The 57671-nt window shown below is 45.8% G+C and carries 55 protein-coding genes and 2 pseudogenes (1 of these 57 running past the window's edge); 13 read left to right on the top strand and 44 right to left on the bottom strand.

Annotated features, from left to right (window positions below; translation table 11 throughout):
* A protein-coding gene (locus U5K77_04075) for an ATP-dependent Clp protease ATP-binding subunit (GenBank protein MDZ7744902.1) crosses the window boundary here: on the bottom strand, positions 1 to 1833 show its 5' portion. It extends 660 nt beyond the left edge of the window; 1833 of the gene's 2493 nt are visible here — the first part of the coding sequence; it begins with the start codon at positions 1831 to 1833; its stop codon lies off the left edge, out of view.
* A 254-nt stretch (positions 1834 to 2087) separates the two neighbouring features.
* A complete protein-coding gene (gene nusA, locus U5K77_04070) occupies positions 2088 to 3239 on the bottom strand; it encodes a transcription termination factor NusA (protein MDZ7744901.1) in 1152 nt (383 codons plus the stop codon).
* A gap of 144 nt (positions 3240 to 3383) precedes the next feature.
* Here nusA and U5K77_04065 point away from each other — a divergent pair, with 144 nt between their 5' ends.
* Positions 3384 to 5975 (top strand): M1 family metallopeptidase, encoded by a 2592-nt coding sequence (locus U5K77_04065; protein ID MDZ7744900.1) that lies wholly within the window; start codon positions 3384 to 3386, stop codon positions 5973 to 5975.
* Here the strand turns inward: U5K77_04065 and U5K77_04060 are convergent.
* Genes U5K77_04060 through rplS form a run of 3 tightly spaced genes read right to left on the bottom strand, consistent with a single transcriptional unit; the run spans position 5950 to position 7428 of the window.
* The gene (locus tag U5K77_04060) at positions 5950 to 6285 is read right to left on the bottom strand and encodes a YraN family protein (GenBank protein MDZ7744899.1); all 336 of its coding nucleotides are present in this window, start codon (positions 6283 to 6285) and stop codon (positions 5950 to 5952) included. The genes U5K77_04065 and U5K77_04060 overlap by 26 nt on opposite strands.
* Positions 6282 to 6842: a ribonuclease HII gene (locus U5K77_04055; GenBank protein ID MDZ7744898.1), complete on the bottom strand. Its 561-nt coding sequence runs from the start codon at positions 6840 to 6842 to the stop codon at positions 6282 to 6284. Before U5K77_04055 ends, U5K77_04060 begins: the two co-directional genes overlap by 4 nt.
* Positions 6843 to 6900: 58 nt before the next feature.
* Entirely contained in the window at positions 6901 to 7428 is a 528-nt protein-coding gene (gene rplS / locus U5K77_04050) for a 50S ribosomal protein L19 (protein MDZ7744897.1), read from the bottom strand.
* Positions 7429 to 7606: 178 nt separating this feature from the next.
* On the opposite strand from rplS, the gene U5K77_04045 reads away from it, so the two are divergent.
* The gene (locus tag U5K77_04045) at positions 7607 to 8740 is read left to right on the top strand and encodes an NADP-dependent malic enzyme (GenBank protein ID MDZ7744896.1); all 1134 of its coding nucleotides are present in this window, start codon (positions 7607 to 7609) and stop codon (positions 8738 to 8740) included.
* A gap of 6 nt (positions 8741 to 8746) precedes the next feature.
* Here the strand turns inward: U5K77_04045 and U5K77_04040 are convergent, their stop codons facing one another.
* Positions 8747 to 10351 carry an ATPase, T2SS/T4P/T4SS family gene (locus tag U5K77_04040; protein MDZ7744895.1) on the bottom strand — a complete coding sequence of 535 codons (1605 nt, stop codon included), beginning with the start codon at positions 10349 to 10351 and terminating at the stop codon, positions 8747 to 8749.
* A gap of 72 nt (positions 10352 to 10423) precedes the next feature.
* On the opposite strand from U5K77_04040, the gene U5K77_04035 reads away from it, so the two are divergent.
* The gene (locus U5K77_04035; protein MDZ7744894.1) at positions 10424 to 10918 is read left to right on the top strand and encodes a TrmH family RNA methyltransferase; all 495 of its coding nucleotides are present in this window, start codon (positions 10424 to 10426) and stop codon (positions 10916 to 10918) included.
* 58 nt (positions 10919 to 10976) lie between these two features.
* Positions 10977 to 11909: a CAP domain-containing protein gene (locus tag U5K77_04030; protein ID MDZ7744893.1), complete on the top strand. Its 933-nt coding sequence runs from the start codon at positions 10977 to 10979 to the stop codon at positions 11907 to 11909.
* 38 nt (positions 11910 to 11947) lie between these two features.
* Here U5K77_04030 and dnaE read toward each other — a convergent pair whose 3' ends face one another.
* The 19 genes from dnaE to U5K77_03935 form a co-directional block, all read right to left on the bottom strand.
* Positions 11948 to 15580 carry a DNA polymerase III subunit alpha gene (gene dnaE, locus U5K77_04025; protein ID MDZ7744892.1) on the bottom strand — a complete coding sequence of 1211 codons (3633 nt, stop codon included), beginning with the start codon at positions 15578 to 15580 and terminating at the stop codon, positions 11948 to 11950.
* Between the two features lie 75 nt (positions 15581 to 15655).
* Positions 15656 to 15916 (bottom strand): DUF5665 domain-containing protein, encoded by a 261-nt coding sequence (locus tag U5K77_04020; GenBank protein MDZ7744891.1) that lies wholly within the window; start codon positions 15914 to 15916, stop codon positions 15656 to 15658.
* Positions 15891 to 16319 carry a YtxH domain-containing protein gene (locus U5K77_04015; GenBank protein MDZ7744890.1) on the bottom strand — a complete coding sequence of 143 codons (429 nt, stop codon included), beginning with the start codon at positions 16317 to 16319 and terminating at the stop codon, positions 15891 to 15893. The genes U5K77_04020 and U5K77_04015 overlap by 26 nt, the downstream gene beginning before the upstream one ends.
* 2 nt (positions 16320 to 16321) lie before the next feature.
* Entirely contained in the window at positions 16322 to 16594 is a 273-nt protein-coding gene (locus U5K77_04010) for a hypothetical protein (GenBank protein MDZ7744889.1), read from the bottom strand.
* A 29-nt stretch (positions 16595 to 16623) separates the two neighbouring features.
* Complete coding sequence (locus tag U5K77_04005) at positions 16624 to 17526, bottom strand: UTP--glucose-1-phosphate uridylyltransferase (protein ID MDZ7744888.1); 903 nt, start codon at positions 17524 to 17526, stop codon at positions 16624 to 16626.
* Entirely contained in the window at positions 17523 to 19010 is a 1488-nt protein-coding gene (gene gatB, locus U5K77_04000) for an Asp-tRNA(Asn)/Glu-tRNA(Gln) amidotransferase subunit GatB (GenBank protein ID MDZ7744887.1), read from the bottom strand. Before gatB ends, U5K77_04005 begins: the two co-directional genes overlap by 4 nt.
* Positions 18991 to 19413, bottom strand: coding sequence for a hypothetical protein (locus tag U5K77_03995; protein ID MDZ7744886.1), 423 nt, complete (start codon positions 19411 to 19413; stop codon positions 18991 to 18993). The genes gatB and U5K77_03995 overlap by 20 nt, the downstream gene beginning before the upstream one ends.
* 2 nt (positions 19414 to 19415) lie before the next feature.
* Positions 19416 to 20855, bottom strand: coding sequence for an Asp-tRNA(Asn)/Glu-tRNA(Gln) amidotransferase subunit GatA (gatA, locus tag U5K77_03990; GenBank protein ID MDZ7744885.1), 1440 nt, complete (start codon positions 20853 to 20855; stop codon positions 19416 to 19418).
* The gene (gatC, locus tag U5K77_03985; protein ID MDZ7744884.1) at positions 20852 to 21142 is read right to left on the bottom strand and encodes an Asp-tRNA(Asn)/Glu-tRNA(Gln) amidotransferase subunit GatC; all 291 of its coding nucleotides are present in this window, start codon (positions 21140 to 21142) and stop codon (positions 20852 to 20854) included. Before gatC ends, gatA begins: the two co-directional genes overlap by 4 nt.
* 59 nt (positions 21143 to 21201) lie before the next feature.
* Positions 21202 to 23166 (bottom strand): excinuclease ABC subunit UvrB, encoded by a 1965-nt coding sequence (uvrB, locus tag U5K77_03980; GenBank protein ID MDZ7744883.1) that lies wholly within the window; start codon positions 23164 to 23166, stop codon positions 21202 to 21204.
* Between the two features lie 59 nt (positions 23167 to 23225).
* Positions 23226 to 24464 carry a hypothetical protein gene (locus tag U5K77_03975; GenBank protein MDZ7744882.1) on the bottom strand — a complete coding sequence of 413 codons (1239 nt, stop codon included), beginning with the start codon at positions 24462 to 24464 and terminating at the stop codon, positions 23226 to 23228.
* A gap of 71 nt (positions 24465 to 24535) precedes the next feature.
* Positions 24536 to 25534: a carbohydrate kinase family protein gene (locus U5K77_03970; GenBank protein MDZ7744881.1), complete on the bottom strand. Its 999-nt coding sequence runs from the start codon at positions 25532 to 25534 to the stop codon at positions 24536 to 24538.
* A gap of 32 nt (positions 25535 to 25566) precedes the next feature.
* Positions 25567 to 26481 (bottom strand): class II fructose-bisphosphate aldolase, encoded by a 915-nt coding sequence (locus U5K77_03965; protein MDZ7744880.1) that lies wholly within the window; start codon positions 26479 to 26481, stop codon positions 25567 to 25569.
* 17 nt (positions 26482 to 26498) lie between these two features.
* Positions 26499 to 27470 (bottom strand): transketolase family protein, encoded by a 972-nt coding sequence (locus tag U5K77_03960; GenBank protein ID MDZ7744879.1) that lies wholly within the window; start codon positions 27468 to 27470, stop codon positions 26499 to 26501.
* A gap of 215 nt (positions 27471 to 27685) precedes the next feature.
* Positions 27686 to 28543 (bottom strand): transketolase, encoded by an 858-nt coding sequence (locus U5K77_03955; protein ID MDZ7744878.1) that lies wholly within the window; start codon positions 28541 to 28543, stop codon positions 27686 to 27688.
* Between the two features lie 10 nt (positions 28544 to 28553).
* A complete protein-coding gene (locus U5K77_03950) occupies positions 28554 to 29186 on the bottom strand; it encodes a hypothetical protein (protein MDZ7744877.1) in 633 nt (210 codons plus the stop codon).
* A 2-nt stretch (positions 29187 to 29188) separates the two neighbouring features.
* Positions 29189 to 29635 carry an RpiB/LacA/LacB family sugar-phosphate isomerase gene (locus U5K77_03945; GenBank protein ID MDZ7744876.1) on the bottom strand — a complete coding sequence of 149 codons (447 nt, stop codon included), beginning with the start codon at positions 29633 to 29635 and terminating at the stop codon, positions 29189 to 29191.
* Between the two features lie 120 nt (positions 29636 to 29755).
* Positions 29756 to 30772: a type I glyceraldehyde-3-phosphate dehydrogenase gene (gene gap, locus U5K77_03940; GenBank protein ID MDZ7744875.1), complete on the bottom strand. Its 1017-nt coding sequence runs from the start codon at positions 30770 to 30772 to the stop codon at positions 29756 to 29758.
* Positions 30773 to 30849: 77 nt separating this feature from the next.
* A complete protein-coding gene (locus tag U5K77_03935; GenBank protein MDZ7744874.1) occupies positions 30850 to 31368 on the bottom strand; it encodes an inorganic diphosphatase in 519 nt (172 codons plus the stop codon).
* A 51-nt stretch (positions 31369 to 31419) separates the two neighbouring features.
* Here U5K77_03935 and U5K77_03930 point away from each other — a divergent pair, with 51 nt between their 5' ends.
* Together U5K77_03930 and U5K77_03925 are read left to right on the top strand one after the other, a co-directional pair.
* Positions 31420 to 32085 (top strand): glycerophosphodiester phosphodiesterase family protein, encoded by a 666-nt coding sequence (locus tag U5K77_03930; GenBank protein MDZ7744873.1) that lies wholly within the window; start codon positions 31420 to 31422, stop codon positions 32083 to 32085.
* Positions 32086 to 32175: 90 nt separating this feature from the next.
* Positions 32176 to 32874, top strand: a complete 699-nt coding sequence (locus tag U5K77_03925) for an FAD-dependent oxidoreductase (protein ID MDZ7744872.1) — start codon at positions 32176 to 32178, stop codon at positions 32872 to 32874.
* A 41-nt stretch (positions 32875 to 32915) separates the two neighbouring features.
* Here U5K77_03925 and U5K77_03920 read toward each other — a convergent pair whose 3' ends face one another.
* The 9 genes from U5K77_03920 to U5K77_03880 all read right to left on the bottom strand — a co-directional run bounded on the left by U5K77_03920 (position 32916) and on the right by U5K77_03880 (position 44966).
* On the bottom strand, positions 32916 to 33341 hold the full coding sequence (locus tag U5K77_03920) for a MarR family transcriptional regulator (protein MDZ7744871.1): 426 nt from the start codon (positions 33339 to 33341) through the stop codon (positions 32916 to 32918).
* A gap of 75 nt (positions 33342 to 33416) precedes the next feature.
* Positions 33417 to 34358 (bottom strand): thioredoxin-disulfide reductase, encoded by a 942-nt coding sequence (gene trxB / locus U5K77_03915; protein MDZ7744870.1) that lies wholly within the window; start codon positions 34356 to 34358, stop codon positions 33417 to 33419.
* Between the two features lie 105 nt (positions 34359 to 34463).
* Positions 34464 to 34712, bottom strand: a complete 249-nt coding sequence (locus tag U5K77_03910; protein MDZ7744869.1) for a glutaredoxin family protein — start codon at positions 34710 to 34712, stop codon at positions 34464 to 34466.
* Positions 34713 to 34823: 111 nt separating this feature from the next.
* Entirely contained in the window at positions 34824 to 35372 is a 549-nt protein-coding gene (locus tag U5K77_03905) for an FKBP-type peptidyl-prolyl cis-trans isomerase (GenBank protein MDZ7744868.1), read from the bottom strand.
* A 133-nt stretch (positions 35373 to 35505) separates the two neighbouring features.
* Complete coding sequence (locus U5K77_03900) at positions 35506 to 35949, bottom strand: NUDIX domain-containing protein (protein MDZ7744867.1); 444 nt, start codon at positions 35947 to 35949, stop codon at positions 35506 to 35508.
* A 1-nt stretch (position 35950) separates the two neighbouring features.
* The gene (locus U5K77_03895; protein MDZ7744866.1) at positions 35951 to 38791 is read right to left on the bottom strand and encodes an efflux RND transporter permease subunit; all 2841 of its coding nucleotides are present in this window, start codon (positions 38789 to 38791) and stop codon (positions 35951 to 35953) included.
* A 15-nt stretch (positions 38792 to 38806) separates the two neighbouring features.
* Positions 38807 to 40576: an ABC transporter ATP-binding protein gene (locus tag U5K77_03890; protein ID MDZ7744865.1), complete on the bottom strand. Its 1770-nt coding sequence runs from the start codon at positions 40574 to 40576 to the stop codon at positions 38807 to 38809.
* A 744-nt stretch (positions 40577 to 41320) separates the two neighbouring features.
* The gene (gene pheT / locus U5K77_03885) at positions 41321 to 43846 is read right to left on the bottom strand and encodes a phenylalanine--tRNA ligase subunit beta (protein ID MDZ7744864.1); all 2526 of its coding nucleotides are present in this window, start codon (positions 43844 to 43846) and stop codon (positions 41321 to 41323) included.
* A gap of 85 nt (positions 43847 to 43931) precedes the next feature.
* The gene (locus tag U5K77_03880; protein ID MDZ7744863.1) at positions 43932 to 44966 is read right to left on the bottom strand and encodes a phenylalanine--tRNA ligase subunit alpha; all 1035 of its coding nucleotides are present in this window, start codon (positions 44964 to 44966) and stop codon (positions 43932 to 43934) included.
* Positions 44967 to 45124: 158 nt separating this feature from the next.
* Here U5K77_03880 and U5K77_03875 point away from each other — a divergent pair, with 158 nt between their 5' ends.
* On the top strand, positions 45125 to 45622 hold the full coding sequence (locus U5K77_03875) for a YajQ family cyclic di-GMP-binding protein (GenBank protein MDZ7744862.1): 498 nt from the start codon (positions 45125 to 45127) through the stop codon (positions 45620 to 45622).
* On the opposite strand, the gene U5K77_03870 is transcribed toward U5K77_03875, so the two are convergent.
* Positions 45619 to 46110, bottom strand: a complete 492-nt coding sequence (locus U5K77_03870; GenBank protein MDZ7744861.1) for a hypothetical protein — start codon at positions 46108 to 46110, stop codon at positions 45619 to 45621. The genes U5K77_03875 and U5K77_03870 overlap by 4 nt on opposite strands.
* Before the next feature lie 87 nt (positions 46111 to 46197).
* Between U5K77_03870 and U5K77_03865 the strand changes: the two genes are divergently transcribed.
* The gene (locus tag U5K77_03865; protein ID MDZ7744860.1) at positions 46198 to 47517 is read left to right on the top strand and encodes a trehalase family glycosidase; all 1320 of its coding nucleotides are present in this window, start codon (positions 46198 to 46200) and stop codon (positions 47515 to 47517) included.
* Here the strand turns inward: U5K77_03865 and U5K77_03860 are convergent.
* Together U5K77_03860 and U5K77_03855 are read right to left on the bottom strand one after the other, a co-directional pair.
* Positions 47514 to 48578, bottom strand: a complete 1065-nt coding sequence (locus U5K77_03860; protein ID MDZ7744859.1) for a DNA recombination protein RmuC — start codon at positions 48576 to 48578, stop codon at positions 47514 to 47516. The genes U5K77_03865 and U5K77_03860 overlap by 4 nt on opposite strands.
* Before the next feature lie 33 nt (positions 48579 to 48611).
* A complete protein-coding gene (locus U5K77_03855; protein ID MDZ7744858.1) occupies positions 48612 to 49793 on the bottom strand; it encodes a ZIP family metal transporter in 1182 nt (393 codons plus the stop codon).
* Between the two features lie 117 nt (positions 49794 to 49910).
* On the opposite strand from U5K77_03855, the gene U5K77_03850 reads away from it, so the two are divergent.
* Positions 49911 to 50324, top strand: a complete 414-nt coding sequence (locus U5K77_03850) for a transcriptional repressor (GenBank protein ID MDZ7744857.1) — start codon at positions 49911 to 49913, stop codon at positions 50322 to 50324.
* Positions 50325 to 50423: 99 nt separating this feature from the next.
* Here the strand turns inward: U5K77_03850 and U5K77_03845 are convergent, their stop codons facing one another.
* From U5K77_03845 to U5K77_03830, 4 genes are all read right to left on the bottom strand, one after another.
* The gene (locus U5K77_03845; protein ID MDZ7744856.1) at positions 50424 to 50567 is read right to left on the bottom strand and encodes a hypothetical protein; all 144 of its coding nucleotides are present in this window, start codon (positions 50565 to 50567) and stop codon (positions 50424 to 50426) included.
* Between the two features lie 173 nt (positions 50568 to 50740).
* Positions 50741 to 50974 (bottom strand): phosphatase PAP2 family protein, encoded by a 234-nt coding sequence (locus U5K77_03840; protein MDZ7744855.1) that lies wholly within the window; start codon positions 50972 to 50974, stop codon positions 50741 to 50743.
* A gap of 570 nt (positions 50975 to 51544) precedes the next feature.
* Positions 51545 to 51679: a metallopeptidase family protein gene (locus U5K77_03835; GenBank protein MDZ7744854.1), complete on the bottom strand. Its 135-nt coding sequence runs from the start codon at positions 51677 to 51679 to the stop codon at positions 51545 to 51547.
* Positions 51680 to 51701: 22 nt separating this feature from the next.
* The gene (locus tag U5K77_03830) at positions 51702 to 51884 is read right to left on the bottom strand and encodes a metallopeptidase family protein (protein ID MDZ7744853.1); all 183 of its coding nucleotides are present in this window, start codon (positions 51882 to 51884) and stop codon (positions 51702 to 51704) included.
* Between the two features lie 348 nt (positions 51885 to 52232).
* Between U5K77_03830 and U5K77_03825 the strand changes: the two genes are divergently transcribed.
* The gene (locus U5K77_03825; protein ID MDZ7744852.1) at positions 52233 to 52382 is read left to right on the top strand and encodes a hypothetical protein; all 150 of its coding nucleotides are present in this window, start codon (positions 52233 to 52235) and stop codon (positions 52380 to 52382) included.
* 635 nt (positions 52383 to 53017) lie between these two features.
* Here the strand turns inward: U5K77_03825 and U5K77_03820 are convergent.
* The 3 genes and pseudogenes from U5K77_03820 to U5K77_03810 all read right to left on the bottom strand — a co-directional run bounded on the left by U5K77_03820 (position 53018) and on the right by U5K77_03810 (position 55101).
* The gene (locus tag U5K77_03820) at positions 53018 to 53176 is read right to left on the bottom strand and encodes a PQQ-dependent sugar dehydrogenase (protein ID MDZ7744851.1); all 159 of its coding nucleotides are present in this window, start codon (positions 53174 to 53176) and stop codon (positions 53018 to 53020) included.
* Between the two features lie 553 nt (positions 53177 to 53729).
* Positions 53730 to 54093, bottom strand: a pseudogene (locus U5K77_03815) (6-carboxytetrahydropterin synthase).
* A pseudogene (locus U5K77_03810) lies at positions 54060 to 55101 on the bottom strand (zinc-binding alcohol dehydrogenase). The pseudogenes U5K77_03815 and U5K77_03810 overlap by 34 nt, the downstream one beginning before the upstream one ends.
* Before the next feature lie 399 nt (positions 55102 to 55500).
* On the opposite strand from U5K77_03810, the gene U5K77_03805 reads away from it, so the two are divergent.
* From U5K77_03805 to U5K77_03795, 3 genes are all read left to right on the top strand, one after another.
* On the top strand, positions 55501 to 56262 hold the full coding sequence (locus U5K77_03805; protein MDZ7744850.1) for a CDP-alcohol phosphatidyltransferase family protein: 762 nt from the start codon (positions 55501 to 55503) through the stop codon (positions 56260 to 56262).
* Positions 56263 to 56549: 287 nt separating this feature from the next.
* Positions 56550 to 56903 carry a YceI family protein gene (locus U5K77_03800; GenBank protein ID MDZ7744849.1) on the top strand — a complete coding sequence of 118 codons (354 nt, stop codon included), beginning with the start codon at positions 56550 to 56552 and terminating at the stop codon, positions 56901 to 56903.
* Complete coding sequence (locus U5K77_03795; GenBank protein ID MDZ7744848.1) at positions 56878 to 57375, top strand: YceI family protein; 498 nt, start codon at positions 56878 to 56880, stop codon at positions 57373 to 57375. The genes U5K77_03800 and U5K77_03795 overlap by 26 nt, the downstream gene beginning before the upstream one ends.
* Positions 57376 to 57671: the final 296 nt, after the last annotated feature.

Below are 57671 nucleotides of genomic sequence, written 5' to 3'. Positions count from 1 at the left end.
GCCGCCATCGTCATAACCGACATACCCCGCTGGGGAGCCGACAAGCCGTGAACTGGTGTGTCGTTCATTAAACTCACTCATATCAATTTTAATCAGTGCATCGTCAGACCCGAAAAATTCCCTAGCCAGAACACGAGCCAGCTCTGTCTTTCCTACGCCCGTAGGACCAAGGAAAATAAATGAGCCGATTGGTCGCTTGTCTGAGCTAATACCAACACGATTGCGACGAACTGCTCGGGCAACGACTTCAACGGCCTCGTCTTGGCCTATAACGTACTTCCCAAGCTTCTTTTCCAAATTTAATAAATGTTTTGCCTCAGCTTTAATAACCTTCGTTACCGGTACACCTGTCATTCGCGCAACAACGTCTGCTACGTTGTCGCTTGTCATGTTTATAGTATTAACCGCTTTACCTTTTGCCTGTAATTTCTTTATCTCTCCATTTATTTGACTGGCTCGTTGTTTTGCTTTCGCGGCTCTTTCATAGTCTTCAGCGTCCACTGCATCTTCGATGCGATTATTAACAAGTTTTAGCTCCTTTTGTAGCCGCCTCATTTCTGGCGGAGTCTTCCCTTTATCGACCCGTAGATGTGCGGCAGTCTCATCTAATAAATCTATTGCTTTGTCCGGCATGAATCGATCATTAATATAGCGTTTTGCAAAATTAACGGTGTCTTCAAGAACTTCGTCACTGATTTTAACGCTATGGAATTTCTCGTAATGCTTACGCAAGCCTTTCAAGATTGCAAGCGTTTCCGGAATAGTCGCCTCCGGTACCTGAATCGGCTGGAACCGTCGTTCTAGTGCAGCGTCTTTCTCTACATGCTTAGTGTATTCATCAGTTGTCGTGGCGCCGATTACCTGAATTCGCCCACGTGCTAACGCAGGTTTTAGGATATTTCCTGCATCCATTGCGCCTTCGGCTGCACCAGCCCCAACGATCAAGTGCATTTCATCGATAAATACTATCGTTTTTTTGTCGCTCTCTAATTCTTGCATCACTTTTTTCAGACGTTCCTCAAACTCACCGCGATACTTAGTTCCGGCAATCATTCCTGCAAGATCTAACATAATAATCCGTCTATCAAGCAAACTGTCAGGTACATCTTCGACTATAATACGCTGGGCAAGACCTTCAACAATGGCGGTCTTACCAACCCCAGGCTCACCAATCAAAACCGGATTATTTTTAGTTCGTCGATTCAAAATAGTTATTAAGCGTCGTATTTGTGGTTCGCGTCCAACGACAGGATCAAGCTTTTTTTGACGGGCTTGGGCAGTGAGATCAGTTCCGTAAAAATCCAGCACTGTCTTGCGTTGCTTTTTGCCACGACGGCGATTTTCAGAAGTTTTATCGCCATCATTCTCATATTGCTGACGGTTTAAGAACTGTTCTAGCTCTGTTACCAACTTATCAACATCAACATTCATGTCTTTTAGTAGCAAGGTCGCTTTGGCATTCTTTTGGCTCAAAATACTGTAGAGAATGTGCTCCGTACCACAAAACTCTTGATTAAAATCCTGTGCAACATCGTATGCCATGCGCAGTGTTAGTTTAGCCGTCTCGCTGAGACCCTTGGCTCCCATGTTTATGACTAACGTTTTGGGCGATAAGTTCAGTGCTAAACGAGCTCTATCGAGTGTTACACCGGCATCATCCAGGATTTTAGCACCGATACTGGAGTCCTGAGCCAATACACCCAGTAATAAATGTTCCGTACCGACATAGGCGCTACCAAAACCACGTGCAATAGCATCTGCATGTTTTAGACTTTGCAGCGCATTATCCGTTAGGTTATTTAAAAATTCTTGAAAATCTGCTGATTCGTGCATAATTGTTTTACTATCCCTCCATCGCGGTCTCCATACTAGTTTTCATACTACTATTGTCTACCGCTCAGAATCTATTATAGCAATTGGCACTCACGGGTCAAGAGTGCTAACTCTGACTGTTAAATCCTATTTACAAAAACTCCAGATTTTTATCGATGAAACAACAATATTGTCTTGTGTCGAAATATAGCCCTACTCAAAACCGGATGCTCAAAAAACATTATTCACCACAAAGGGTGTAGTAACCGGCTATATTACTCGCCGTGTTCTTCTATCGCATTTAGCAGAGAACTTTCTAGCTCTGTTTTCCTTTTGAGTTTCTGACCTTGCTTTGGCTCTTCTTTGGTTTTAGTCTCTTTTTGTTGAGCGGCAGCCGTTTCTGCAATGATATCAAGCTCATAACCAGTTAGCTTACTGGCGAGCCGAACATTTTGCCCGCTTTTACCAATGGCAATGCTCAGCTGATCTTCCGGGACTACAACCTGGGCTTTCTTATTTTTTTCGTCGATCACAACCTTAGTGACTTTAGTAGGACTCAATGCATTCGTGATATAGGTGGCTGGATCTTCGTCCCAAACCGCAATGTCAATTTTCTCCTGTTCACCAATTTCTGACATAACTGCATTAACTCTAGTTCCATGCCCACCGACAAACGTACCGACCGGATCAACACCGGGCACACTACTATATACGGCGATTTTGCTTCGGACACCAGCTTCTCGGGCTATACCCTTAATCTCTACGGCTCCGTTTTCCATTTCCGGAACTTCGGCTCTAAACAGCCATTCCACAAACTCAGTATTTCCTCTAGAAAGTATGAGCTGCGGCCCGCGAAAACCACGCTCCACATCTTTGAGAAATACTTTTACGCGTTGTCCTGGGAAGTAACGCTCACCCTGTATCTGTTCGCTACGGGGCAACATACCTTGTGTTTTACCTAAATCTACCCGAACGATGTTACCTTCAACGCGTGCCACAATCCCGTTAATGACTGTTCCAATCTTATCCTGATACTCATTCATGATAATTTCTCGTTCTGCTTCACGAAGACGCTGTAATACGACTTGCTTGGCAGTCTGAGCGGCAACCCTACCGAAATTCTCAATCGGTTCTTCAATTTCAATTGTTTCACCAGCCTTGGCATTTTTCTTTTGTGCCTGTGCGTCCTTCAAACTAATTTCAAAACGCTCGTCAGAGACTTTACTAACAATCTCTTTTGTGACAAAGGCTTGAACCTTACCAGTGTTTATGTTCATACGAACGCGCACATCTTGCTCACGATCACCGTAATCTCGACGATACGCTGCAGCCAGCGCTTGCTCGACTACTTCCTGAACTGCATCTTCCGGTAAATTTTTTTCCTCGGCAATAGCTTTTATCGCTACTGCTAGTTGTTTAAAATCCATAATTTGTTTCCTTGTTATTTACTATCGTCTTTATGAAAAAATCCGACCTGCTCGGCCGGATACTCCATATAATCATACGTCTCTTAGTTTCTGTTGTCAATCACACAAAACTAATCTTCTCTTTATCATGATAAGATACTGTGAATGAGTAAAAAAGCTGTCCGTCGGTTGTATAACCAATTTCAACCGACTAAGTACAAACTGAAAATTTCACCAGACCGTGAATCTATGAGATTCTCTGGTCGCGTTACTCTGTATGGGAAAAAAGTTGGCCGGCCAAGTCAACGTATCACACTGCACCAGTCCGGCTTAACCATAACATCATGCACGATCGTTAAACATGATCGAAAGACAGACACCGATATTGAAATTGAACGGATCAATCAGCACCGACGTTACGATGAAGTCAGATTACACACCGACCAGATACTATACCCTGGATACTACACTATAGAGTTGACTTTCCACGGAACCATAACCAAAGCTATGAACGGCATGTACCCCTGCTCGTTTACCCATGATGGAGAAAATAAACAACTTATCGCCACGCAGTTTGAAAGTCACCACGCCCGCGAAGTTTTTCCGTGTGTTGATGAACCAGAAGCAAAAGCTACTTTTGACCTGACGTTAACCACACCACAAGGTGAGACCGTTTTGGCAAACACTCCTGTCAAAAAGCAAACCACCTCCAAGACGACCACGACCACAACGTTTGAAACCACTCCTGTTATGAGTACGTATCTTTTGGCTTTTGCTTACGGAGAGCTAGATTATATAGAAGCTAAGACAAAAGACGGAGTGAAGGTTCGTACGTACGCTACACCAGACAACGTTGGGTTTACTGAGTTCGCGCTTGACGTCGCTGTTAAATGTCTGGAGTTTTATAATGATTACTTTGGTATCGACTATCCGTTGGTAAAATGTGACATGATTGCCCTACCGGACTTTGCCTCAGGTGCAATGGAAAACTGGGGTCTCATTACATACCGCGAACAGACACTACTCGTTGACCCACAAAACACTTCACTATCAAACAAACAATACGTAGCAATGGTTGTGGCACACGAGCTTGCACACCAATGGTTTGGTAACTTGGTCACCATGCGGTGGTGGACGGATTTATGGCTAAATGAAGGATTTGCCAGCTGGATTGAATACATGGCAGTCGACCACTTGTTCCCCGAGTGGCAAATGTGGACCCAGTTTACTGTAGACGAACAGCAACCGGCATTCAGGCTTGACGCCCTGGAATACACACATCCTATAGAAGTTGAGGTTAAACAGCCTGACGAAATTAGGACTATTTTTGACACTATTAGCTATAACAAAGGTGCCAGCGTTATCCGAATGCTGCATCAGTTCCTTGGCTCAGACAACTTCCGCGATGGCTTGCGCCATTATCTAGAAATGCATGCCTATGGCAACACAGATACAGTTGACTTATGGGATGCACTTGGCTCAATCTCCGGCAAGCCAGTCAAAAAATTCATGCAATCCTGGACGTCGCAGCCTGGATTTCCGGTAGTACGTGCCAACGTCGACCAAGATAGAGAAGTCTCACTGAAGCAAGAACGTTTTTATCTTAACCCTCAACACACTCCTGAAGCCCCCACAACTTGGCCGATACCGCTCCTTACGAGTGACCCCCAAATACCAGATAAAATGGTCGATGCTACCTTGTCGTTTAAACTAAAGGATTCTCATCATCTAAAGTTGAATTCCGGTCAAAGTGGTTTTTATCGAACCGCTTACAACAGCTCACACTTAGAACGACTTGGCGCTGAGATCCAATCAGGACATCTAGAGCCAAATGACCGTCTGGGAATAATCAGCGATCTGTTTGAGACAGCCAAAGCAGGTCAAACCGACACAGCCGATGCACTAGAGTTTCTACGTCATGTGCACCACGAGGATAACTATGCAGTATGGGATATTATTTCTGGAGCACTCGGCAACATTCGTCTAGTAATGAATGACGAACAATTACGTGAAGCTATGAAACCATACACTAGAGAGCTTGTCAGCATTGAGCTGGAACGCCTTGGCTGGGAAAAACAAGACCAGGACACTCATTTTGATCGATTGTTACGACCTATCATCCTAGGCATGGCAGCCAGTGCTGATGAGCCGTGGGTCGTAGACCGTTGCCAAGAACTATTCTCTAAACTAACTCAACCAGGGTCTAGCGGCACATACAATGAGATCGATCCAGATATGCGAGGTGTGGTGTTTGGGACTGTTGCGCGTCTTGGTGACACCAAAGAATTCGAAAAAATTATGAAATTGCACGATGAATCTACCTTAAGTGAAGAACGTGTCACCCTAGCAGCTGCATTGACTGGGTTCGAAAAACCCAAGCTCATTTCTAATGCGCTTTCACACATCACTAGCGATAAAGTTCGACTCCAGGATGTAATATACTGGATAGCTTATAGTTTCATGAACCGGCACGCCAGGGAACAAACGTGGCAATGGCTACAAAAAAACTGGAGCTGGTTGGAAAAACACATCGGTACAGATTTAAGCTTCCATCGTATGCCCATATATGTCGCACGAGTCCATAGCGACAGCTCGTTTATACCTGAATACAAAAAGTTTTTTGAGGCTCGTATGACACCAGCACTGGAACGTTCTTATAAACAAGGCCTAGAGGTTTTGCAGTGGCAATCCGCCTGGAAAACACGTGATTTAAAAGAGATCCGAAACTTCTTTATTCAATTAAATCAATCAAAGTAAACCGCTCGTTGTCGATACCTAGTGCTGCTAAACAATAATCTCCGTCATATTTGTTCGTACTCACCCAAAACTCTGCCGCAAACGCCATTTGCTTTAGCTTTTTTGGTGTTATGTAATCCAAACTGGAACCGTTTGCACCGTTTTGACGAAATTTTACTTCAGTAAAGTAGATCACTTTGTCCTTTTTTGCGACAATATCGATTTCACACCAGCGGTTGCGCCAATTAAGCTCTAGAACTTTAAAACCTTGATCACTCAAGAATTGTGCCGCTCGTTTTTCGGCGTCGTGACCAGTCGAGTAGTTGGTCATGTGGCCAGAGACGCTTTTACTGGTTTGTAAGATAACCGATGAATTTTACTCACGCCGTGCACCCGCAACGCCGATCGATGCAACTCTGTGCCATAGCCGGCATGATGTTCGAAACCATACATCGGATAAAACTGAGCTAGTCTTGTCATATGAGCATCGCGCGTAACCTTAGCATATATACTGGCCGCACTAACAATCGGATGTAAACTATCCGCCTTAACTACGGTTTGAACATTAACATACTGACTCGGGCAATAGTTAATGTGACCATCCATAATAATATCTTCGTCGTGATCGACGCCAATCGTCAACAACGCCCTAGCGACACCGAGCTTCATCGCCTGCGTTAACCCAAGGTTATCGATTTCCTCAGGTTGTACCCAACCTTCTGAGAATGAACAGCTTCTGATAATTTCAGCGTAGATTTTGTTTCTCGTGTTTTTACTCAGGGTTTTGGAGTCAGCCAGACCTGTCGGTAGATCTGATCTTGCTTGAGCTGCCACAACCAATAGAGGTCCAGCCCAGCATCCACGACCAACTTCATCAATCCCAATCATGTATTAAGCATATCAAAATACCACTCAATAAAGACAGCTTAGTCGGAAGATTTGAAAATTACTTGTTGGTTTTTTCTTCGTGCTTTGCTTGTGACTGCGCGACCTTATCGTCGCCGCCAGACTCTTGTTCAGTCTTTTCGGCTGCTTTTGTTTCCGGTTCTTCTGCTTTAACTTCTTTAGTTTCTGTATCGGATTTTTCTGCTTCTAAATCTTGAATGTCGTTTACAGATTCTCGATCAAAATCTACACCGGTTAAACGAGCAGCTTTTCCTGTACGAGCACGCATGTATGTCAGATAGTTTCTCCGCACCTTACTTCGTTTGGTGACTTCAATTTTTGTAACAAGCGGACTATGCAGTAAAAAGCTTTTCTCTACGCCAACACCGCTACTCAAACGTCTAACCGTTATACGCGCTGTATGACTTTTCTTACGATCGACTCGAATAACAAGTCCTTGAAATATCTGAACTCGCTCTTTGCTTCCTTCACGAATTTTCTGGTGCACTTTTACCATGTCACCGGAACGTACATCAACAACTTGCGGTTTTTTGTACTTCGCCTCAATTTTTTCAATAACAGATTGCATGACCAAATAACCTTACCTTATATTCTTACTGAGGTCAACCTTTGCGCCGGCTTTTTATTTTTTTAGCATTAAGCCACGTCTACCGACAAACTGACCTACACTTATAACGTATACTATAACACATTACTAAAAGTAAATAAATAGTGTGTGAGGCATCTTTTCATTCTACAATACAGTCATGGACTATAAACAACATGCACTAAAAAAGCATAAATCTTTAAAGGGAAAATTGTCGATACGCCTAAAAGACGATTTAAATTCACCAGACAAGCTTAGTACCTACTACACACCGGGCGTGGCTGCCGTGTCGTCGTTTGTGGCCGAGCATCCCGATAAAGCACGTGAGTATACATGGCTAAATAATTGCGTAGCAGTAATATCAGACGGTTCAGCCGTACTAGGACTTGGTGATATTGGTCCTTACGGAGCACTCCCTGTGATGGAAGGTAAATCTATGCTGTTTAAGCACTTTGCCGATATTGATGCCGTACCGATTATTCTTGACGTCCATTCTGCGGATGAAATTGTCAGTGCTGTTAAGGCGATTGCTCCAAGCTTTGGCGGTATCAATCTTGAGGACATCTCTGCACCTATCTGTTTTGAAGTTGAAGAACGTCTCAAAAAAGAGTTGCCAATTCCCGTATTTCACGACGATCAACACGGTACCGCAGTCGTGGTCTTGGCCGGACTGATTAATGCTATGAAAATTACTCGCAAAAAATTGAGCGACTGCCGGATTGTTTGCGTTGGAGCTGGCGCAGCTGGGACAGCAATAATTAAGCTTTTACATCACTATGCTTCACCGGAAATCCTGGCAGTCGATAGTAAAGGTATTATTTCTAAAAAAAGGTCTGATTTGAATTCCCAAAAACAAGGACTCCTCAGTTTCACAAACAAACACAATATTGATGGAACTTTAAACGACGCCCTTAACGGAGCCGACATTTTTATTGGAGTATCAAAAGCCGGTTTACTCTCAAAAAACATGATTAAGTCTATGGCTAATGACCCGATTATTTTTGCTATGGCAAACCCTGTTCCCGAGATTATGCCTGATGAGGCTGCAGCAGCTGGTGTCGCTATTATGGCTACTGGTAGGAGTGATTTCCCAAATCAAGTCAACAACGCCTTAGCTTTCCCTGGTATCTTCAGAGGAGCGCTCGATAATCAGGTGCGAGACATTACTGATCAACACAAAATTGCCGCCGCAGAAACCATTGCAAACCTCGTTTCTAAGCCGACACCGGAATGTATTATTCCAAGCGTTCTCGACGATAGACTTGTCCCAGCTATAAGTAAAGTTATTACCTAAATAAAGCTAGCCTACAACACGATACAACTCATCAAGCGTTGTTTCACCGGCTACGACACGTAGAATCCCGTCTTGCAGCATAGTGCGCATACCACTATTAACCGCTGCTGCCTCAACATGTTGCGATGTAATGTGAGTAGCACTGCTCTGTTCTAATAACTTTCCGACTTCTCCATCCATCAAAAATTGCTCACGCAAAGCAAGTTGCCCGCTATAGCCATACGGATTTTCAGCTGAACTGCCAGGTTTATATAGCTGTAGATTGGTAAGGTCAGGCTGTTGAACCGTAGCGGGTAATGTCTCTAGTATGGACTGGATTTTATGCATGGTCTTTTCATCGGGGCTATACGGTTGCTTAGTACTTTCATCAAGTTTTCTAACCAATCTTTGCGCCATTACTAAACGGATGGCCGATGCAAACAATGGATTTTCGCCGATAAGATCCGCCAGCCTGGTAAGGGCGGCTGCAGCAGATGACGCATGAAACGTGGCAAGCACAAGATGACCGGTTAGAGCCGCCTGCAAAGCTGTCTTCGCGGTGTCCATATCACGAATCTCACCAACCATGACAATATCCGGATCCAACCTTAATACCGCACGCAATTTATCTGCAAAGTTTGTTTCTCCGCCGCCTTGAGACGATACTGATATCTGAGTAATTCCAGGAAACTGATATTCTACCGGGTCTTCAATTGTGATAATTTTCCGTTCGTCGTTATTTAGCGTATTAAGTATTGAATAGAGTGTGGTAGTTTTGCCGGATCCGGTCGGGCCAACCGCCATCACGAGACCACTCGGGCGACGAATGATATCTTCGACAACCTGAAACTGATCCGGTGCGAGGCCAAGCTTTTCTAATTTATACATATCGGCATCCATACTAAAAAGCCGCATAACAATGTCCATCTGGTTGATAGTAGGAACCGTCTCCAGTCGAACATTTACATCCACTTCTGAGCCGTCTGCCATTTTGACACGTTGTGAAATATGACCCTGCTGGGCATCATTTGAGGCAGTTGATATATTACCCGCGCTAGCAATTGCCGAGACCAATACTCTATACTTTTCTTGCCCAAGCTTTGCGATTGGGTGTAATACGCCATCAATTCTCAATCTTATCCTAGCGTGATCACGTTGAGTTTCAACATGAATGTCGGATGCGCTTAATCTGTGAGCTTGTTGAACCAAATAAGCCAACATGTCGTCTGCTCGTATCTGCTCCAAGGTGGCCGATACGTTTTGAATAAGATCATCCGATCCAGCGTTGTTAATAGCTATGTCCTGGTAGACGACCTGCTTTGGTGGGTCGTATAACTTTACATACTCCCGATAACCAATGTCAGAAATGAGCTTAAAAGTTATGCGTTGATCTAAAAACCGTTGCCTTAACTGGGTCATGGTCTGCTGTGATGTCGTGTTGGTAATACCAAAATGAATCACGCCTTTATCGAAGTATAGCGGTACGGCCTTCATGTTCTTGATTTCTGCAACACTTAATACATCTTTGTATAACTGTTTATCAGGTGTTGACGTGTCAAAATACTCTAAGCCTAGTATTCTAGCCCGTCTTTGAGTAGACAGTTCTTCATTTCGTCTTGCATCCTGAGACATGCGACTATTTAACCATAAGCCTAGCTCGTTATACTAGCCCTTGAGGACATAAAAACTGCTAAACTATAGCAGATGCGCTCACTTATACTTATCGCTCATAATGTCAGGAGTTGCCATAACGTAGGTTCACTACTCAGGACTGCTGAAGGTATTGGTGCTCGTAAAGTTTACCTTACTGGTTATACGCCATACCCAGCCAACTCAAATGATACTAGGTTACCGCATATACAAACCAAACTCACTAAGAAGATCAGTAAAACCGCACTTGGGTCTCACGAGTTTATAAACTGGACACACGATAGCTCCATTAAGCGTGTTATGGAGCAACTTCGTCACGATGGATACGAGATTTGCGCCCTAGAACAAACTCCACAGTCGTTATCAATGCCTGACTACCATCCATCTGACAGAGTCGCAATCATAGTCGGTCGCGAAGTTGAAGGGCTTGAGGCAGAGATAATTGCAAAATCTGACAAAATCTTGCAAATTCCAATGTTTGGCAAGAAAGAATCATTCAACGTCGTACAAGCGTGCGCCATGGCGTTATATCACTGCCGCTTTTATTGAACATCGCGTGCCAGTCTATAGTGAAATAAAACATAAACGTAGTATAATGTCAGGTAATATGGCACATAAGCCACACCACACCAACACCCACACACAAAAACAACGCCATGGCTTGCACCACAAGCACACCAAGCTGTTTAAAAAAGTTTATTGGCCGTACCTACCTATTGCCTTAGTGCTCGTATTCAGCTTTTTGATTACCTGGATTCAGCCACGTAATAATCAAGATGTATTAGCCTACGCAAACAGCATGTCGTCACTTGATTTATTACAAACAACCAATGCTCAGCGTTCTGCTTATGATGTTAACCCCCTGAAACTCAACGATGAACTAACCAAAGCCGCCCAAGCAAAAGCAAATGACATGGCCAATCGTGATTATTGGTCACATAACACACCTGATGGAGAGGAGCCTTGGATATTCATTGATGAAACGGCTTATGAATACACCAGAGCCGGCGAAAACTTGGCATACGGTTTCCGAAACAGCCGTCATACCATTGCTGGCTGGATGAATAGCACATCGCATCGACAGAATATGCTCGACAATTCCTATCAAGATGTTGGATTTGGATACGTTAATACGGAGAGCTTTCGTGGAAACGGCCCACAAACTATCGTAGTTGCAATGTACGCCACACCATTAGAATTAGCCTCAGAGAATCAACAAGATACATCAGATTCGCCATTGCTTCCGGCAACTTCTGGCACCGGTATATCTTCAGATAAACCGATAGTTGAACCAGCTGTTAAACAAGTGGCGCTTGTAGAGACTCTGACAAACGGAAGAATACCATGGATATTCTTTGCTGTTGGGCTGTTAAGCGGTATAGTAACGACCTTCATGTTGATACGCCACGGACTAAAATTACATAAACTTATCAAAGATAGTGAAAACTTCGTGCTCCACCACCCAATTTTAGATACCGCAGTCATGCTTATTTTAGTAGTCACGGTAATACTTAGCCAAGGTCAGGGCTTTATCCGTTAATCTTAGTCCACAAATATCCCATCAGGGGTACGGTAACACTAGTGTAATTTTACGTTTTCGCGACCAACTATCTTACTAAGCTCACTTATACTAGACTCTGATGACTCTACCCGGGTAGGTAATTTAATAATTTGCTTTTTATCAGCTGCCCCAAGCACAAGTACAACTTCGGTACCTCCTCGGTTCATATCAATCACTGTTTTAAGCTTCATAAGGCGTTGATGATCGGCACTACTCTCGAGTCGAACGTAAACTTTCCTATCGCGCTTACTCACATCGGCAATAGAATTATTGACAGCATTTCTGTCATCAGGTCTTTTATTAGTTCTCGGCTTGGGAACTTTTGCAGCTTTACCGGTCGGGACATATGCAACGGCTTGTTCGTACGTAACTTCTCGCGCGTCGGATACCAATATTTTTATTTCGTCGGACGGATTGCCGTCACGATCTTTTGCACTAACTTTTCCTTTGACTAAAACAACTTTATCCCGATCCCATATACCAGTGGTCTGTTGATACATGTTAGGGAATAAAATTAACTCGATTTCTCCAAGATGATCGGCAATTTTAACAAACGCCATACTCTGGCCGTTTTTGGTGGTTATTTCCCGCATCTCAGAAATTAAACCACCTATATGTACTGTCATTCCTTCAAGCTCGCGGGTGATTGAATTGAGTGGTACGGCTTTTTCATTTAATAATGCTTCGTACGATTGAAGAGGGTGCTGTGAAAGATAAAGACCAAGTAATTCACGCTCCCAAACAAGTACCTCATGCTGCGTATGTGTTTCGCCGTTTTCTAGCTGCAATTTTGGTTGAATATTCCCTTCAATATCATTCCCGAACAAATCAGTCTGCCCACTTGCTGCTTGTTTCTGTACGCGGGCAGCATAAGCCATTAATGTCTCGATGTTAGCAAGTAAAACGCTTCTGTTTGCGAACCTGTCAAATGCACCGGCTTTAATTAAACTTTCCACAGCTTTCCGGTTCACAATACGGATATTCACTCTTGTAAAAAAATCTTCTAAGCTATCAAATTTCTGCTCTTTCCGTACCCTTAAAATTTCTTCAACTGCTCCGGTTCCAACATTTTTAATCGCCGCCATGCCAAACCTAATCTGATCTGTTCCGGGCACAACCGCAAACTCTACGAACGATTCGTTAACATCAGGCGGCAGTACATCCAATCCCATGTGCTTACACTCTGTAATCTCAATAGATAATCGGTCAGTGTCGTCAAAATCGCTTGTCATAAGTGCTGCCATGAAAGCTGCTGGATAGTGGGCTTTAAGGTATGCCGTCCAATAAGCTATCAGAGCATAAGACGCCGAGTGCGATTTATTGAAACAGTAGTCGGCAAATCCCAGAAGATGTTTCCAGAACTGTTCCATGGTTTGTTTTGGTACACCGGAGTGCTTTACTCCCCCTTCAATAAACTCTGTTTCCATCTTCGACATAACTTCACGAATTTTTTTACCGATTGCTTTACGTAAAGTGTCAGCTTGACCACCGCTAAAACCGCAGACTTCCTTAGAAATCTGCATCACTTGTTCTTGATATACGAGCACACCATAGGTGGTCTCAAGCGCCGGCTTCATAGATGGATGATCATAGCTAACATCCTCTACACCATTTTTACGTTTAACAAAACTGTCCGTCAGCCCGGCTCCAAGCGGACCTGGACGATAGAGCGCACACATGGCAACGATATCTTCAAATACGGTTGGTTTAAGTTCTCGTAAATAACGTTTCATTCCGGATGATTCTAGCTGAAAAACACCGGTTGTATCGCCGCGGCTCAAGAGTTCGTAGGTCTTTTCATCATCCAACGGTAGTTTGTTTAAATCCAGTTCGGTTTCGTGAACTTTCCTGATAATACGTAAGGTATTTCGAATTATAGTCAGGTTGGATAATCCCAAAAAATCCATCTTAAGCAACCCCAGGTCTTCGATTGGATTCATCGGATATTGAGTTGATACAACTCCTTTTTGTGCCATCTCAAGTGGAGCAAACTTGACAATATCATCCGGCGCAATAACTACCCCTGCAGCATGAACACCATGACTCCTAATGGTACCTTCCAGTTGAATCGCTAAATCAAAAACTCTAGCAGCCGTTTCATTGGTCTCGTACTCACGTTTAAGATCTTCGTTTTCTTGCAGTGATGTTTTCAAGGGAATATGCCTTCCTTGTACAGGTGGCGGTATCATCTTAGCCAAACGATCGGCTTCGGCGTATGGCACTTGCAGTACCCGAGATACGTCGCGAACTGCATTCCTAGCAGCCATCTTGCCAAATGTAACAATATTGGCTACCTTATCAGCTCCATATTTATCTATGCAGTATTGAATAACTTCGTCTCGCCGGTTATCTTGTATATCAATGTCAATATCCGGCATGCTAATACGATCGGGGTTTAAGAAACGTTCGAACAGCAAATCGTAAGCCAAAGGATCTAGTTCAGTTATTTCTAAAGCGTAGGCTATTATTGAACCTGCCGCAGACCCTCTTCCTGGGCCAAACACAATCCCCTGTTGTTTTCCCCATAGAATAAAATCGGACACAATTAAAAAGTAGCCACTAAAACCCATCTGCTCAATTACACCCAATTCATACTCGGCTCTAGTTCGAACTTCATCCGGTAGCTGCTGTTTGATTGTGTTTGTTTTTGAGCTAGTTGTACCTAGTCCTGTTTTTCTGCCATATCTAAGCATGAGCCCTTCAAATACAAGTTTTTCAAGATAGGATTTTTCACTATATCCTTTAGGTACAGGGAATTTAGGGATCAATATCTTTCCAAGTTCCAATTCAACATGGCAACGATCAGCTATAGCCCTAGTATTTTTTATTGATTTTGGATGATCTTTGCCCCACCTCTTTATGATGTCCTTTGGATCCGATACATACAATTCAAAATCCGCCAAACTCATACGCTTTTCATCAATTAAAAATGAGCCAGTTTGAACACACAGAAGCGTCTCATGTGCTTCCTTATCCTCTTTTTTTAAATAGTGGGCATCACAAGTTACGACACATTCAATATCTAACTCATCGGCCAACTCAATAGATTTTGTATTTACCTCTACTTGCTCATTCCATTTGCTTGGATGATCAGGATGCCCATGATCTTGCAGTTCTATATAATACCTATCTCCAAAAATTTTCTTATACCATATTGCTGTTTTTTTGGCGTGCTCGTATTGATTCTGACGTAACGAATCACCGAGTTCGCTTCCAATACAGCCACTAAGCACGATAAGCCCTTCGTTGTACTTCTCCAGCAAATCACGATCAATGCGCGGTTTATAATACATGCCGTCAAGGTTAGCAATGGTAGACAGCCTCATGAGGTTTTGGTAACCTGTCTGGTTCATGGCTAACAATATTAAATGGTAGTTTTGTTTATCTTTGGCAGAATCTTTGTCTGTATGCTTACGCGCTGCAATATATGTTTCCATACCGATTACTGGCTTAATTGCTTTGTCGCCGCTCACTTTATAGAATTCGACCACGCCGGAAAGCGTTCCATGATCAGTCATGGCAACGGCTTCCATACCTAATTCAGAAACTCTTTCAACTAACTCAGGAACTTTAGTTAGTCCGTCAAGCAAGCTGTACTGTGTATGATTATGTAGATGAACGAAATCTTTTGGCGAAATGCTTGAACTCACTTCTATAAATAGCCTCCTGCTTGCCCCTATTGTAGACAATTTGTAGGAAAGTTACGATGTTTATAATTACAACAGTTAAAACCCGTTCGGCTGCTGGGTTTCAATAGTTTCTCGGATCGAATCAATAAACGGAACACTCCCTAGAAGAGACAATACCCACAACACAATCGCCACAATTAACGTTGCACCAATAACACTGCCAAAACCTGCCAGTAAACCTTTAATAAAGGTTATTCGATACATACGCTTACGATTGGCGTATCCACCCTCGTAAATCTGCATCATTGAGCGGCCAATCCGCTCGTAATCGCTACTTTTCGGTGTTTTTGCTGTCATCTGAAGAAAGGTATGTTTTCAAGTGCTTAGCGGCATCTTTTGCCTCTTTGATTGCTTTTTGTAGCTCCTTGTCATCGGTTTCGCCTTCGCGAACAGCGCTCAATAGCACACCTGTTTTATCCATAGCAGCCTGAGCACGCTCCACGGCTTTATTTACCTCGGATTTGGCCTTATCCGTAGTTAGGGTAGATTTTTGTTTAGCCCTTGTGACGAGTTTTGACAACTCTCCATACGCTTCTTTGAGCTTCTTCTCAGACTCGGCTCTAGCTTTATTTGCAGCGTTTTTTACATCTTTACGGGTTTCTTTACCGCTCTTTGGTGCAGTCAATAGCCCCGCAACGTAGCCTGCCCCAGCAGCGACAACTGCTCCTAGTGCAAGATTGCTTCCTCGTTTTTTTGCCATTACTAACGCTCCTTCTTCTTATTAGATTTATCTCTGTTCAATACAGCATTGGTAATGTGTGTAACAAACCGACCGACAGCGACTGGCCCTGCGGATTTTTTAAGAATTTCGCCCACAGAATTAGCTTTCTCAACCAAGTTCTCCGTTTGTTCGGCAATTCGTTGAAGTACATTAACCAGCTTAACGACTTTAACCATTGCTACAATGCTGACCACCAGAAATACCCCAAGCGTCAAGGAAATAATGATTACAAGTATTTGTAGTGATGTATCCATACAGTGCCAGTATACACTAACTGGCTATACTAGCGGTTAAATTTTTCTCTTATGTAGCTCGTAAAGTCATTTTTTAACTCATCGTGTTCCATTGCAAAATCAACAATCGTTTTCAAGTAACCTAATTTATCACCAGCATCGTAATAAGTGCCGTTATCAACTTTGTAGGTTAAAACACGCTTACCATCGTCAATCATTAATTTAATCGCATCATTGCCGTACAACTCTTTTCCTTTTTGCAGGTCGTTTCTGGCTTTGTGTAAATATGGAAAAACATCTGGTGTTAACAAAAAACCACTGACCGTAGCTAAATTCGATGGGGCGTGTTGCTTACCCGGTTTTTCAACTATATCGGTGGTATCAATGACACCTGGGCTAATTTCGTTTCCCGCAGCAAAGCCATACCGATCATAATCGCTGTCACTAGACGCAGTTAGTGCACTCATAACACTACAGCCATACTCTTTATGTACTTGTATCATTTGTTTGAATCTGCTGGGCTGAGCCACGAAAAAATCATCACTCCAGGTGTAGATAAATGGTTCGTCGCCGATAAGATGTTCAGCGTTTAACATTGGAGTTCCGTTACCATAAGGCCCTTTTTGACGTATGTATGCGAAATTAGCGAGCTCAGATATACCTTGTGTTTGTTTTAATAACTTGTCCTTTCCGCCCATTTCTAAATTTTCGCGTAGGTCGGCACTCATGCTATCAAAATGATCCTCGATTGAACGTTTATGGTAACCAGTTACAATAACTATGTCTTCCACGCCAGCATCAACAAGTTCTTCAACGATATACTGGATGACCGGCTTATCAATCAAAGGCATCATTTCTTTCGGCATCGCTTTGGTTTGCGGCAGAAACCGCGTACCAAACCCAGCAGCCGCGATAACGGCTTTCCTGACAGGTCTACCTTTGTGTGTACTCATCTTTCGACTCCTAATTGTTCTTTAATTAACCTTTGCGCCATTTCAGGATTAGCTTTTCCTTGTGAGGCTTTCATGACCTGACCAACCAAAAAACCAATAGCCTTTAGTTCACCATTCTGGACATCTAGGGCTGCTTGATTATTCTCAGATATAACTTTTTTAACTATACTAGATATTTCGCCTTCATCAGACACTTGTACAAAGCCTTGTTCGGTTGCATATTTTTCATAATTTTTTGGGTCGGCACCCGATGTTAGTACCGTGGTAATGAGCGCTTTTGCATTTGTAGAGCTTAGTTTATTATCTTGAATTAGATCATAAACCTCTTTGTACAAACGCTCGCGGGCGTTATCGTCTGTAAGTTGCACGCTTTTGCTCTCGTCTCGCCGAAGTGGGATCTCTAAATTTACATACCAGTTGGCAAGAGTTTTAGCGAATAATGGATCTTTCATATTTTTTGCAATTTGACCCAGAAAACTGCTATCTTTCCAATCAATCTCAGCCTCTAATAACGTCTCGACCTGACTAGCGTCAAGCTCCAACTCGCAAAGACGTTTGCGCCACTCTCCGGGAAGTACCGGCATAGTCTGTCGTACCTCCTCAATCATGTCGCTATCCAGTACGATTGGCGGTATATCCGGATCTGGGAAATACCGGTAATCGTGAGCGAATTCTTTACCCCGTTGGCTGACAGTTTTTTGCTTGGCATCATCCCATCCACGTGTCTCCTGGACTATCACTTGGCCTTTGTCCAGAAGTTCTGTCTGGCGCTTTATTTCGTATTCAACCGCCCGTTCAACACTTCGGAAACTGTTGAGATTTTTTGTCTCTGTCCGTGTGCCAAGACGATCCGGATCATCACTAAGACTCACGTTAACGTCAAATCGCATATTCCCGTGATATAAGTCAGCGTCGCTTACTCCCGCATAACGCATGAGCAGATATAATTCTCTTGCAAATAGTCTAGCTTCATCGGCGCTATGCATATCCGGTTCAGAAACAATTTCCAGCAGCGGCGTACCGGCTCTGTTTAAGTCGACTAGACTGTATTCTTTACCGGCAGGGTGTGTGTTTTTGCCCGCATCCTCTTCAAGATGAGCTCGGGTTATACCTATCCGCCTAACATCCCCTTCGACCGGTATATCAACGTGACCACCAAGTACGATCGGTTCATCCAGCTGGGTTATCTGATAGCCCTTAGGGAGATCCGGGTAAAAATAGTGCTTACGGTCAAATTTGGTATGTTTTTGTGGAGGAGTATTAAGCGCAAACGACGCTTTAATGGATAACTTAACCGCTTGTTTATTTAATACCGGCAATGATCCTGGCATGCCAAGACAAATATGGCTTATGAGAGTATTCGGGGCAGCTTGGCGAGCATCATTATTGATCGCGGCAAACAACTTAGTTTGCGTCTTTAATTGAACATGGCACTCGATTCCAATGCTTGGGAGATATTGATTGCTATTTTTTTTGCTGCTCACCTGGTAAGGCTCCTATGTCACGTAAAGCTTGCCTAAAACCAAGCAAGGCTTTTTTTACTTCATCTTCTTTCAGCTTATACTCCGGGTCGCCAGCTAATTTCTTGTATAGATTATGTGCGTACCAAGCACTGTCATTATTGGTTAGTCTTGGTTTCGCCGATACAAGTCGCTCCCCCATCCGGCTCCCTTTGAATTTACGTCGTTTTAACGCGTCCTCCAACAAGGCATCAGCTGCAATAACAGCCTCTTTCCAGGTATCTTTATCTTTACAAAACGCTTGCAACTCTTTCCATTTTGCCTGGTATTTTTCTACTTTAAGTTTTTTGGGAATCCTCCTGTAAATAAGAATAGCCGGTACTGTTGTTAGAGTCGCAGTGAATACACTAATTACTATCGCTTCCATGCTCATTGCACTACCTCCTCTATCTGTTTGGTGAAGCTTAGAAGTGCTCTATCTGCTTGCTGTGGAGCAACAAGCTGTAACCCGACTGGCAGACTGTCTACTTTACCGGCGGGAATACTAATAGCCGGAACTCCGACTAAGTTAGCGGCTACTGTCATTATATCGGTCAAGTACATCTGTAATGGATCGTCTACAAGCGCTCCAATCGGGAAAGCAGTCGTCGGAGCAGTCGGGCCAACCAAAAAATCGACTGTATCAAACACTTGTTTATACTCGTTTATTAACTTTGTTCGCAAACGTTGAGCCCGTTTGTAATATGCATCGTAGTATCCACTGGAAAGTACGTAAGTACCTATCATAATCCGGCGTTTTGCCTCATCGCCAAACCCCGTGCTGCGCGACATACTATAGCTTTCATCCAAATTAGTAGCCTCAGGATTGGAAAATCCATAACGCTGGCCATCGTATCGACTCAGATTACTACTTACTTCTGCTGGTACGATAATGTAATAGGCCGCCAAGGCTAACGGTAATGACGGTAGGCTAACTTCTTTAATTTTGGGGCCAGCTTCTTGTATTTTGGCGATTGCTTGCTCGATACGAGCCTTTATCTGCGGATCGAGATCCTCAGATAAGTACTCCTTAATCACGCCGATTGTTTTTTTCTCCAGTGAGTTGTTATCAAAAGTTGCGTAACTATCCTTGTCTCTATCGATTGTAGTGCTATCAAGTTCGTCTTTTCCAGACATACAATCCAAGACTAAGGCTACGTCATCAACTGTCCTCGCTAGCGGACCGATAACATCGGTGCTACTTGCCATTGCGACGACTCCACTTCTTGAAACTAGGCCGTATGTCGGCTTATAGCCGACTGCTCCGCAGAATGCAGCCGGCAACCGTATAGAACCACCTGTATCAGTACCTAGTGAAAAAGGAACCATATTCAATACAACTGCTGCCGCCGATCCTCCACTACTACCACCGGGTACACGCGTTTTGTCGTGTGGGTTTTTGGTCGTCATAAAATCACTATTCTCAGTACTGGAGCCATGCGCAAAAGCATCAAGATTTGCTTTAGCGACTAGAATTGCTCCTTCTTCTTCCAAACGTTCGATTGCAGTTGACTGATATGGCGCTTTAAAGTTTTTTAGTATATTACTGCCGGCAGTCGTTTCTGACCCAAAGGCCAAGAAATTATCTTTGGCAATAAACGGCACGCCCGCTAGCCTACCAACCTGTTCCCCGTTTTTTACCTGCCTGTCAATCATTTTTGCGCGTTTTTTTGCGCGCTCAGCCGTTAGCGAAATAACTGCATTAAACTCTTGTTTGTCTTTGATAGTTTTTAAGGCTCGCTCGACATAACTCAAAGCAGTTGATTTCCCAGACTGAACCAAACGAGCCATATCGGCTACTGCCGGCCACTCATCATCTTGCGCACTCATAGTACTTTCCTTACTTTAATCTGGCCTTTTTCAAGTGCCGGTGCATTTTCTAGTAGCTGCTCTGGTGCCACCTTATAGTCACGCACAACATCTGGTCGTGTTACGTTCTTGAGGCCAGTAACTTGATCAGTCGGAGGTAGATCGTCAAGATCAACCGATTTTAACTGTTCAACGTAACTTAATATTGTAGATATTTCACTCTTAAAACGCTGCACGTCATCAAGTGATAACCGTAACCGTGAAAGCTGAGCCAATTTTAAGACATCTTCGTCAGTAAGTTTCGCCATTTAGACTAGTATAACACCGCCTACCAAAGATATAAATCCATGATTTAAAGCGGCTCCCTTCATAGCTTCTGTTTTATATCGTCCACGATGTCCCGAAGTTCGGCAGCTTTTTCAAATTCTAGGTTTGCTGCCGCCAAATCCATCTGAGCAGTTAAGTCTTTTATTAGATGACTGTACTCATCTTTTGGTATCTTTTTCAGGTCGAGCTTAGCCTTCTTTGCTTCCTCTGGTAACTCCGGACGCATACCTTCGCCAACGGCTTTAGCGATTCCTTTAGGCGTGATGCCATGCTTTTTATTGTGGGCTTCCTGGATCGCCCGCCGTCTGTCAGTTTCGTCTATTGTTTGCCTCATGCTTTTAGTTATTGAGTCGGCGTACATAATCACCCGGCCTTCAATGTGGCGAGCAGCACGGCCGACCGTCTGAATGAGGGCTTGTTCGCTGCGTAAAAAGCCTTCCTTGTCGGCATCTAAAATAGCCACCAGACTTACTTCTGGCAAATCTAGACCCTCCCTCAAAAGGTTTATGCCGACCACAACATCATAAGTACCTAGCCGTAAATCTCGCAAAATATCGGTACGTTCCAGTGTATCAATATCACTATGAAGGTAAGTTACTTTTATCTGTATATCCTGCAGATACTCAGTTAGATCTTCTGCCATACGTTTTGTAAGAGTCGTAACTAGAACCCGTTGTCGTTTGGAGACAGTACTTCTAATCTCATCAATCAAGTTGTCAACTTGCCCCTCGGTAGGCCGTACATCGATTACCGGATCGGTGAGCCCCGTTGGGCGTATTACCTGCTGAACAGGTGTTGGACTTCTTTGCAATTCGTAGTCTGCGGGCGTTGCGCTCACATACACCACTTGGTTCTTATGCTTTTCGAATTCGGTAAACGTAAGCGGCCGATTATCGAGCGCACTTGGCAGCCGAAAACCATGCTCAACCAACACTTCTTTTCGAGCTCGATCACCATTGTACATGCCGCGGATTTGCGGTATCGTCATATGCGATTCATCAATAAACATTAAGTAGTCATCCGGAAAATAATCGAGCAATGTAGCCGGCTGCTCACCCGGCTCGCGGTTCGTGAGATATCGACTGTAATTTTCAATACCCTTTACAAAACCTGTCTCTTCTAACATTTCAATATCAAAGCGAGTACGCTGCTGTAAGCGTTGTGCCTCCAATAACTGCCCGTTATTCTTGAAATAACGAAGTCGCTCATCAAGCTCGTGCTCAATCTTACCAAGCGCGACTTTCAATTTATCGTGCGGGGTTACGTAGTGGGAGCCGGGAAATATTTTTAAGTCTTCCAAGCTTGCAAGTAGTTCACCGGTCAGCGGATCAAGTCTGGTGATACGCTCTATTTCATCTCCAAAAAATTCAATCCGGTACGCCACTTCTTCACCGGCCGGAAACACGTCTACTACATCGCCGCGAACCCGAAATGTCCCACGATGGAAATCGATATCGTTCCGCTGGTATTGGATGTCTGTTAACTGTCGCAACAGTTTGTCACGAACTCGCCGCGAGCCTCGTTTAACCTCAATAGACAAACCGCCGTAATCTTCAACCGAGCCAATGCCGTATATACAACTGACGCTCGCAACAATTATGACGTCTTGTCGAGATAATAATGCATCAGTCGCAGCGTGTCTAAGCCGGTCAATCTCTTCGTTAATTTGACTATCTTTTTCAATATAGGTGTCACTGCGCGGTATATAGGCCTCTGGTTGGTAATAATCAAAGTAACTAACAAAGTAGTGCACAGCGTTATCTGGGAAAAACGCTTTAAACTCGTTGTAAAGTTGTGCGGCTAATGTCTTATTATGACTCAAAACCAGTGTCGGTCTTTTGACATTTTGAATAACATTAGCCATGGTGAACGTTTTTCCGGAACCGGTTACGCCAAGTAAAACCTGCTCTTTTGTGTTACTTTTTAGCTTATCCGTAAGTGATGCAATCGCTTGTGGTTGATCACCTGTCGGTTTGTAGCTAGATTGTATTGCAAACTTGCCCATCGTTATATTGTATCAAGAAAACAAAAAGCCCTTGCACAAGCCAGTTACGTCTTTTGCGGTTAGCGGGCTTGCATTACAAGAGCATCAGGATCAATCATTTCGTTATCCAATTGTTTTAGAACTTGTGATTCAAGCGCCTCTTGTCCAAGATACCTGATAAATATTTCATTCCACAACGACTCTCGCATATGATAAATAGCACGTTCCTCATACGGCAGGTTGTTCACATAGCTGATGGCGACGTCCATAAGGCTAAAGCTCATCGGCTGTCCATCTTTCATGACGGCGACGTAATCCATGTCATACCAAAAATGAAGTGCTGGCTCCATCTCATACAGCACTTCCTCTGCCTTTCGCCAATGCAAATCTTCAGGTTGAACATGCGGCTCAAAAATTTCCGGGTGATGTTCATGCTTTAACTTACCAAAATACCTCTGTATAACTCGCCAGTGTATTTTGTGGCCGGCCATAACAGCATGGTGATCAGGATCGGCTATTAGTGTGTCGACTAGAATTTCGCCAAAATCCGGTTTGACCTGCTGCATCTTAAAAAAAGCACTGTACAATCTAATTTCATTCATATAATGCAACAGTAGAGGCAAAGCAGTAATAGTAATGCCTTTCATGTGACGGATTGGCATTGGTAGCATTAAAATAACACCAAGCTCTTTGAGATGCGTAAGGTTGTGCCGCTTCTTACGTACAAAAGACTCGGCAATAGAACCCCACTTTTTTGAATCCATGACAACGATCTGAATATCACGAACCTCAAAATCACTTGGGCTTAATTGGGTATATTTACCAAGGAACCGATTAAGCCAATCTGGATCTTCTGCAAACCTTAACGCCCCATAAATTTCCATAATTGGCTCACGTTTGATCATAGAATCAACCGATTTATACCCCAGCTGTTCCATAACACGTTTTGGCGGCGAGCTTCGTAACAAACGCTTGGCGACGCTTGTTTTTAAAACCCACACTTTTTTGGGTTGTTTTGTTTTTTCTACGGCCTTTTTTAATCGTGGAAGCAAATCCTGCACATCGGTAGGATCGCTACCGCCAATTGTTTTTGCCAAAAATTCGTCATGTTTTTTCACCATAGAAAGCAATGCTTGATATAACTCTCTACCGGTCGTGTCCTTCGGATCGAGACCCAGTTTTTTCATCTGTAAATGTGCTTTTCCGAGAATCTCCGCTGTCAGACGAACATCAACACTTTGGTTTCCTGTAGCTTGTTCAAGCTGTGATAAAGCCGACTTAAACATCGGCTCCTTGGCGTCTAATAATTCAGAAATCATGCGGCACATACTTACTACCTAGATTAGCATAAGAATTATTAATCCGTAACCAAAGGATAACCAGCTCACGGCTACATCTTTTGAGGTTTATACCAGTCAGGTGCTCTTTGTAATAGTTCCTCAACCTTGTCTTCGCTCAATAACCCTTCCTGCGCTCCAACGTGTTGCACAACGTTCATAGAGTTTATCGGAGCCCACTGCAGTGCACCCTCAATGTTATTACCTTTTACAAGCGCCGCTACAAATGCCGAAGAAAACGCATCACCGGCACCGGTGCGCTCAAGTGGCGGTGCTGGATCCGGGTAAGCCGGCATTTTATATCGCTCTTCGCCATCGCTGGCGTAGGCACCATCTGGGCCATCAGTTATCACAACCACCTGCGGGCCAAGTTGGTGTAACCGATCAAATAAATCATGAATGTCATCATAGTTTCCACCAGAAACGATAACCGCTTCTTCACGATTTAAAAGTAGTACCGCAGTTTTGGCATATAGGTTAGCTAGCCTACCCGCACCCATCTCAATCTGAAACGTACCTGGTTGAAATGCCATCTTGACGTCAGGATTTTGCTCAAGCCATTCAGCAATGGTGTCATGCATAACAAGTGCATTACGGCTGATTGAGCTAAAGTATATCCATTCCGGAGTTTCATCTGACTTAAATTGAGGCCAATGGTAGTCATACTCCTCGTGTTTGATCAAAATAGTTCGTTCTTCTTTATACCAAAGTATGTAGTGATAGTTGCTATCCATATCTGGGTTGACTCTGACAAATCTGTGATCTACTTTTTCTGAAGTAAGTTTTGCAATCATATCCCGACCTGCCTGGTCGCCCCCGACGTTAGACACCAAACCACTTTTCAGTCCAAGACGAGAAAAACCAACCGACGCATTTGGTGCATTACCGACCGCCTGGATAATGTCAGCATGATCAAACGGCAGCTTGCTACCAAATGGCATAGCTAACCACTTGCCGTGTTCATTTTTGTACGATGCCGCCTGATCGTCCAATAGCTTAATAAAAGCGTCTGTAACGATGTCACCCACACTGATAATGTCAAATTGACTCATTTTGTTTTATACCCACCTTTTCATATTTAAGCCTAGTCTATCACAGCCTTGCCGCTTGCGTTAAACATATCGATTTTTTCTTCCACAACTGCCTGTACGGCATCTATAACTTTATCCATCAACTTTATAACCGCGAACTCTGTCGGATTATCCTCTAACACGCGTTCTAGTGTCTTGCGATAAGCAATACGCATATCCGAGTTTATATTAACCTTACTGACACCTATTTTTACCGCGTCAATAAAATAATGCCCAGGCGTGCCGCTTCCACCATGTAGCGAAATATTGCAATCAATAGCCCCCCTAATCTCTTTAAGCAAGTCTAGATCGAGCTTTTTAGGTACTGGATACTTCCCGTGCAAATTTCCCACTGCCGCCGCAAACGTATCAATACCGGTCGCGTCGACGAAAGCTTTTGCCCCTTCGGGTGTACTGAATGTCTCTTTTATCTCTTTGTAGTTAATCTTTTCGGTATGCAGGTTGGAGCTTCCACCAAAGTAATGCGGCTCACTCTCCACTAACGCACCAGTTAACTTAGCATAGTCAACAATCTGTTTGGTTTCAGTAATAATTTCATCGATTGCCGCATCCTTGCGAGCTTGCGATATATCAATGTGAATAAATTCAAAGCCGGCCTCTATGCCAGCAATTGCCGCAGCAACAGTCGGACTATGATCAAGATTTACGTAGATTTCCACACCGTACTCATGTTTATAGTTATCCACCATATCGCGAACATTCTCAAGACCAAGTGACTCAACCTCGCTATTGCTTACTTCCACTAAAACCGGTGCGTTCTTAACTTTAGCCGCTTTAACAACCGCTTTGAGCGTCTCTTGGTTATCCAAATTAAACGCGCCGAGCGCATATTTTCCTTCTCGAGCGCGGTTCATTGCTGCTCTAGCATTTTGACAATTTTCGCGCATCTGATTTAGTGATAATGGCATACAGATATCCCCTTTAGTTATTTTTCATCCAACATTTGGTGGGCTGCAAATCGTATATGTTTCGCGGTTAGTCCGAAATGTTCCAGCAACTCATCGGGTTTACCGGATTCCCCAAAACGATCTTTCATACCCAGCCTTTTAAGTGGTACCGGATGATTTTCGCCAACAAACTCTGCAATAGCTCCACCCAGCCCACCATTGATTTGCGCTTCTTCAGCTGTTATTACGTGTCCGGTTTTTTTAATACTTTTTATAATAGTCTTTTCATCAAGAGGCTTAATAGTCGGTACATGAATAACTTCAACGTCAATACCGTCTTTAAACAGTTTTTCGGCGGCAGCTAATGACTGGTACGTCATTGTACCGGTGGCTATGATTGTCAGGTCGTTACCTTGTGCCATGACATACGCCTTACCAAGAGTAAAAGGAGTTTTCTCGGTGGTGATAATTGGTGTTGCTTCACGAGCCAAACGGAGATACGACGGTCGCTTGTCAGCAGCCAGCGCTAAAGTTGCCTTTTCGGCTTCTACGCTATCAGCCGGCGACACAACCACCATATTTGGCAGCACTCGCATCAATGCTATATCCTCAAGCATTTGATGGGTCGCTCCGTCGGGTCCCACCGATACTCCAGCATGCGAACCAACAATATTTACCGGCTGATTATTCAAGCAAATTGTCGTTCTGATTTGCTCCCAGTTCCTGCCGGGGCTAAAAGCCGCGTAACTGCTTACGAACGGGACTTTCCCCATTGCTGCAAGACCTGATCCAACTGTCACAAGATTCTGTTCAGCGACACCAACTTCGATAAACCGATTGGGGAACGCGTCGCGAAACAAGTGCATCTGGGTAGATTCAGTCAAATCGGCACAGGCTGCAACTACGTGCTCATCAATTTGGGCTGCTCGTTTAAGGCCACGTCCAAATCCCTTGCGAATTGGCTCATTCTCAAGCTCTTTACTTATATCGCATAAGTGCAAATCAGACATTACACACCCCATTCTGTCTAAGCGAGTTACTGTCAAAAAAGTGGATCCAGTGTAGTGCAGCCAGTGTAGTCGCAAGACTACCTGCGCGAAACGCACGCCTTGTATTTTGAGCAAGCGAGCGTACAACGAAATTATGGGTTGCTAGCGCTCTCCGAGAAATCGACTTCAGCGATTTCCCGGCAGAAAAGCGCACATAATTTCGTGTATGCGAGCGACTACTCATGTTCACCCCTAATTTTCCCTTTTAGTGTACGCAGTTCTTTCAGCGCAGTAACCGCTTGTTCGTGATTTGGCGGCGCACCATGCCAGTGAAAATCATATTCCATAAAACCGACGCCCTTACCAGGCACCGTGTGCGCGATAATCATTACTGGTTGTTCAACCACAGCCCTTCCCATAGCACACGCATCAATCACCATCTCTATGTTGTTCCCGTCAATCTCAATTACATGCCAACCAAAAGCTTCCCACTTAGCCTTCAGCTCCTCAAGCGGCATAATGTTTTCTGTCGGCCCGTCGATCTGAATGTTGTTCCGATCAATAATTCCGATAATATTATTCAACCGATATTTAGCAGCCAGCATAGCCGCTTCCCATATATTACCTTCGTCTAGCTCGCCATCACCCATCACAACATACAACCAACGATGATGCTCTTGATTCATACGCATGGCAAGTGCCATACCTGCAGCCTGACTCAATCCGCAACCTAATGGCCCGCTAGTGTTTTCCATGCCTGGCAATTTTTCACGTTCTGGATGTCCTTGCAGCCGCGACCCTAGTTGACGAAGCGTCATAAGCTCCTTCTTATCAAAGTACCCGGCATGCGCCATAACAGTGTAGCGTACGGGTACGCAATGGCCATTACTCAATAGCAATATATCCCTTTGATCCCAGTCCGGTTTTTTAGGATCGTGCTTGAGGATGTCAAAATACAATGCAGTAAATATATCTGCCAGCCCAAGCGGTCCGGCACTATGACCACTACCAGCATGCTCGAGCATGCTTATAATGTCTTTACGGACGTCGAGCGCTTTTTTTTCAAGCTGGGAAATTGTCAATTTTTGTGTCATACGCTATCTCTCATGCTTCTAGTACTGTTACTAGTTTACCATAAGCTTGTTCAGGGTTATTGGCATGTTGAATAAACCCACCGACGTTAAGCACATCAATGCCGCCGTCAACAAGTTGTTTTATATTTTTAGTTGTTACTCCACCATCCCAGCCAATTTCTAGCTCTGGCTTAAGTTTCTTGAGTGACTTCACCTTTTTTAGTAACGTCATGTCAGGCTGACCTCCAAAACGGCCTAAATCACCTGAAAAAATCATGACATGATCGATTACGCTCAATGATGGCTCAATATCTGAAACCTCTGTCTCAGGGAGTAGAGCCACGCCTGCCTTAATATGATGATCTCTCAGCTTCTCAGCCATGTCTACGAAATCTCCTTCTGATTCGGCATGCAGGATAATCATATGAGGCTGTAGACTGATTGCCTTATCTAAAACTAAGGCTGGTTTTTTATACATAAGGTGTAAATCAGCAATCACCGTTTTTAACCACCAAACATTCTCAATATTCACAGTTCTGCTCGGGGCAAACTCGCCATCTGTCAAATCTATTTGAACACGCTGAGCAAACGGCGCAACTCGCTCCATTTGTTCTCGGAAGGCATGCGGTTCTTCGGCTAGTATTGCGGGACAAATAATCGGCATGGTTAGTTCATCTCATCCATCGCTTGAATACGCCTGACAAACCGTCTAGCACCTTCAAACGGTGTATTTAGCCAAGTTTCCAAGATATCAAAAGCTTCTGCTGGTTCTAACGAATTAGCCGGCAAACAAGCAATATTACTGTTGTCGTCATTCCGTGAAGATCGAGCCGATTCATAGTCAAACAATAAAGCTGCCCGAATACCCTTAAAGCGATTTGCCGTCATACACATACCCTGTCCACTGCCACACAGTAATATACCTCTGGCATCTTTGTCGTCAGCGCTAAGGACATCTTTTACAACCTTCTGTGCAAAAACTGGAAAATCATCAGCCGGATCCATTTTTTTATCGCCATCGTCGGCTACATCATACCCAAGTCTGTTTAAATGCTTCTCTAATAATTCCTTTAATCTGTAGCCATTGTGATCGGCACCCACGTAAATTTTCATGAGGCTTTGCCTCCTGAAAGCTGGAGGCAAGAGAATGGAGACAAGAGTCTAGAGAATCCGGCTGGTCTTCCGGGAATTTTCTTGTCTTTTTCCTGATCTCTAGTCTCTAATCTCATGACTCTACTTCTTATGTAACATGCGGCCGGTGTCAGCTACAACTTCTACCAAACGGTTACTGTAACCCCATTCGTTGTCATACCAAGCAACTACTTTAAGCATATTGTCACCGACAACTGCAGTCAGGTTAAGATCAACAATGGCAGAGTGACTATTGCCGATAAAATCACTGCTGACTAATTCTTCCTCAGTAACCGCTAGAACCCCCTGATAATATGGCTCTTCGACAGCTTTCTTGAAAGCCTCATTCACTTCCTCGACTGTCACCTGTTTTTTAGTAATAATCACAAAATCACTAAGCGAAACAACTGGTGTAGGTACGCGGACGCTCATGCCGCCAAATATACCTTCCAATGCTGGCAATGCTTTACCGGCTGCAATTGATGCACCGGTTGTGGTAGGAACGATATTTTCAGCAGCGTTTCGAGCAGTGCGCAAATCCTTAGAAGGAGCGTCCTGCAAATTTTGGCTGGCGGTATAGCTGTGCACTGTAGTCATCATGGCTTTATCTATGCCAAAATTGTTTTCAATTACTGCAGCAACTGGTGTGATGCAGTTGGTGGTACAGGAAGCATTGCTAATAACATCTTCAGCCGTCTCGAGCTTATCCTCGTTTACGCCAAGCACAATTGTTGTTGCGCCCTCGCCCTTGGCTGGTGCACTTATGACGACCTTCTTTGCCCCGGCATCAATGTGCGCTTTGGCAAGCTCGGGTTTTACGAAAAACCCAGTAGATTCGATCACCACATCGACTTTATACTCTTCCCAAGGAAGTACGGCCGGATCTTTTTGTGCCAACACGTTTATATGTTTTCCTTTGACAATAATACCCTTATCGTCAAAGTCGACTTCGTGCTGATAAGTTCCGTAATTGCTGTCGTGTTTCAATAAGTGTGCTAGTGTCTTCGTGTCCGTTAAATCGTTGATAGCGACCACTTCCATATCCGCCCGTTCAAACGCAACCTTAAAGGCGTTTCGTCCGATCCGGCCAAATCCATTAATTGCTACTCGCGTCTTCACATATACCCCCTGTAGTTGTTGTATAACTTCAAGTGGTATTGTAACGGTTATGCTTGAGTAATATCAAGTTGTATTCACTATTTTACGCGTGCTATGGAGTCTTGTATGACTTTCTTGGCATCTGATGGGTCGCCCCAACCTTTCAATTCTGCGCTAACACCCTTCCAGTTCTTCTTCCAGTCTTTATAGTGTGAATAAAAGTGCTCGATGTTCTTTTTAAAAGCTTCTCCAAGATCATCGAGCGTTTTAATATGATCCTTGCTGATGTCGTCAGCCGGTACACAAATAAGTTTCTCGTCCATTTCGCCGTCATCTTCAAAATATAAGACACCAATCGGCCGGCTCGGAACCACCACGCCGTGCGGAACCGATTCGTCAATAATAAGCAACGCATCTAATGGATCATCGTCGTCACAAAGTGTATCAGGTACATAACCGTAATCTGCTGGATAACCAAGCAAGGTTCCGTTTACACGATCCAAGAAAAGCCGACCCGTATCTTTATCAACTTCAATTTTGTTACGGCTGCCTTTTTGAATTTCAATTATTACATTTACGACGTTCGGGGCGTCATCTCCATAGCTGACATTGCTCATTTTTTACTCCTTTTACTTCGTATATTTCATATATATTGTACACTAAAGCCAATGGAAATCATCGGACATCGCGGTGCTTCAGGTAATGTACTGGAAAACACCGCTGAGAGCCTTACTCACGCCGCGCAGCTTGGAGTTGATGCGATTGAATTTGATATCCGCAAAACCAAAGATAATCATCTTGTAGTATTTCACGACGCAAACCTAAACAGGTTAGCCAATCACCCTGGCAAAATCAGTAGGTTAACACTGTCGCAACTTCAACACATCAAACTTATTGGCGGCATGACCATCCCGACACTTGATACTGTTCTTAAATGTACCGGTAACACACCACTCATTATCGAAATTAAAGCGGCTGGCTGCGCTCAACTATTATCAGATGCCTTATATGATCAAGCTAACCGAGATATACGCATAGGTTCCTTCAAGCGACGAGAGCTAAAATTAATTAAACGATTGGAGCCTACATTATCCACGTATTTCCTAGAAAAAAACCATCCAATTGAGGCTATTTCTGTAGCTCGTAAATTACGCTTACAAGGCGTAGGTCTAAATTTCTGGATTCTTAATCCGCTTACTTACTGGCTCGCAAATCACTACAAGCTAAATCTATATGTATGGACTGTTAACAACCGACTGACCTTTTGGTTTATAAGGCTTTTTTACCCAAGAGCCGGTATTTGCACCGATAACCCCGATAAGTTTATAAAATAATTAAACAATTACCGACACTAGTTGGTAGGCTTGTGTCAACGTTTGTTGTGCCGCCTAGAGTAAACTATACTACTCAAAGTAGAGATATATATGCAAGCAACACTTGTCAAAAAAGAACATTTAGCCGATGACATTCAGTCGTTTTGGTTTAGACCATCACAGAGAATTCGGTATGACGCCGGACAATTTATAGGCTTAACATTGCCTCAGACCGACCGACTTAACAACGACCAGCGGTGGTTTACGCTTTCTTCTTCGCCAAGCGAAGAACTTATTGCGATCACCACAAAAATTCACGAAAAAAGTAGCCCTTACAAACAAGCCCTTGTTAATCTGAAACCTGGTGACAATGTCACCATCAGTCAACCGATGGGAGATTTTGTACTCCCAAAAGATTCAACTATCCCTTTAGTCTTTGTGGCAATAGGTGTTGGTATAACGCCTGTGCGGAGCATTCTAACATGGCTCAAGCACACCCGTGAGCGCCGCACAATACAAGTAGTATACGCCGCCCGAAAACAATCAGATCTGGTGTTTTTAGACACTTTAACTTCCGCCGCTTCAAATCTGACGCTCGTGCTATCTCAACCGCATAAAAAGTGGTCAGGATACAGCGGAAAGCTCGACGCTACCAAGCTTAGCGAGTTATCCGATAACCGACCCAACACTGTATTCTTTATATCCGGGCCAGAAGAAATTACCAAAGACCTAACACATAACCTACAAAGAAACGGTGTAGAAAAATACCGTATCGTCGCCGATCACTTCCCTGGATACCACACCGAATAAACTAATGCAGTACCAACTGATCTTGGTTACTCCAAAACAATTTAAGCAATATTGTGTCGAGCAATTTGTTCAAGCACCGTAAGATATGCTTTTTCCTGATCAGCTGTTATTTCGCTTAATGTGTCTTTCAAAACGGCGTCAATGTCAGCTTTCGCATTTTCAGCAACAGAGGCACCTTTACTAGTTAGGAGTGCATGGCGACTACGGCGATCTCTAGGCTGAGTTTTTAGACGTACGTACTTCTTTTTCACTACACCAGTCATGAGTGCCGTTACCTGTGGCAGTGTTACGCCGAGCGTTGCGGCGAGCTCTGACATACTCAATCCAGTTTTTGGACTACGCGAAATTATCGATAACACGAGCCACTCCATAATTGTGACGCCAGATTTTTCTAGTCGATTTTCAAGGAGACTTCTGAGTGCTCTGTCAGCTCGGGAATGCAGCAAAAGTATCTGTTCTCCACTCATTTCACCACCTCCTTTAATTGCTTATTTATACTATAAATTATCAGTTAATTTGTATAGTAAAATTCTTGCAATATTTTACATATGATGGGGTTCGAGATATTTTCGTATCATAAGCGCAGCTGTTGCTCCCTCGCCAGTCGCACTGGCAATTTGCATTGTCGCACCGGATCGCACGTCGCCTGCTGCAAATACGCCTTTGACGTTTGTCTCTAAATACGCATTGGTGATTACCATTCCAATCTCATCCAATAACACGTCAGAATCTTTTAAAAATTGTGTATTTGGCTTAAGGCCGATAAACACAAAGACACCGTCTGTTGGAAACTCGACTTTCTTGTTCGTCTTTTTGTCAGTACCTACAACTTTGGTAACTTTGCCGTTTTCACCGATAATCTCGTCTGTTGTCGTATTGAAGTGCACCGTAATCTTATCAGTGTGTTTCTTGAGTTCTTCCTGTAGAATTTCAGATGCCCGGAATTTGTCGCTACGAACAAGCAAATCTATGTGTGAAACGAACTTTGTTAAAAACATAGCTTCTTGTACTGCAGAATTTCCACCACCGACTACCACCACTCGTTTATCCCGGTAAAAAGCGCCGTCGCACGTGGCACAATAATGTACACCGCGTGCATAATATTCCGACTCACCCGGTATACCTAATTTCTTATAATCGCTACCGGTGGTAATGAGGATTGTTCGCGCGTAAACTTCACCGTCAGTCGTCTCTAAACGCTTAAGCTCTCCTTCATCGTGAATACTCAACACTTCACCAAGCCGAATATCAGTCCCAAACCGTTCGGCTTGCTTTTGCAGGCTTTCAGCCAGCTCCATTCCAGCCACACCCTGAGCAAAACCAGGATAATTGTCTACCCAATCGGTAACTGCAGCCAAACCGCCAATGACGCCTTTTTCATAAATCACCGTATCGATGTCTTCGCGTGTTGTATAAATCGCCGCGCTGAGTGCCGCAGGACCAGCTCCTACAATCACTACATCATGTATCTCTCGTTCAGCCATATCTTAGTCATCCCTTTTTTCATTATTACCTGCTTGTCTGTCCGGACTACAGCCAAACAACAGCCTGCTCATCATTTATCAGTATAGCAGTCCGAGCCTTAGACTCTAAGAGACTGCTGGAGCAAGCTGAGAAAGGTTATACCCGACTATAACATCCCGGCTATCATCAGCTTTCGTAACAACCGTAACCGGCACAGTCAAAGCCCCGCTAAGCTCCAAAGCCTCAGACTGACGTGATGGATCCTGATCAAGATTCACCTCCTCGTAACTAAACCCTTTGGCATTTAACCATTTTTTTACCATAACGCAGTAAGCGCAGGTGTTGGTTGTAAAAATAGTGATGTTTTTTGGCATTTTATGAAACCTTTCGTTCTTATTTTTGTGATTGTCTTGTCTATTATATATAGCGTATACGTGCTTATGCAATACTATACATGTTGTGTTTTTTTGCATTTTCCTTTCTTTTTATTGCTCTACCTCTAACACTTCAATATCAAACACTAGATCTGAGTTTGCTGGTACATCTGGCGATGGCGACTGGTTACCATACGCTTGAGCTGCCGGGATGACTAATCGACGTTTACCCCCAACCTTCATACCTGGTACGCCTTCTGTCCAGCCCTCAATAACGCCGTCCAAGCTAAACGGTACAGCTTGCCCGGTGTCATAAGAACTTTGGAATATAACTCCCGTACTGGCAATTGCCCCGGTATAATGTGCGGTCACACCCGCACCAGGCTGTACTTCTTCGCCATTTCCTTCCTCAATATCTATGACTTGCAGCTCACTGACGTCTTCGATCGGTTCAAATCCCTCTAGCTGTGTACCCTGTAACATGCCCTCCTGTGGTTGATTATTTTGGAGTTGCTCAATATCGGATGAGTCAAGTTCGTTAGAGCTTGGATCTTGATCGTCTCTTGTTGTTTGAAGAATAACCAGTGCTGTAAATGCAACTGATGTAATTAGGAATACGAACGCTAATACAATCGTAAAAATTCGTTTTGATTTTGTCATTTTACCCCCTATAGTTCTCTTTTAATAGTACCCGCATTGGGCGACTTAGCTTGACTAAGATTGCGTTTGCGCTCCTGCGCTCCCAAAAATCAATCTATAATTACTCACCTATAATGTAGGCAGTATAGCTATTCTAGGATTTGAATTCCAGCGACTTTTTTGGCCAACCATGTTCAACGCCGTGGAGTATATGTTCTTTTAGTTTTTTTGATAAAAACGGCGAAGTGGGCAAGTCCGACAAAGCCAGCCAGGCCGGCCGGTACAAGTTCTTGCCGAGCCGATTAATCTGCTCTTCTTCGGAATCCGGATGTAGTTGCGGCTCTCCCGATTGATACTTACAAAGATACACATATTGATCACCGTACGGATGACCGGCATGCTCTAAAAAGACCAGTCGCTCACCATCAAAATTAACCATTGTTTCTTCAGTTACTTCACGCCTGAGTGCCTCTTCCAGAGTCTCGCCAACTTCTACGTTGCCACCCGGCAAAGTGTCATACTCATCACCAAACTTGTTGCGGTGCATTACCAGCAACTTCTTGTCTTTAATGATTATAGCTCGGACAGCTCGGCGCATATTACATCATCCTCCAGAAACGGTTTAATGCTATAGAAACAAGTATATAAATACATACTAATGGTACTACCAAAGCGTTTATCAGAAAAGCAATACCGATAACCGTAGCTAGCCCAATAAGCCAAAAAATCACACGTCGGCGGCTTATGCGTTGCCGTACATATTCAGCAATTAAGTAGTAGTAAGGGAATGCAATAATCACTAAAAATGTGCTAGATATTAGTCCGAATATTATTGTCACCGCCAACGGCTCCCAAAACGGATCTGATAAAGCTAACGGCGTCAACGCAGCAATCGTTGTAAGCGATGTGACGACGAGCGGCCGGAAACGCTGACGAGTAGCTTCACTGACCGCGACAGCTAATGATTTACCAGCACGACGTTCTTGGTTTGCGTAGTCAGTTAAAAGTATCGTGTTGTTGACTGCAATCCCAAGCAGCCCGAAAAACCCAATCATCGTAAAGAAGCTAATCGGGTTATTTGTTGCATACAAGCCATAGGTCACCCCAAACAAGCTAAAAGGTATGGCCATAAATATGAGTAAGGGTTGCAATAGTGAGCGAAACTGAACTGCTAAAAGCAGGAACATAGCAAGCACAGATAAAGGACCTATGAGTAGTAGTGACGAGAATGACTCCTGGTTCTGCGATTCCTGGCCAAAATCAAACTGAAGCGACTGAGGCTCGACGCCATAGTCTGAACGCAATTTGTCGGCGTCGAATTCACGCTCCACTGCTTTTTGTGTTGCTTGGACAAGAGCCGTTGTATCACTAGCGTCAAACGCCGCACCAATACGTACAAACCGATCCCCATCACGCCGTACAATTCTATCCGTGTGAGCTATCTCGGTATTAATAATCCGTGCCGTCGAACCGTCAGGCCGTGAAATATCACGATCTTCTAAAAACTCCGCAATATCTCGCGCTAGTTCGGCTGAACCCTGTTTATCTTCGGCGTAAACCTGAGCAGCAAAAGGAAATTCCACCGATGGCGGCCCAGCGTCAATCTGATTTACTTGTACTTGCGCTGACGAAAACTCCTCAAAAGCTAGTTCAAGATCACCGATCATTTCTTGTGATGTTGTTGTCCGTTGTGTAAACGGCTCAAGTTCAATAAACATTGTGGCTGATCTTTGTGAGGGCTGGCTATATGCGCCATAACTAGCCAACCTGACGTGCTCGCCTATTTTTTGCTGAACAGTAGTCTCTATCCTCTTAGACACCTCAATTGACTCTTCGACCGACGTAGCTTGGTTATAATTAATAGACAAACTTAGCTGATCAGCGTCACTTGTCTCTGGAAAAATATTGAATTTAAGCTGTCCGCCATAGTAGCCTCCAGCCGCAATAATAAATATGCTCAATACAACAAAAACACTGGCGATCGCTACACCTTTTTTGCGGCTTCTATTTAAGATTAGGGGAGTTTGGGCTAGTTTTGCTGCCAAAAAACTTTCTGCCCTGACAATCGGACTCAAGCCTGTAGCTTGTCGGCGCCCGCGCAACAATACAAAACGCGATAAAAACGGTATCAACGTCAATGACAAAACAAGCGAACTTACTAGCGCAACAATTATAGTAATCGGTAAGATCTGTATAAATTCACCTAAAATACCAGTTATAAACACCAATGGCGCGAAAACAAGCACCGTGGTGAGCGTACCGGCAATACTTGCAGCGGCTACTTTCTTGATTGCCTGCCGAACGACTTCTCGCTTGTCTTTACCTTTACGCCTAGCAGCGTCTACTGCCTCCACGACAATTGTCGCATCGTCGACAAATAAACCGAGCGCCAACACTAGTGCAAACAAGCTGATTGTATTTAATGTATAGCCGACAAGCCACAAAACTAGCAACGTCGTCATCATGACACTAGTCATAAACAACGCCGTAATAAGCGAAGCCCGCCACGATATTAACAAGAAACTAATCACAACTATTGCGACTAAACCACTCACCATATTCGACTCCAGGCTAGCAATCTGAGTCGTAATTGATGGCGCAAAATCACCTGACACAGCAATCTCATAGGTATTGCTGGAATCTCCTACCTCTATCTGGTTAATCGCGCTTCGCACTGCATCAGAAAGTTCAATCACATCAAGATTGTCATTGCCAACGATACCTATAGTAAACGCGGGGTAAAATTCCAGCTCGTTATTTTCTGCGATGCCTATACGGTCAAAGCTCGACTGTCGTGTAATTTCCTGGCCGGTTTGGGGGTTAGTTCCGGTAGAGAATTGTTCTTGTATCTCTGCTGTTTCAATTGCATCGTATGCTGTCAGCTCCCGAGAAGCCTGAGCAGAAGCGGCTTGTAATTTTGAAACGTCTCCGTTGTCTGGACTATATACCGACAAAGTCATGTCGTACTTATTGAGATACAGAGCCGGAGCTATAACGGTATAGTCAACCGTGGCTTCTTCTGGCATAAAGCCGGCTGTTTCAATAGCTTCACGCATTCGTTTTGTACCAGCTTCACTAGAAGTCCCTTCTTCAAACTGAGCAATTATCGTAAAGAAACTGTCGTCAGCTTGAGTGCGCACAGATTCCACGCCCGCAACATCCTGTAATACATCAGAGGCAGGTTTGGTTATCTTGCTATCTACTTCTTCAGCGTTCTGTACAAGATAGCTCCCCGTCGCCAACCCGTACGGTGCCTGAATAGCCGGGAACCCTTCCCGCGGTAAAAACACAACGTAGGCTAATACGCCCAACACAACTAGACAAACCCAAATAACAAACGTTGACTTAAACCAGTCAAAAAACAACAAACTGAGCTTTACAACTTTTGTATCGTTGGCTGAAGTGTTACGTCGTTGTTTCTTCATTAGTGTCCATTTCATGATTAGCCTTTATAACTACGTCGTTATTTCGTACTTTTTCAATTTTTTCTTGGAAGTGTCGGTTTTACCCTGCTGATACGTTAACAGCTGTTCATAAATACCGCCGCTTTTTGACAACTCGCTCGGCGATCCGATCTCATCAATCATGCCACCTTTAAACGTAATAATTTGATCGACATGACTAATCGTGCTTAACCTGTGTGCGATGATAATCGTAGTGCGTCCTTTCATTAATCGCTCCAACGCTTCTTGTACCATCTGTTCGCTACGGCTATCTAAGCTACTTGTGGCTTCGTCAAGTATTAAAATTGGAGCGTCTTTGAGTAGTGCCCGAGCAATGGCAATCCGCTGTTTCTGTCCGCCCGATAACTTCAAGCCATGCTCACCAATTTCTGCATTATATTGTTTGTCTAATTTTTCTATAAACTCGTGTGCGTTGGCCGCCCTGGCAGCTGCTTTAACATCCTCAAGGCTGGCTTTAGGGTTACCATAGGTTATGTTCTCGCGTATAGTTCCAGAAAACAACGACGGATCCTGGAATACGACGCCTATATTCTGCCGTAACGATTTTTGAGTTACGCGGCAAATGTCTTGATTATCAATCTCAATCGAACCTTTTTGTGGCTCATACAGACGTAACAAGATATTCGTCAGAGTCGTTTTCCCTTCACCGCTTTCGCCGACTAACGCAACTTTGGTATCAGGTTTTATAGTTAAGTTTATATCTTTGAGAACCGGTTTTTTATCATAACCAAAACTTACATCACTAAACACAATTTCACCTTTATGAACTCGTAGAGCAGATGCGCCGGCAATATCTTGAATATCGGGTTCAACGTTCATTATTTCAAAGTAATCTTTACTATCGGCAATTGCCCGTTGCGTGTTTTCGACAAGGAAACTTATCGTGAAGATAGGAATACGTATTTGCATGGCATAAAGAATCAACGCTACGGCTTGTCCCGGAGAAAACACACCTTGCGCCGCTCGTACAAAAATAAACATATACACAAACAAGAAGATAACGTTTAAGATAATCCGCCGTTGAACGTCTCTGGTATGCCAAAATTTCGATTGCGGCTTATTTGTAGCAATCATGGTTCTAAAATGTTTGCTAAAAAAGCCGAGTTCACGTTTCTCTGATATAAAACTTTTTACTACCTTTATTTGGCTTACTGCTTCTGCAAACCTGCCGCTCGCAATATCAAGGTGACGGTTTTTCTTTACTTGATAACGCTGCCATTTACTGCTACTTCTAAACGTTAAAAAGATATAAATCGGGTACAGCGTAAACAACATCAACGCAACCTGCCAACTATAAAGCGCTACTGCGATGAGCGAGAACACTGTAGTGAAAATAAATTGCAGAAAGTTATTACTAAGCATCTGCACGAAATTGGTTATCTGATTAATTGATCGATTAAGTCGATTGATTATTTTGCCAGATAACTCGGTATCAAAATACTGTTGGGGCAAAGTAAGTAAATGTTGATAATAGCGCCAGCTTAATATCCGATTTAGCTTAGCCGCCATTTGATCTCCGATATACCCGCTGATATTACCAAACAGCGTTTGCGCCAAATCTAACAAAAATATGACGACCGCAACCATAGCAACAAACCGAATACTCGCGTCCGTGCCTTTGCTTACCTCGTCTATTGCCAATCCGCTTAGAAACGGTTGCAATAAAGTAAGAAGGCTTAGACCAATCGTAAAAATACTTATGACTAAGTAATATCGCCACAGCTCACGAGCCGTTGCCAAAATCCGAAACACATTTTTCACTGGTCTAGCTTATCACTCAATTGCGCCTCTGTTAACCACTTTCTACTTTTCGCAACCCATGAACAGCTCACGACTAATGAAAAATAGAGAGTATAGCAGGTGTAATGATTGGGTGTGGGAGCGGAGAGAGGTTCAGCCGTTTTTTTTGGCTGCGTTCAACGGTCATACAACGACCGGAACTCAAGCGCCTGGCGGCTTGTGAGGACGCTTGCCTCTCTCTCGCTCCCACATCTTTTTAGTGCGGATATATTATCGCACTAGATTGGACAGGCAGGGGTGAGTCCGAAGACCTTGGCCAAAAGGTGGCGGGAGCCTTCTGGCCAAGAACCGAGTAGGTTTCACCCCTGCCCGTAGTTGTCAGCGCATGCGCTGATCGAACTCGGGAGGGAAGCGATGCTGCGCGACAGCTCGTGGGGTTCCGCCGAGCTCCGATCCGACTACCATAGTCAGTGATCGGTTATCGCTGCATAACACTTCCCTCCCGGTAACCGAGAGCAGTCCAAGCATGAGTCGTTAGCTTCTAGCCGGGGGTTCCCAGCAGCTAAAAGCCTCTTCACACTAAACTGTTCTCGAAAAACGAGATTTTTCATTACACCTGCCGGTGTGCGATTGCGAGAGTTAATTGCCTCTCAAGCAAAGCAAAAATAAGATACACCCTTTTAGACAAAATTTCAAGCATAGCGTTTTGATGTTTAATCTATTAAACCAATAATCTACGACCTTTTAGGCGTAAGTAAATAATACCTAAACCCGTTTTGCGCCAAGTTTAGCCTTGGCTTCTTGAGCGACTTCATCTAATAATTTATTAACTTCTTGCGCCACCATGGTTCGTTCATGAGAGACAACAGAAAATCTAAAGCTAACATTTTTTTGCGAGTCGCCTTTCTTCTGATATACACTCAATGGCTCATAGGTAATAGTCCTGTGTTCTGCTTCCGTTTCAGTAGGCAATGCTTCCCTCACAACGGCATCTACCTGCTCAAAAGTCGCTTTTGACGGTACACGCAACGTCATATCTTGCTGTACTCTCGGAAACTTAGATAAAGCGGTATACTTACCCGGCTGAGCGGCCTGTTTAAGTACATCTAGTTTTATTTCAAATCCAGCGGTAAAACTCGGTAATTTAAGTTCACGGCGTACGTTTGCGCTAAACTCGCCTACCACACCGAGATTCAGGCCGTCCTTGTTGGTTATGCGAGCCGACCTACTCTTTTCATAAGGCGCCCAAACCTGAACTTCGCCGTTGCCACTCAACTCGAGACCTTCACCTGGCTGCAATAGATAATCAATGTTAAAAATTGACAAAAGCTCTCTAGCGTAGCGGAGTGCCTGATAATAAGCTGCGCCGCTGTATTTACTCTTGTGTGTTTTTTGGTCTGCTGCAAAAACCATAGATACCAACTGCACCTCAGCTGGTACTTCTGGCTCTGACTCATCCTGCAACCCCTTTATGTGGCCTTTACCAAGTTCAAACATAGCAAACTCACCATAACCGGTCTTTATGTTTGCGTGAACTCGCTCCAATATACTAGGAGTCAAACTTTGCCTATAATGCTGCAAATCTGGGCTAAGCGCATTACTTAGCTTAAACGACTCTTGCTTGTCTTGCCCAACCTTATCTAGCAGATCACCATGCACAAAACTATAGGTCAAAACTTCATTTGCACCGGCTCTAGATAGGTTGTGACGAACTTGGTCTTTTAGTTCCAGCAAACTATTACGAACGGCTGGAGAAATACGACGTTTTGGCAGCTCAAGCGGAAGCTTGTCGTAGCCGTAGAGCCTACCGATTTCTTCAACTACGTCTTCCGGTATTTCAATATCTGTGCGCCAAAACGGCGGAGTCACAACCAGTGTTGGGCCATTTATTTGAACGTCAAATTCCACGTTTAGCAGTAGCTGCGCTATAGCTTCTATTTCTAAATCAAGACCAAGCCGCGTATTAATAAAATCAGCTCGAACGTGTACTCCAATCGGCGTTTTTAGTTGAGCTTTCTCGTCCATAACATCACTAGCCACTACTCCGCCGCTCATACTAGAAACCATCGCCATAGCTTCGTGTAGTACGATGTTGTTTTGTAGCGGACTCTGGCCTTTGTTAAAACGAGTCACCGCATCAGTGAACAAGCCGTACTTCATACTAGTTTTACGTATGGTGTACATGTCAAAATTGGCACATTCAACAACTATACGTTTGGTATTCTCGTCTACTTCGGTCTCTGAGCCACCCATCACACCACCGACCCCAATCGGCACATCGCCAGCCGTTATTAGAACCGTTCCGTTATCATCGAAGGTAACGGTTTTACCATTTAGTAGTTTCAAGCTTTCGCCTTTTTTAGATGCCCGAACTTCAATACTTTTTGCGTTTTGCTTCTTGTTATCTGCCAACTTATCATAATCATAAGCGTGCAACGGTTGGCCAGTCAAAACCATCAGGTAGTTAGTTATGTCTACGATATTATTGATCGGCTTGATACCAACTCGGGTCAAAAATGTCTGGATCATCAACGAACTTGGCTTAACTTCAACATCATCCATGGCTACCACCATAAACCGCGGACACAACCTGGTAGACTCGTTTACAACCTCAAGTGGCAACGTTTTGGTTTTTGAACTTTGGTTTTTGAAGTTTGAAGTTAGGTACCAATCAGGCGACTTGAACTGCGTGCCAGTAATCCCAGCAACCTCACGAGCAACCCCGAGAATACCAAAGCAATCTGGACGGTGGGTGAACATTTTATTTTCTATATCAATTATAAAATCATCTAGCTGATAAGCTTCTGCAAAATCAGTGCCTGGCGCAAACTCAGAATCAAGCTCAATGATCCCATCCTGATCATCATTAATAGCTAGCTCGTGCCCACTGGCAATCATGCCGTTGCTCATAACGCCGCGTAGTTCACGAGCGCCCAGTACAAACGGATTGTCATCAACCGAACTAGGCACAGTTGCTCCAGGTGGCAGCCAAGCGACTGTTAATCCTTTACGCACATTCGGTGCACCGCAAACAACCTGGACGTAGCCGTCCTTATCGCGTACTACGTTTTTAACCACACCACCATCATCTATCAAACAAACACTCAATTTGTCGGCATCTGGGTGCTTTTCGCATGACACAACTTTACTAATTACAATGCCTTGATATTTTTTGCCGATATCAATCACTTCCTCAACAGCACCAAGCTGCGCGCCGATTTTTTTAACCAATTCATCAACCGCTAAATCAATATCCGTAAACTGCTTTAACCAATTAACAGAGACCTTCATAGTAAATCTCCTGAATTTAAAAATAGTTTAAAAAAGTAGTTCGAAAACGATTGCTTGTTTCTTGTTTCTTGTTTCATTACATTCCTTACCTAAACTGCCTCAAAAATTCTAGTTTTGCTGACTCAAAGTGCCGAATGTCCTCGATACCATATTTCATGAGTACCAAGCGATCGACACCAAACCCCCAAGCAAACCCGGTGTACTCTTCTGGGTCAATATCTGCCATTTTTAGCACATTAGGGTGAATCATCCCGCAACCAAGCAATTCTAGCCACTCATCATCCTCCGTACCAGTACCTTTACGCAGTGACTTCGGCCGGCTAATCGCAAACTCAAAGCTGGGCTCGGTAAAAGGGAAATAAACTGGCTGAGTCTTAACCTTAAGCTCCTGTTCAAAGTAAGTTTCTAAAAATGTCTTGAGCGTGGCAATCAAATTACCGGCATGAATTCCCTTACCTACGTACACTCCCTCTAGTTGATAGAAGGTATGCTCGTGAGTAGCGTCTAAATCTTCGTTGCGAAATACTCGTCCAGGAATGACCACGCTTATGTCGTTACCTTTTTCCAGATCTTTTTTATATCGCTTAAGTACCCGGTTTTGCATAGTGCTGGTATGCGCCGGCGCTACCAAGCCATCTTCTGTCATAAACGTATCGTAATCGTCACGCGCTGGATGATTTTCCGGGAAGTTTAAACTCTCAAACATGTGATAATCATCATCAATCTGGCGCGATTCTACAGCCGTAAAACCCATACGATAAAAAATATCCAATATCCGCTGCATTTCTGTCATAAGCGGATGTCTACTGCCAATACTGCTGCTCAATAAATGAGGTTTTTTGTCTTCTGACGTATTTATGTCAAATGGAGCGGTAACGTCAATCGGCGGCAAACTGTCATATGCTTGCTGTTTGCTGTCAACTAAGTCTTGAAGTTCTTGTTTTAAAGCATTTATTTGCTTACCGAAGTCAGCCCTATCTTCTGGTTTTAGCGTCGGAATCTGAGCATACAACGCCTTTAACTCAGTCGCCCTCAAAATACTGGCTTTATCTTCAAGTTTATCCAACCGTTTTTTTAGTAAATCGGCAGCATCAGCGATTTTCTTATTCTTGTATTTCATTACTGCGTAGTATAACAGATGCCACAAACGTTTCGCCCCTTGAAATTTATCCCATGTGGCAATGGAACAATTATAGGGTAATCCTACAGTGTGCCGTAAGCATTAGCGAGCGGCCAGACCTACTAGACAGCAGGCCGATGTGATGCGACACTTGAAGTATGGCAAATTTTTCATTAGATATAGTCTCAGACTACGACAAGGCAGAAATCAATAACGTTTTTGACCAAGTCCAGCGTGAAATGGCAAACCGCTATGACTTTAAGGGCACGCCGGCTACTGTAGAGTGGCTCAATGATGACAAGGCCGGGTTAAAAGTGATTGGCGACAGCGATATGCAAATCGATGCCATTCTAGATATTGTGCGTAAAAAACTTGGCGCCCGAAATCAATCCCAGAAGGTTTTAGACACATCAAAAGAGTCGGTCACCACAAATATGAAAACCAGCAAAGAAGTCCCTTTTATCCAGGGACTCGATCAAGATAAAGCCAAACAAATTACCAAGATTATCCGAGAAGAGTTCCCCAAGGCAAAGACTCAGATTCAAGGTCAAGAAGTTAGAGTTACCAGCAATAGCAAAGACAACCTGCAAGCCATTATGAAATTGCTACGCTCCAAGGATTTTGACTTTCCACTAAATTTCACCAACTTCCGCTAACATTGCGCGGAACGACCACGTACACGTGTCAATCCTACCCAGTTGCCTTCATTGAGCAAAGTTATTTCGGGGGCAATATTGTCCAGTTCATGTATTACTGCTCTATGCGAAATAAATTGATCCACCCCTTCGACATCAAGTCCTCTAGATGGCATTTTCTGACAATCAACATTAAATGGTTCACGGTGATACCTAGGCTCTCCGTCATCAGGGAAAATAAACCTGTGCGACCTATCCTCTAAAAATTCTTCTGTTACATAGAATACAGCAACGCCATCTCTTAATGCGTTAAACCCTAACCTCACCTCATTGGTTCTGTTGCGTGAAGGTCTTTCACGGCTACAAATGTTGAATTCATCAACTCCCACATCAACCATGTCCTCGCGTGGGTAGGTAAGCAAAGCTTTTCGAATAATCTTTAAGTGTCGTTTAGCATTTATTCTTTCAAAACGCGTAGTCTCAGATGCAGTTTCTTGGTTATATGGCATCGTTACTCCTTTTACGCGTAGTATATGGATGAATTCCAGTTACGCAAGCATAGGCGCGATGGAGATATGTCAGGTATACTATGTGGTATGAATGAGCAGCCTTCTTTGTTTAACGCGGCAAAAGCTGTTCTTGAGGCCAATGATCAAGGCAACTACACCGTACCTGCACCGGGGTTATACCCGCATCAATGGCTCTGGGATAGTTGTTTTATAGCCATCGGCCAGCGACACTATGATGTGCAGCGCGCCCAAACCGAAATAACTCATTTGCTCACTGGCCAATGGAGCAACGGAATGCTTCCCAATATGATCATGTCGCACGACAAACACGCCCGTGATGGTAACATTTGGCTCAGCTGGGTTAATCCGCATGCCCCAGATCATATTAATACCAGTGGCATTACCCAGCCTCCAGTCATAGCCGAAGCAGTCTATAAAATTGGGCAAAAACTATCCCTGCCAGAACGCCGCACCTGGTTTAAGACCGTTTACCCGGCACTTCTTAAGTATCATGAGTGGCTGCATAACGAACGTGATCCGCACAACGAAGGTTTAACCCTACAAATCCACCCCTGGGAAACTGGCTTAGACAACACACCGCCTTGGATGCGCGAGCTAAAAGACCACCAAATGCCCCTCTGGATTCAGGTTGTTGAAAAACTTCGGCTTGATAAAGTTATAGCCCTTTTTAGGCGTGATACCAAACTCATACCAGCCGAACAACGCCTCAGCACCCTAGAAGCGCTTGCCTTCTTTAGCACACAACGACGATTACGCCGCAAACAGTACGACATTGGTCGCATTTTGACACACGCTCTTTTTTCTATTGAAGACCTTACTTTTAACTGCATTCTCATACGTGCCGACAAAGTCCTGTGTGACATGGCCAAAACAATCAAAAAAGAAATACCAGAAGACTTGCGCAACCGCATGAAAAAGACCGAGGATGCACTTGAGCAACTCTGGGATCCGTACAGTAGCCAATATTACTCACGTAATTTCGTAACACATACACTAATTAAAGAACCCAGCATTGCCGCACTTATGCCATTGTACGCTGGTTGCATTACACAAGAACGCGCCAATGTTCTAGTAAAACAACTAGAAAACAAGCACCTCTACGGCCCGGCTTACCCAGTGCCAAGTGTTGCCGTCAATTCGGACTGGTTTAAACCGACTGGGTATTGGCAGGGCCCAACCTGGGTAAACACCAATTGGCTTATCATAGAGGGTTTGAGGCAGAACGGCTTTAAAGATCACGCCGAGGCACTACGCGAGTCAACCCTAGAAATGGTCGCACAGGCTGGTTTCCGTGAATATTTCAACCCACTAAATGGAGAACCGGCTGGTGCAGAAAACTTCTCATGGACAGCAGCATTAACTATAGACTTATTGCAAAACAGCTAAAGTTCTTCGTCTTGTTTTGGTTTATCAATTAACAAAGGCTCGACGCTAGGGCTTACTTCAGCAATTTTCACTACGTCTTTATCAATTTTCTTAAGCTCTTTGTGAGCCGTATTGTAATGATTGACAGTAGTACCTAAGCTATTACCGAGCTTTTGCATGAACGTATCATACGCGCCGATATGCCTGCCAAGATCACCAACTCGTTGCTGGATATCTTTAGCCTGTTCTTCAATCTGCAAACTCCGTAGCCCCTGCAATACTGTCTGTAAATACGCCATGAACGTCGTCGGACTAACAATTATCACGCTCTTTTCACGAAAAGCATATTCCAGTAAATCTCGAGCGTTGGTACCGCTGGCTCCAATTTTATTTATCAGCAAATCATAATAAATCGCTTCGCTCGGTATGAACATAAAGGCAAAATCCATGGTATCTTCTGAAGGCCTGATGTACTTAGCGGTCTCGTCAATTCGGTTCTTTAGATCAGCTTTAAACGAGCGCACGATTGCCTCACGCTTAGACTTATCTTTTTCGTCAATTAGCCGATTATAATTTTCTAGTGAGAATTTTGAATCAACCGTGAGAATTTTTTTATCTATAAATATAGCCGCATCAACAATTTCGCCATCCTTGAACGCGTATTGCAGCTTGAACTGGCTGGGAGCCATAACGTTCTCTAAAACGGTTTGTAAATAATATTCTCCGACTCCGCCGCGCTGCTTAGGATTCGTCAGCACGTTTTGTAACACCTTAAGCTCACCGGCAATATCGCCGACTTGTTGATTGGTTTTTTCGAGCGCCGTGAGCTTTTCTGTCACATCCTTAATAATCCCAGCACTTTGCTCGTATTGACGAGCCATCTGTTGACTACTTTTGTCTAGACGATCGTTTAATTGAGTATGCAAGCCTTCTTTTAACTGTTGGACGTTTTCACTTAGCGTTGTCAGATCTTGTTTAAGCATCATAGTACTACCTTGATCAGCCTGAGAGGTCGATTTTTTTATAAGCACCGCCAAAAGAACTACAACCACCAACCCCAAAACAACAATCGCAATTTCCATACTTACATTGTAACGCAACCAACGCCGCTCATGCTAATGTCCGTGGTCGTCTTCCGCGTCATGAGAGTGATCATCACCGGCTGTGGTCGTTGCGGAAATTATTTCGCCGTCATGCGCAAACTCGCTGTGATCATGAGCATTAAGCGTGACACGGACTTTATCGCCTTCATGTACGTCAGGTAGATGCACTACATCGGTGTAGATGCGACTAATCTTTTCTCCATTGACGTAAATGTGTGCGTGACCTTCGCCAATTTCCGGCTCTTCGCCTACATGCTCGCCACTAAAAGTAAAGTTGGTCGTTTCAATATGAAGGTTGTATCCTTGCTTGTTGTCATCTAGTAGCTCTAGTTCTAGCGTAGGTACGAGGGATTCATCAGCAATTTCAATTGCCTCACCGTGACTCTGCTCCATGTGCGTAGTAGAACTCTCTTCCTCATGACCATGATCATGTCCAGCGTCAATGTAATCATGCGCAATGTTGATGATGAGTCCGACGACCAACACCCCAAAAAGCAACAGGAGTGGTTGTACATCAAGTAGTTTTTTCTTAGCGGCATGTGCGTGAATTGACGGAATAATGTCACTGGTCGCAATGTAGAGCAAGAACCCAGCGCTTAACCCCAGCAATATACCAATCGGTAGCACTTCTTCGCTGCCAAGTGCGAAGGTGAGTACTGCAGCCGCGGTGGTAGCCAGCGCACTTAAAACATTGACAATGAGCACGTTGCGGCGGCGCATACCTTTCTTAAGCAATAAGCCGAAGTCGCCAATTTCTTGAGGTATTTCGTGTGCCGCAACTGCAATAGTCGTCACAATACCAGTCGGGACGCTTATCAAAAATCCAGCCGTAATAGCTACGCCATCAAGTGCATTATGCATTGTATCCCCAACAATAATCAGAGATTTATTGGCAGTTTCTTCCTCCTCATGAGAGTGGTGGTGATGAAACCAGCGCAAAAACCGCTCAGCAAGGAAAAATAATAATACGCCGGATAAAGCGGCGAGCATTACTGTATCGCCTTCGCCTTCGTGTATACCTTCTTTTAATAAATCTAGGAACACCGCAGCCAACAAAGCTCCGGCCGCAAATGGTGTGGCATAAAACGCTAACTTATCTGCAGATTTTTTACTTTTCAGCAGTAATATACCGCCGATTAATGAGAAAATCCCGCCGATTAATGAGAAAAATATAATGTGCCAATATGTCGCCATGAATAGTCCAATCTATATGTTTGTAATAATAATTTATTTGCTTATGTACTGGCCCTAGTTTACGACCGCTTACATATGATTTGCAAATAATTCGCAATTTGTCGTAAAATCGCCTATATGAATCAGGAATTCTTGTCATTCAAAAAGACTCTCAAGAGTCACGGTCACTTCGTAACCAAGCAGCGTATGCGATTATTTTTTATCATGCAGAAGCATAATGCACTGACTATACGTGACCTTATCAAGCTTCTACCTCGACAAGATCAGGCAACTGTGTATCGCAATATTCGTGTTTTTGAACGTCTTGGCATAATCACCCGGCTACAACTCGGATGGCACTCCAAGTTGGAGTTGACCGACAAGTTCCATCACCATCATCATCACTTAACTTGTCTAAAATGCGGTAGCATTACAGCACTGCCAGAAGACGAAGCCCTAGAGGCAAACCTTGATAGACTCGGCACTACAAGAGGCTTTAAAGCAACCGATCACCAACTAGAAATCCGCGGCCTCTGCCACTCCTGCCAGTAAATTAGGCAAAGTTATTACTCGGATTAATTAATTTATGCTTTTTGCGAGTTTATTTCGCTAAATGCATGTTAAGTTCGAGGGAGAGCAGCAAGAGAAAATTTACTCATTAACGACGTGTGGTCTGCGGTTTTTGGCTCCGTATGTGAGCGTAACTCGGAGTTTTGGCGTTTGCGCTTGGGTGTATAAGCGGATTTCTTTGCGAGCAACAACAGAGCCGTACTCATTATCAAATCCATCTTTCATGCGGATTTACTTCGCTGAAAGTATGTCCATATTGGGAGGAGAGCAGCCAGAGAAAATGTACTTCATTTTCCCTGCGCGTTGAGAGGAGGAATCACCTCCTCTCAAATTTTTAGACCCCAGGCGTGCGCCTAGGGTCAATGGAAGCCTCACACTTCCACCCATATAATACGCCCTTATTTTTTAGCCTTCAAGCCTTTTTGCTTACGTTTTGAGCTCTTTTTAGCCTTGCCTTTTTTCTTCCTTAACTTGTCGGTTATCCCTGGTTTTGGATGCTTGGTCTTATCAACAATATCCACATATTTAAACACCTCGCCACAAGCCCAGCCCACAGCAATACCGCCAACCACGTCCATCGGTAAGTGAACGCCTAAAAATACACGAGAGATACTTACGCCACCGATTAACACCAGTCAGTAACCCACCATTCGTGCTTTCGCGGCAGCACGGTCGATAAAAGTGACGGCTAGTAGCCGTTGCTAACGCCGCATGCCCAAAGGAAGGAAAGCCCAAGCCACGCACTATATAGTCACGCACCACTAAATCGCTGAAGAATTCACAGGCCGCCGTCCACGCCCCGATAAATCTTCTGCTACACCCGACGCCACATAAGCCAAACAGCCGCTTAATAGGAGCTTCAATAATATTCCCCATAGCGCCGATATACGGCGTAAAAAATTGCCAGAGCTCCGGATGATGCAGAAATCTTCCCCAGTTGGGCGATTGCCAGCAAGTAGGGCTCGACAAAATTCGGCAGATTATAGAATGTCCAAAAGGCGGCTTCTTCCCACAACGGCAAATTACCGCCACTACGCCACCGCAGCCGAGGCCACAAACAGAATCATCGCCATGAAAAGCTGTAGTGTCTGCCCCTGGCCTAAACCGAATATAGTGATTTTTTGTCATGTTTATTATTTATTTTGTGTAATCAGCAAGCATTTTAGCGCGTTTTCTCTGACTAGAACAAACACCGGCACAGACTAATGTTTTCTGTCTTTACCTTCTAATCGATAAATCCTGTCGTGATCCAAGCCAAAGTAGTGCGCCACCTCGTGCCAAACAGTGTCTTTACGGTTTTTCTGAATTCCTCGTATGTCCACGCCTGGGTGTTGCATGGGTCGTTTAAATATCGTTATTTTATTCTGGCAGTACGCCGCTGTAGTTATTGTTGCGCTGTGTCAACGGCACTCCTTCGTATAGCCCAAATAACGTGACACCGTGATGAAGATGCAGCCGCTCGCGTTGCTCAGGTGACGGTTCGTCCTCAACCACAAAGCCAACATTCTTGATAAAGTTCCCGGTGATGCTCCGGAATATCATCAATAGCATCCGTGACCATCTTTTCAAACGCTTCGTCGCTAATATCAATCATCTTTTTGGCCTAATAATTACCCATAGTAGTGAAGCGACAATTAAAAACAAAGCCGCATAAAAGCCGACTTCGCCGTATAGCTCTACCTTTTTGTAGCCCTCCGTTAAAATTCATGACAAAATAGGCCACTGCAGTTGTGACATAGGCAGCGACCGCTAATGCAGCGGTGGCAAATATTGCCGATCTACTAAGCAGTAGCATTGACACAATAATTGGTATCAAATACAGACAACTGCCCGACTGGCCATCCCGCGCTGAAAATATACATAAAACAATACGACAGGAGATCAGCCATAATGAGCGCGGAACTACCGTTATACAAAGCTACGCTGCGCTTTTTTAGCACTTTTGCTAAATACCACACCACTGTTACCGCACAAAAAGTCCGAGCGAGCCGCTCTGCCAGCGGTGTAACACCATATCCGGTACTGACCCAAGCATCATGACCCACGATTTGCGCCGCCAAGATCGCGATAAACGCAAAATGCACTCGCCCGGCAGATTCCGACGACACTGGCTTGCAGCCAATTCACTTGATTTTGTTTATTTGACATTACGTGCCGCAATTATAACTCTTATGCTGCTGCTAATAAAGACCTTCTCGTCGTTCAGTAAAAAACACGCCGCCGCTTATGCGTCTGACTTCTCATCACCCGACCATTTCAACGCCGACCGTCAGTGTTGAATGTGGTGATGTAGAGCTGGTCGTTATCGATGACAGTCACCGCTCGTATCCTGCCGTATTCATCCACAATGAGCCTGCAAATCAACAGATTCACCCTCGCCAAGACCTCGCTTCATAAAGCGTCACCCGCATAGTCCGCCAAAAAATCGGCATCCCAATATGTCGGCGAGAGCTACGTCGCGTCCGATCTGGATGGATCGCCAGGAGCTTGCATCCTTTCACGCGTTTCATCGCCCTGATCGCCCGGCCAACCATAGTTAACTCCACGCTCGATCGGTTAAGCTCGTCCATACCGGACAATCTTACAACCGGCGGTGTACGCTTGACCACATCCTTCCCTGATCATCCCAGGCAATGCCTGAGGGTTACGGTGACCGGCTGGCCTCTGCGCAGGCATTACCGGAACGGGTTGTCATCAGGTATCTCGCCGTTTTCATCGACCCGTAGTATTTTGCCTGCCAGCGAGCTTGTACTTTGCGCAAGTGCCGTATCGCCAGCATCGCCAGTGGTTATATACAGGTATCCATCCAGCCAGAAAGCAGATCGTCCCGCCATCGTGATAAGAGGCGCCAGGGATACCTTCTAGGATACTAGTACGTTCACTCAATCCGTTCTCGTTATATTTATACCGTTCAACTCGGTTGGTCAAACCACCTGCTGTCTCGGTTGTCATGTACAAATAAATTTGCTGGTTGCCCTCAAAGATTTTGCTGGGTGCAGCGCCATACCTAAAAGACCGCCCTCACCACGGTGAGCACCGTGGATTTTATTTACCTCTGCTCGCCTTGACCTATCCTCACCAGGTTCCCGCTACGCTCATCACCAGTTATAAGTCGCCGCTAGGTAATTAAACTCCCGGGAACATCTTAGGCTAGTCGCTATCACTTTCAATCTCTGATTGCTGTCTTATGTCTGAAACTTCACTCACGCCTTCTGTTGTCGCCGAATCTGACGGACTAAAAAATTGCTGCCGTAGCCGCTCCTAGAAAAATACCAGCCAATACCTGCTACGTAATATCACTAACCCCAGCACTAGTAAAACGTTTTTTAGTTTGCCCATACACTTAAGTCTGACGCATCTAACTTACGGCGAAACGCCGTTTTGCTTTTATGGGTGCAGGGTTACCCGCAGGTGTTCGAGCGCGGGTCCGCCCGGGCCGAGATCGCCGGCGGCGATGCGCGCGGCGAGGCGTTCGTGGATGGCGCCGGCGAGGAACTCCGGTGGCGGTGTTGTGGCCGGCGAAGGCGGGTTCCTCGTCCAGATCGCGCAGATTGAATTCGCCGAGGATGGTCTTGAGCGTCTCGCTCGCGCGGGCGATGTCGACGACGATGCCGTCGTCGTCGAGGCGCGAGCGGAAGAAGGTGGCATCGACGACGTAGGTCGCGCCGTGGCGCGCCTGGGCGGGGCCGAAGGTCTCGCCATGGAAGCTGTGCGCGATCATGAAATGGTCACGGACGTTGACGCTGTACATGCAGGCTCCAGTTCGTATTGCTCGGCCGCGGGATAGCGAACGCGATGGCAGAGCACGCCCGACGGTTCGTTCGCCAGGCGGGTGAGGGTTGCGGGCAGATCGTCGAAATCGGACTGGCTCGCTGATCAGCTTGTCGAGCACGGGGCCGGCGAGCAGTTCCAGCGCCAGTGCCAGCCGGCGCGCGTGTGGCCAGCGGGCGGCGCGTTCGGGGGCGACGCCGCCGACCTGGGTCGAGCGCAGCGTCAGCCGGCGCGAGTGGAACGCCGCGCCGAGCGGCAGCGGCACGTCGCGGTCGCCGAACCAGGAGACGACGGCGATGGTGGCCTCATGACCGGCGACGGCCAGCGCCTCGCGCAGCGCGTCCGGGGCGCCGCTGGCCTCGAACACGAGGTCGTGATCGGCCGTGTCGACCTCGCCGGGCGCGCACCAGGCGGCGCCCAGCGATGCGGCGAGTCCGGCGCGGTCGGAGTCGGGATCGACCAGCGTCACCCGGGTGCCGGCGGTGCGCGCGGCGAGGTACGCGATCAGGCAGCCGACCACGCCGGCGCCGAAGACGGCGATCCGGTCGCCGCTGCGCGGCGGCGCATCCCAGGTCGCGTTGATCGCGGTCTCCATGTTGGCCGCCAGCACGGCGCGGGCGGCCGGCACATCGGCGGGGACGGGCAGGGCGGCGGCCGCCGGGACGATGAAGCGGTCCTGGTGCGGATGCAGGCAGAATACCGTCTCGCCGATGCGTGCCTCCGGGCCCGCCTCGATGCGGCCGACGCTGGCGTAGCCGTATTTCACGGGGCCGGGGAAGTCGCCCGCCTGGAACGGTGCGCGCATGGTCTCGTATTGGCTGGGCGGGACGTGGCCGTTGAAGACGAGCGCCTCGCTGCCACGGCTGATGCCGGAATACAGAGTCTCGACCAGGACCTCGTCGGCGCCGGGCACCGGCAACGTCTCGTCCTCGATCGCCCCCCGTCCCGGCGCCAGCGTCCAGAACGCCCGCGCATGCGAATCCGACAACGGCGTCTCCAGCAGATCAGCGGCAATGCCGCAGGATAGCGTGCGTGTGCGACGCTGTCCCGATCATTGCGTATCCCCGGATTCCGCTACGCTGCATCCGGGCTACGGGTACGGGATTGAGGCCGTAGGTCGGGCTTCAGCCCGACGGACGAGGCGTCCGTTACCGGAGTGCTTGTCCCGGGCCGAACGCCTGCCGGCTCTTCGTAGCCCGGATGCAGCGCAGCGGAATCCGGGGCAGTCCCGGTCGTCATGCATCCACCGCCTTCCCGGATTCCGCCTTCGGCTCCATCCGGGCTCGAGGGTCGCGGGATGTGCCGGGCTAGACCGCGCGCATTCGCCTTGCGGCGAAGACGCGCCTACGGTGTATGGGGGTGCTTCGGGAATCGATGGAGCGAAGGTATGGGTATTAACAGAGGGGGTGCGCATGAGTTCGGAGCATCGGTCGGCATGACGGCGACGTCGGAGCTCGTCGTGGCCACGGGTCTGACGCTGCTGGCCGCGGCGTTGCTGGCGCCGGTTGTGGCGCTGCCGTTTCTGTTCGTCGGGGCGGCCGGTGTCGCGATGGTCGTGCTGGTGGCGGTGGTCGGGATCGCCTGGTGGCGGTTGGATATGCGCGGCGGCCTGGGTGCCGCGAATCGCGTGACGCTGCTGCGGGGCGGATTGCTCGCCTTGCTGGTCGGTTTCGGTGCGATTGTTCTGGCGGGCGATACCGCAACCGGCACGGCCTGGCCGTTCGCGCTCGCGCTGGCCGCGCTGGTGCTCGATGGCGTGGATGGCGCCGTCGCTCGTCGGACCGGTACGGAGAGCGACTTCGGGGCGCGCTTCGATATGGAACTGGATGCCGCGCTCGCGCTCGTGCTGGCGATCCTCGTGTTCGCGTATGACCGGGCCGGTGTCTGGGTTCTGCTTCTGGGGTTGCCGCGTTACGCGTTTCTCGCGGCCGCCAGGTGGTTGCCGGCGCTGCGTAATCCGCTGCCGCCGAGCCAGCGACGGCGGGTGATCTGCGTGGTCCAGGTCGCGACCCTGGCGGGGTCGCTGTTTCCCTGGGTGGGACCGCCGTTGCCGGCGCTGGCCTGCGCGATCGCCGCGGTGTTGCTGTATGGCTCGTTCGCGGTGGACGTGCGGACGCTGTTGCGCGGTGCGTCCGTCGCGACGACGTAATGGATGTGGACTTTCAGCGCGACCGTCTATGCTTGGTTCATGATCGCGCTTGCAGGGAACCACAACGGGAGCCGGGTCCAGCGGAAGACGGATTACGGGAGTTCTGCTGGCAGGCGTTCCATGGAACATGCAGCTCGTATCGTGCATGAAGCCCGACCTACGGTCGGCTTCGGCGTGCGTGCAGAGGTCGCACGACGATTCGCCTATCGCAAGAGCGGTCCGCCAGGGTGCGAGACCGGTCAACGTCGAAGGTGGCGGAATCGCAGGTGAGGTCACCCGACGATGCGATGGAAATGACGGGTTCGGACTCGACCTGCGAGATCACCGGAGCGGTGGGAACTCCGCTGACAGGACAGGAGAATGGCCATGCATGGTATGAAGGTTTGCGGATGGGCACGGCGGCGCTGGCCGCCGTACTGCTGCTGCCAATGGCGGTATCCGCCGCACCCCGCACATGGGTGATCGATCCCGAGCATTTCTCGATCGCGTTCAGCGTCGAGCATGCCGGCTTCGCTGATGTGATGGGGTTGTTCCAGGAGGCCGAGGGGCGGTTCGTTTATGACCCGGAGACGCGCGAACTGGAATCGGGTGAGGTGACGGTGCAGGCCGAAGAGTGTGTTCAGTGCCCACAGGGAACGTGACAAGCATGTCCGCGACGGCGATTTCCTCGATGCCGATGCGCATCCGGAGATCCGTTTCGTGGCGACGGGCTATGAGCCGCAGGGTGAGGATCGCGGTGAACTCCGCGGCGATCTCACGCTGCTCGGCGAGACCCGTCCGGTCACGCTCGATGTCCGCATCAACCGGATGGGCGAGTATCCGTTCGGCGGTGGCCTGTTCAGCGATCCGCCATACGTGATCGGCATCTCCGCCGAGACCACCATCCAGCGCAGCGAATGGGGCATGACCTACGGCGTCGAGAACGACATCGTCGGCGATGCGGTGGACCTGCGCTTGAACTCGAGGCGCGGCGGCAGGAAGAGGATTGATCCCGGAGGCCGTCGTCGGGATGTCGTGACGGATCGAATCAGGCCGCGGTCGGTTCGTCTCCGGCTTGACGCCATGCCCGGGATGCGCGCGTTCGCCTTCGGCGAAAACGCGCCTACGCGCTGAGAACAAGTAGGCCGGCTTTGTGCGATCCGTACCGCCGGATACCGGTCCAGGCATGTCACCGCGCAATGCCGGCATTGCCCGGCGGCGGGCGATGGCGCATGCCCTGATCGCGACGCGCGGACGAAACTGGCCTACACTCCTTGGCCCTGCCGCCTCCTCAGCGCTTGCCGATGTCCGTGTAATCGCGCCACTTCCGGGCCGGTGTTCAGAGCTCGCGCGACGGCCCGATGCGCAGTTCCGGGTCTTCCATCATCTCGTTCCAGTGCGCGATCGCAAGCCGACCGTGCGGGCCATCG

The sequence above is a fragment of the Candidatus Saccharibacteria bacterium genome, assembly GCA_034521515.1.
Classification (GTDB): Bacteria; Patescibacteriota; Saccharimonadia; order Saccharimonadales; family JAXHMH01; genus JAXHMH01.
Note: the sequence above shows the minus strand (reverse complement) of the source record. Positions and strands in the feature narration are given on the sequence as shown.

Bases quoted from the DNA above. Each gene is read 5' to 3' on its own strand.
- nusA (MDZ7744901.1), bottom strand. From the start codon at position 3,239: ATGGATTTTAAACAACTAGCAGTAGCGATAAAAGCTATTGCCGAGGAA.
- U5K77_04065 (MDZ7744900.1), top strand. From the start codon at position 3,384: ATGAGTAAAAAAGCTGTCCGTCGGTTGTATAACCAATTTCAACCGACT.
- U5K77_04060 (MDZ7744899.1), bottom strand. From the start codon at position 6,285: ATGACCAACTACTCGACTGGTCACGACGCCGAAAAACGAGCGGCACAA.
- U5K77_04055 (MDZ7744898.1), bottom strand. From the start codon at position 6,842: ATGATTGGGATTGATGAAGTTGGTCGTGGATGCTGGGCTGGACCTCTA.
- rplS (MDZ7744897.1), bottom strand. From the start codon at position 7,428: ATGCAATCTGTTATTGAAAAAATTGAGGCGAAGTACAAAAAACCGCAA.
- U5K77_04045 (MDZ7744896.1), top strand. From the start codon at position 7,607: ATGGACTATAAACAACATGCACTAAAAAAGCATAAATCTTTAAAGGGA.
- U5K77_04040 (MDZ7744895.1), bottom strand. From the start codon at position 10,351: ATGTCTCAGGATGCAAGACGAAATGAAGAACTGTCTACTCAAAGACGG.
- U5K77_04035 (MDZ7744894.1), top strand. From the start codon at position 10,424: ATGCGCTCACTTATACTTATCGCTCATAATGTCAGGAGTTGCCATAAC.
- U5K77_04030 (MDZ7744893.1), top strand. From the start codon at position 10,977: ATGGCACATAAGCCACACCACACCAACACCCACACACAAAAACAACGC.
- U5K77_04020 (MDZ7744891.1), bottom strand. From the start codon at position 15,916: ATGACAGCAAAAACACCGAAAAGTAGCGATTACGAGCGGATTGGCCGC.
- U5K77_04015 (MDZ7744890.1), bottom strand. From the start codon at position 16,319: ATGGCAAAAAAACGAGGAAGCAATCTTGCACTAGGAGCAGTTGTCGCT.
- U5K77_04010 (MDZ7744889.1), bottom strand. From the start codon at position 16,594: ATGGATACATCACTACAAATACTTGTAATCATTATTTCCTTGACGCTT.
- U5K77_04005 (MDZ7744888.1), bottom strand. From the start codon at position 17,526: ATGAGTACACACAAAGGTAGACCTGTCAGGAAAGCCGTTATCGCGGCT.
- U5K77_03995 (MDZ7744886.1), bottom strand. From the start codon at position 19,413: ATGGAAGCGATAGTAATTAGTGTATTCACTGCGACTCTAACAACAGTA.
- gatA (MDZ7744885.1), bottom strand. From the start codon at position 20,855: ATGAGTGCGCAAGATGATGAGTGGCCGGCAGTAGCCGATATGGCTCGT.
- gatC (MDZ7744884.1), bottom strand. From the start codon at position 21,142: ATGGCGAAACTTACTGACGAAGATGTCTTAAAATTGGCTCAGCTTTCA.
- uvrB (MDZ7744883.1), bottom strand. From the start codon at position 23,166: ATGGGCAAGTTTGCAATACAATCTAGCTACAAACCGACAGGTGATCAA.
- U5K77_03975 (MDZ7744882.1), bottom strand. From the start codon at position 24,464: ATGATTTCTGAATTATTAGACGCCAAGGAGCCGATGTTTAAGTCGGCT.
- U5K77_03970 (MDZ7744881.1), bottom strand. From the start codon at position 25,534: ATGAGTCAATTTGACATTATCAGTGTGGGTGACATCGTTACAGACGCT.
- U5K77_03965 (MDZ7744880.1), bottom strand. From the start codon at position 26,481: ATGCCATTATCACTAAATCAGATGCGCGAAAATTGTCAAAATGCTAGA.
- U5K77_03960 (MDZ7744879.1), bottom strand. From the start codon at position 27,470: ATGTCTGATTTGCACTTATGCGATATAAGTAAAGAGCTTGAGAATGAG.
- U5K77_03955 (MDZ7744878.1), bottom strand. From the start codon at position 28,543: ATGACACAAAAATTGACAATTTCCCAGCTTGAAAAAAAAGCGCTCGAC.
- U5K77_03950 (MDZ7744877.1), bottom strand. From the start codon at position 29,186: ATGCCGATTATTTGTCCCGCAATACTAGCCGAAGAACCGCATGCCTTC.
- U5K77_03945 (MDZ7744876.1), bottom strand. From the start codon at position 29,635: ATGAAAATTTACGTGGGTGCCGATCACAATGGCTACAGATTAAAGGAA.
- U5K77_03935 (MDZ7744874.1), bottom strand. From the start codon at position 31,368: ATGAGCAATGTCAGCTATGGAGATGACGCCCCGAACGTCGTAAATGTA.
- U5K77_03930 (MDZ7744873.1), top strand. From the start codon at position 31,420: ATGGAAATCATCGGACATCGCGGTGCTTCAGGTAATGTACTGGAAAAC.
- U5K77_03925 (MDZ7744872.1), top strand. From the start codon at position 32,176: ATGCAAGCAACACTTGTCAAAAAAGAACATTTAGCCGATGACATTCAG.
- U5K77_03920 (MDZ7744871.1), bottom strand. From the start codon at position 33,341: ATGAGTGGAGAACAGATACTTTTGCTGCATTCCCGAGCTGACAGAGCA.
- trxB (MDZ7744870.1), bottom strand. From the start codon at position 34,358: ATGGCTGAACGAGAGATACATGATGTAGTGATTGTAGGAGCTGGTCCT.
- U5K77_03910 (MDZ7744869.1), bottom strand. From the start codon at position 34,712: ATGCCAAAAAACATCACTATTTTTACAACCAACACCTGCGCTTACTGC.
- U5K77_03905 (MDZ7744868.1), bottom strand. From the start codon at position 35,372: ATGACAAAATCAAAACGAATTTTTACGATTGTATTAGCGTTCGTATTC.
- U5K77_03900 (MDZ7744867.1), bottom strand. From the start codon at position 35,949: ATGCGCCGAGCTGTCCGAGCTATAATCATTAAAGACAAGAAGTTGCTG.
- U5K77_03895 (MDZ7744866.1), bottom strand. From the start codon at position 38,791: ATGAAATGGACACTAATGAAGAAACAACGACGTAACACTTCAGCCAAC.
- pheT (MDZ7744864.1), bottom strand. From the start codon at position 43,846: ATGAAGGTCTCTGTTAATTGGTTAAAGCAGTTTACGGATATTGATTTA.
- U5K77_03880 (MDZ7744863.1), bottom strand. From the start codon at position 44,966: ATGAAATACAAGAATAAGAAAATCGCTGATGCTGCCGATTTACTAAAA.
- U5K77_03875 (MDZ7744862.1), top strand. From the start codon at position 45,125: ATGGCAAATTTTTCATTAGATATAGTCTCAGACTACGACAAGGCAGAA.
- U5K77_03870 (MDZ7744861.1), bottom strand. From the start codon at position 46,110: ATGCCATATAACCAAGAAACTGCATCTGAGACTACGCGTTTTGAAAGA.
- U5K77_03865 (MDZ7744860.1), top strand. From the start codon at position 46,198: ATGAATGAGCAGCCTTCTTTGTTTAACGCGGCAAAAGCTGTTCTTGAG.
- U5K77_03860 (MDZ7744859.1), bottom strand. From the start codon at position 48,578: ATGGAAATTGCGATTGTTGTTTTGGGGTTGGTGGTTGTAGTTCTTTTG.
- U5K77_03855 (MDZ7744858.1), bottom strand. From the start codon at position 49,793: ATGGCGACATATTGGCACATTATATTTTTCTCATTAATCGGCGGGATT.
- U5K77_03850 (MDZ7744857.1), top strand. From the start codon at position 49,911: ATGAATCAGGAATTCTTGTCATTCAAAAAGACTCTCAAGAGTCACGGT.
- U5K77_03845 (MDZ7744856.1), bottom strand. From the start codon at position 50,567: ATGAAAGATGGATTTGATAATGAGTACGGCTCTGTTGTTGCTCGCAAA.
- U5K77_03835 (MDZ7744854.1), bottom strand. From the start codon at position 51,679: ATGCAACACCCAGGCGTGGACATACGAGGAATTCAGAAAAACCGTAAA.
- U5K77_03830 (MDZ7744853.1), bottom strand. From the start codon at position 51,884: ATGATATTCCGGAGCATCACCGGGAACTTTATCAAGAATGTTGGCTTT.
- U5K77_03825 (MDZ7744852.1), top strand. From the start codon at position 52,233: ATGAGCGCGGAACTACCGTTATACAAAGCTACGCTGCGCTTTTTTAGC.
- U5K77_03820 (MDZ7744851.1), bottom strand. From the start codon at position 53,176: ATGGCGGGACGATCTGCTTTCTGGCTGGATGGATACCTGTATATAACC.
- U5K77_03805 (MDZ7744850.1), top strand. From the start codon at position 55,501: ATGGGTATTAACAGAGGGGGTGCGCATGAGTTCGGAGCATCGGTCGGC.
- U5K77_03800 (MDZ7744849.1), top strand. From the start codon at position 56,550: ATGGAAATGACGGGTTCGGACTCGACCTGCGAGATCACCGGAGCGGTG.